Source organism: Streptomyces sp. NPDC104313 (assembly GCF_055583985.1).
Map to the genome: position 1 here is coordinate 58,550 of NZ_JBVJMW010000022.1, position 44,775 is coordinate 103,324.

Below are 44,775 nucleotides of genomic sequence, written 5' to 3' on the forward strand. Positions count from 1 at the left end.
GGCCACGGGCCCGGAAACGGAGGCCGGCATAGCCGCCGCGTGAACATCGTCGCGGGTGACGACGCCGCCGGGACCCGACGGCACCACAGCAGCCAGATCCACACCGAGGTCCTTGGCCAGCTTGCGGACCGGCGGCTTCGCTAGCGCGCGTCCATGAACCAGGACAACGCCGTCCGTCACTGGTTTGCGGGGCCGCCTCTTCGCCGAGCCCTGTGCGACACCGTATCCGACGAGGACCGGGCGCCGTTCCGACAGCCCGGCCCGGGTGGGCGGGGCAGCCGCCGGTTCCGCCACGCCGACCGAGATGATCACTTGGCCCACGCCTACCGTCTCCCCTTCACCGAACAACAGCTCGTGCACGAGGCCTTCGAACGGGACGGGCAGCTCCACCACCGCCTTGGCCGTCTCGATCTCGCAGACGATCTGGCCATCGGCTACCGGGTCGCCCGGCTGGACGTACCACTTGAGGATTTCCGCCTCCGTCAGGCCCTCGCCCACGTCGGGCATCCTGAACTCACGTAAGCGGGTGGCTGTGTCAGTCATTGCGTGGTTCCTCAATATCCCAGCGAGCGGTCAACAGCGTCCAGCACCCGGTCCAGGCTGGGCAGGTACTCCTCCTCTAGTCGCGCCGGCGGGTACGGCGCGTGGTAGCCGCCGACGCGGAGGACTGGCGCCTCCAGGTGGTAGAAGCACCGCATGGTTATGTGTGCGACGATCTCCGCACCCGCGCCGAAGAACACCGGCGCCTCATGCGCGACGACCAAGCGGCGTGTCTTCTCCACCGACGCCTGCACCGTGTCGAAGTCCACCGGTGACATCGACCTCAGGTCGATCACCTCGATGGAGTTGCCTTCCTCTGCCGCCGCGTCCGCAGCTTCCAGACACACCTTCACCATCGGCCCGTAGGCGACGAGGGTCGCATCCGTCCCCTCGCGTACGACGCTCGCCCGGTGCAGGGGCGCAGGAGGCACCGTGCGGTCGACCTCGGCCGTGTCCCAGTACCGCCTCTTCGGCTCGAAGAAGATCACCGGGTCGTTGCCCCGAATAGCCTGCTGCAGCATCCAATATGCGTCCGAGGCATTCGACGGCGACACCACCTTCAGGCCGGCCACGTGCGCGAACAGAGCCTCCGGGGAATCACTGTGGTGCTCGACGGCGCCGATTCCGCCACCGTACGGAATTCGGATCACCACTGGTACGGAAAGCATTCCCCGCGAGCGGGCGTGCAGCTTCGCGAGCTGAGTGACGATCTGGTCGTAGGCCGGAAAGACGAACCCGTCGAACTGAATCTCCACCACCGGCCGGTAGCCGCTCAATGCCAGCCCGATCGCCGTCCCGACGATTCCTGACTCGGCCAGCGGCGAATCCATGACACGTTCCTCGCTGAAGTCCTTCTGCAGGCCGTCGGTCACCCGGAACACTCCGCCGAGCCGCCCGACGTCCTCCCCCATCACGAGGACCTTGGAATCGTCCTCCAGGGCTTTGCGCAGGGATTCGTTGAGCGCCTTCGCCAGTGTCATCTTATCCGTGGGCATGCTTACTTGGCCTCCTCATCGGCAAAGGACTCCTGGTACGCGACGAACTGCGCGCGCTCCTCGTCCACGAGCATGTGTCCGTCGGCGTACACGTGACTGAACACCTCCGTACGGTCCGGGTTCGGCATGGTGCGGACCTGCTGACGGATGCGGTAGACGAGTTCGGCAGCTTCGGTGTCGACGCCATCGAGGAATCCCTGTGTGGCGTGGCCCTCGTTGACGAGATGGGTCCGGACCCGGTCGATGGGGTCCTTGGCCCGCCACTCGTCCAATTCGGCGGCGCGCCGGTAGCGGGTCGGATCGTCCGAGGTGGTGTGGGCTCCCATCCGATAGGTCGACGCCTCGATAAAGAAGGGTCCGTTGCCGGTGCGTACGTGTTCCAGCGCGGCCTGGGTCACCGCGTAGACGGCCAACACATCATTCCCGTCGACCTGGACTCCGGGGAAGCCGAAGCCGTGGGCGCGCCGGTACAGCGGTCCGCGCATCTGCCGCTCCACGGGTTCGGAGATGGCCCACTGGTTGTTCTGGCAGAAGAACACGACCGGCGCGTCATACACCGCGGCAAAGGTGAATGCCTCAGCGACATCGCCCTCGCTGGTGGCACCGTCGCCGAAGTAGGCGATGACAGCAGCGTCGGAACCCTTCTTGGCCAGGCCCATCGCGTAGCCGGTGGCATGCAGGGCATGAGATCCGACGACCAGCGTGTACAGGTGGAAGTTCTTCTCCCGTGGATCCCACCCGCCATTGGTGACGCCGCGGTAGAGCCTGATGACATCCACCGGGTCGACTCCCCGGCACCAGGCGACGCCGTGCTCGCGGTAGCTGGGAAAGGCGTAGTCGTCGGCCCTGAGCGCATGGGCCGATCCGACCTGTGACGCCTCCTGGCCGGCCAGCGGTGGCCACAGGCCCAGCTCTCCCTGTCGTTGGAGTGCCGTGGCCTCGGTATCGATGCTGCGGGACATCACCATGTCCCGATAGAGCGCGCGCAGCCGTACCGGGTTGTAGCCGGGTGTGGCGTCCGGATGGTGGACGAGTGTGCCCCCTGGTGTCAGCAGTTGGATCGGTCCGGGCTCTTCCGCCCGCGACGTAAAAGCGCTCAGTGCGTGGGAGAAGTCCGTCGCTTGGGATCGCTCGGCTCCGGGCACGGTCACATCACTTCCATTTCAGCGTAGTTGGCAGGTCCGCCCGAGGCGGGTCATGCCGTCCGGCTCGGCTCCGCGGCGTCTGGGTGCGGCCGCCGTCGTGTGAGGTCCAGGGTGTTCTCGGGCGACCAGCACCCGTACCAGCCCGAGTGGTGGACGTCCTCGGGCAGCCGGGAGGCGCTGGTGGCGACCAGTTCGCCGCTTCTACCCCGCGGGAGGGTCTCTCCGCCGGGTCCCAGGACCCCCAGCAGCACAGGCGGCACGGGGCTTCCTACGCCGAGGGGGTACGGCCGGTCCGCGTCGGAGAGGAAGAGCTCCTGTGCCGTCCAGGGCACAGCACCTTCGGCCGGCGCGAACTCCGCCCACAGTCGGGTGCCGGGGCGGGCCCGGAAGTGCCGGGCAACGAGGTCCCGTGAGCTGGGGCCCCCGATGAGCACGACGGTTGCGGGGTCCGAAGCGGAGCTCTGCGGCGGGATGGCGCTCCGGACGGAGGTCGTGGCCGCGAGATGGCGGGCGTAGCGGGCCGGAGTGAGTACGGCGGCGCTTTCACGCCCTCCGGCCAGGGGCCATTTCCCGTCCTCCTGCCACGGCGCGGTGTGGAGCGTTCCGGCCCCGGAGAATGCCCACCATGCCGCAGCCAGTGCCACTGGGGACATGGGTGGTTCATCGATGGTCACGGTGCGCGGCGCCACGCCGGTGCGGCGGTGCCGGTCGGCCGCCGAACGGAGCCAGGATCGGTGGTCGATCAGCCGGGCGTGTCCGGTGGCGTCGCCGTTTCCGCCGAGCAGGAGGTACGCAGCCTCCTCCGGGGCGGACCGGGGAAGCGTCGGCTCCACAGGCGCCGAAGCGATCTTCCGCCAGGTGGCCGGGTCGTCCAACGCGAGCGAGGGAATGCCGCGCACGGCCTCGTCGTACGTGGAACGGCTGCACAGGACCGCTCGCGCCGTGGCCCGCCGGGCGGCTGCGGGGAGTCCGCCGCTGTAGGGCGGGTGGGGAGCCGGTACGCACACTCCGCCTGCCTTCAGAACTGCCAGCTGCGCCACGAGGGCGTGCCGGTAGTTCTCGCAGTGGACGACCAGCGGGTCGCCGAGCTGGACGCCACCGCGTACCAGGGCCGATGCCAGACGGGTGGCCTGATGGTCGGTCTGGGCATATGTCAACTGGCTCCAGCCGTCCTGCACCGCGATCCTCGTCGGGTGCCGGTGTGCGGTCGCTGCGAAGACCTGGTCGAGGGTGAGAGCCGTCGGCTCGGGTTCCCTCACCGTCAGGTCGGCGGGACGACGGCTGGCCGTCGTTCGGTCGGTGATCACTGTCCCCCCATCGGTTCTGGTGGTGTGGTCGGTCGCTCAGGAGATGAAGTCGTACGAGAGGTGGTCGTCGGTCTCCGGCCAGGTGGCGAAGCGGCGGAGCCCGTACAGCAGCGGACTCTGGTCACCACCGAGCCGGCTGACCCCGATGACACCGCCCATGATCACCACGTGGTCGCCGACCACGTGGTGGGCGGTCACCACGCAGTCGGCAATGGTGTGAGCCGCTTCCAACAGGTGCGGACCTGCGGCCGGCTCGTCCGCCTGCCAAGGCACCTGTTCGAATCGGTCCTGTGCCCCTGAGGCGAAAAGTTCCGCTGTGGCCCGGGCCCGGACGTGCAGCAGGTTCACTGCGAAGGAGCCGCCGTCGAGGACCGCCTCGAGGGTGGGGCTGCCCCGCCGCATGCAGACCAGCAGGACCGGGGGCTCCAGAGAGACACTGCAGAGGGAGGTCAGGGTCATACCGCGGGGAACACGGTCAGCGCCACATGTGGTCACGATGGTCACGCCGGTGGGGAACCCGGCCATCAGGGTGCGGAAGTCGGTGGGCTGTTCCCGTGGGACCGCCGAAAGGTGCACGGGAGTTGCCGGGGCGGCGGAACCGCGGACCGTGTGCTGTTCTGACGTCATGCCGGTCTCTCCTGGCGAGTCGGTCTGCTGATGGATCCCGGAGCGAGGCGGGCTCCCCGCTCCGGGGGCACGTCGCATGACACGCACTGAGCTGAGGCCCTGACGTGTCACGCGTCGCGCGTCAGATGCCGGGTGCGGCGGCTTGGAGCCGTCCCAGCACGTTCTGGATCTCCGTCGCGATGGCCTCTGTGAAGGCGGGGAAGGTCTCTCCCACGAAGTGGAAGTGGCCTCCCTCGAACACCCTCTGCCGAAAGTCCCCTGTGGTCTCCCTGTCCCAGGCAGAGGCCCCCGACGGAGGAGCCATGACGTCCTCGGTGGAGGAGAAGACCGTGAGCGGGCAGGACAGCGGCGGCCGCTGTGGGTCGGGCCGGTAGGAGTCCAGAGCCCGCAGGTCGGTACGGATCAGCCGCAGGAGGCGGTCCCGGAACTCCGGCAGTTCGTCGAGGCGGTCCGGCAGACCGCCCAGCCGCCCGAGTCTCCGGGCCAGTTCCACGTCCGAAAGGCTGGTATCGAGCAACCGGTTGGCAGGCTGGAGCACGGGCGCCTGGCGTCCGGACACGCCGACCCACATCGGTGGCGTGCCCTTGGCCTGCAGGGACCGCGCGGTCTCGGAGGCGATCACCGCACCGAGGCTGTGGCCGAAGAGAGCGATCGGTGTGGCGTCCGCGACCGACACCACGTCGTCCGTGACGCGGTCGACAATCTCACGCATGTCGGCCAGCGGGGGTGACATGTACCGCCTGCCGCGGCCCGGCAGGTCGAGCAGCAGGAGGTCCCAGGCCGGCGGCAAGTGCCGGGACATCGGGTAGTAGACGTTTCCCGAACCACCCGCGTGCGGGACCACGACCAGGCGCAGCTCGGGGTTCTCGACCCGGCGGGCCCGAATGAAGGCGTCGGCGGCACTCATCCCTTCCGCCCCCGTCGGCCGGTCTCGGTGGCGGCGGAGATACTCTCGGCGAGCTTTCCCATCAGGTCGCGCAGTGGCATGTCGAGGGAGAGCTGGTCCGCTGTCAGCCCGACTTCGAAGTGCTCCTCGACTCTGGTGATAAACAGTGTGGAGATGAACGAGTCGCCGCCGACGTCCAGAAACGACAGTTCCGGGTCGATCTCGTCGGCTTGGAGAACGTCCCGCAGTTGAGCCAGCAGGTAGCCGATCAGGCTGTCCTGATCGAGAGGGAGGGCCGCCGGGACACCTTCCGGCCGGCTGTCCGCCCCACCGTCTCCGACGGGCTCGTCGATCCAGTACCGCTTCCCCTGGAACGGATACGTGGGCAGGTCGCCGGCGAACCCGGCGCCGGGGCCTCGCAATGCGTCCAGTCGGAGGTCCGCCCCGGCGGTGAACAGCGCACCGAGCGCCCGCTGGAGCAGGACCGGTGCGGTGTCCGTCCGCCCGTCGACCAGTGCGAGGGACTGCGGGCCGTCGGCCGCCTCCCACTCGATGGCCGCGCTGGTTCCGGCGGGGTCGGCGGCCGTGGCGAAGCGCACCCGTACGCGGAGGCCGAAGCGCTCCAGCAGGCATCGCAGCTGCTCGCCCGCCCCTTGCCCGCCCCGGCCGCCCGCGAGGTCGGGGAATGCGGTGCTCAGGGCGGCCAGTGCGGGTTTGAGCCGGTCCTCCTCGCCGTGGACAGCCAGGGTGACGGAGCGAGGCGGTGCCTGGGGGGCGGAGACTTCCGCGGCCGGTCGGCCGGTGGTGAGCGCCGCGCGCAGTGCGTCCGCCAGGTCGCCTGCAGTGACGCCCGTGACCGCGACCCGGTGCGCGAAGGCAGCGCGCCCGGCGCGCAGGGTATGGCAGACGGCCGGGACCGAGGCCGCGTCCGTCTGTTCGAGATGTCCGGCGACCCGGTCGGCGAGGCGGGTCAGGGCCTCGGGGTCCTTGGCGGACAGAGTGAGCAGCTCGGGCCGTGGCATGCCGCCGGCGACGGCTGCCGTGTCTGCCGCCGGGGCGGGGTCGTACGCCTCCAGGACGGCGTGGACGTTGACACCACTCATGCCGAAGGAGTTGATGCCCACCACCCGGCGCGGCAGCTCCTCGGGCCACGGCCGGTTCTGCCTCGGCACCGTGAACCGCAGCCGGTCCCAGGGGATGTGAGGGTTGAGTTCACCGTCATCCGGTGCGGCGGCCGACGGGATCACGCCGTGCCGGAGCATCAGCACGGCCTTCATCACGGAGGCGATACCGGATGCGCCTTCAAGATGCCCGAGCCGCGACTTGACGCTGCCGATCGAGAGGGGCGTGCCCCGGCCTCGCACAGCCTCGCCCAGAACTCCGTCGAGTGCTCCGATCTCGATCGGGTCGCCGAGCACAGTGCCGGTGCCGTGCGCCTCCACGAATCCCACCTCCTCCGGACCGATCCCCGCATCCGCCAGCGCGGCTCTGATCACCTCCTGCTGGGCCGGGCCGTTGGGCGCGGTCAGGCCGGAGGCGGCCCCGTCGTGGTTGACCGCGGAGCCGCGAATGACCGCCAGTACGGGCCGGCCCTCGCGTTCGGCGTCGTCGAGCCGCATCAGGGCCACCACTCCTACTCCCTCACCCCGCCCGTAGCCGTCGGCGGAGGCGAGGAAGGATTTGGAACGGCCGTCGGGAGAAAGCGCCCTGGTCTGGCACAGCGCGACCATCAAGGTGGCGGACAGCAGCAGGTTGGCACCGCCCGCCAGGGCGTAGCGGCATTCGCGGTTGCGCAGCCCCTGGACGGCCAGGTGAAGGGTGGTCATGGAGGAGGAACAGGCTGTCTCGACGCCCATCACCGGGCCCGAGAAGCCCAGCAGATGGCTGACCCGTCCGGCACCGAAGCTGAGTCCGCCGCCGGTGACGTAGTAGGGGTCGATGCGGGAGAGGTCGGACCGGTTCTCGTTCCGCTCGCTGTATTCGGAGGTCATCATGCCGAGGTAGATGCCGACGTCGAGGCGGTCGGCACGACGGACCGCGACACCGGCTCGCTCCAAGGCCTCCCAGGACGTCTCCAGCAGCATCCGCTGCTGGGGGTCGAGCAGCCGGGCTTCGCGCTGCGAGATACCGAAGAAGTCGGCGTCGAAGCGGGCGATCTCCCCGAGGAAACCGGCATGCCGGACGTACGAGCGGCCGCTCCGGCCGGGCGTGGGGTCGTACGCGGCGCGCAACCCGGGCCGGTCGTCGGGGACACCGGCCAGTGCGGTGCCGGTGCCGCACAGGAACTCCCAGTACTGCTCAGGGGTGTTGATGGCCGGTGGCAGCCTGAGCCCCATTCCCACGACTGCCACGGGAGCATGCCGTTCGTCCTGCAGCTCGGCCACCCGGGCCCGCAGCTGCTGGGAGAGCCTCAGTTGGTCCTCCATCAGGGCCCGGACGCTGTCGGTGTTCATACCGTCACTCATGCCTTCCTGTCTCCTTTCAGGGCCGAGACATCGCTCCGGACCGCCCGGACGAGATCCTCGAAGGACAGCTCGGACAGGTCATCCGGGCCGGCTTCGGTCGCGGGTGCCTGCTGCGGGGACGGTGCCGGCGCGGTGCCCGGCCCCTTCTCGTAGAGCAGGCCGAGGATGTGGGCCGAGATGCGCGGAACGGTGGGGTGGTCGAGTGCCACGGTGGCCAGGAGGTCGACCCCGAGGGCGTGGGACAGCCGGGTCCGCAGATCGATCACCATGATCGAATCCAGACCCATGTCACCGAAGGTGACGTCGTCGTCGATCCCGGCCGATTCACCGAGAGTCTCGCCGGTCGCTTCCCGGATGAACTGCTGGAGGGCTTCGCTGCGGGCGTCTTCATCCAGCCGGTCGAGGCCGCCTTCGCCTCCGCGCAGCCAGCCGCGTGGACGGCCTGCCGGTCCGACGGGCTCCGCCGCCTTGCCGCCCTTCCCCGCAGGGTCCGCGAGGCCCGCCAGCAGCGCCGCACGGGGGTGGTCCCCGAGGTGGGCCACGAAGCGCTCGGGCACCAGATCCACCGCCACCAGACGTGCAGGGCCGTCGGTGAGGGCTGCCAGCAGCAGCCGTTCCGCGGACTCATCCGTGAGGGAGCCGACGCCGAGCTTCTCCACGGCCCGTCGCACGGCGTCGGAGGCCGCTAGGCCCCCCTTGGCCTCCGGTACCCACGGTCCCCAGGCCACGCTGGTGGCAGGAATCCCTTCTGCGCGCAGGGCGTCCGCCAGGCCGGACAGGAAGCCGTTGGCGGCCGCGTAGTTGGTCTGGCCCGCCGAACCGAGCACGCTGGAGGCCGAGGAGAACAGCACGAAGGCGTCCAGAGTGTGGCCGCGCAGTGCATCCGCCATGGCCGCCGCGCCCCGGACCTTGGCCGCGAAGACCCGTTCGAGGGCGTCCCGGTCCATTCGTCCGAAGGCCCGGTCGTCCGTGGTCCCCGCCAGGTGCAGGACCGTGCGCAGCGGCGAATCCAGGCCTGCTTCGGTGGCGGCTCGCACGCAGTCCGCCGGATCCGTGACATCACCGCGTACGACTCTCACCCGGGTCCCTGAGGCGACGAGTTCGTCGATGACCTGTCGTGCCGCCGCGTCGGGGGCCGACCTCGCCATGAGTGTGACGGCGGTGCAGCCGTGCCGGGCCAGGATCGCGGCCGCGCTCAGTCCGAGCGCCCCCAGGCCCCCGGTGATCAGGGCCGCGCCGGCGTCCTCCGCCGGTGCTTCCGGCCGTACCGGGCGGGCCCTGTACGGGACGAGCCGGGCGGCACGGACTCCCCCGCCGCCGACTTCGATCCGGGCGTCGGCCGGATGCCCGCCAAGTGTCCGGTCCAGGGCGGTGAGCAGTCCCGTGCCGTCCCACCCGGAGGCGAGGGTAACCCTGACCAGCCGCCGGTCGTCCTCCTCCGCCTCGAGGGAGGCCAGCAGCCCCCAGAGCGTCTCCCGGACGGGGGCCGACTCCGGGCCGTCCCCACCCAGCACGGCGTACGGGATGTCCCGCGGGACCGCCTGCAAGGTGCGAGTGAGGGCCAGAGCCGCGTCGAGGGCGGTGTCGGGCCCGGCGGTCCGCGTGTGCGGGTGGAACCGGGCGTCGATGATCAGGTCGGCCGCGAGGCCGACGGGATCCTCCGGGAGGGCGGTCACCAGGTGGCCAAGGTCCTCACAGGCCTTGAGCACCTCCCCGCCTACCTGGGTGTCGCCGCCCGCGACGGCAATGCGCAGCCGCCGGCCCGCCGCGGTCGCCCCGGTGGGGGCCGGGGACGTGTCCACCCAGTCGAGTTCGTACGCGTGCCGGGCCCCGTGTCGCAGTGACGACCGCAGCACCGCCTTGGAGGCGAGCCGGAAGCGGAAACCGTCCATGGCCAGGACGGTCGCGCCGGAGCCGTCGAAGAGGTGCAGATCCGCAGTCTCCACCTGATGGAAGCCGCTGTCCGGCAGATCCCTCATGACGGCCCGTACGTGACCCCACAGAGGTTGGCCGGGAGTGGGCCGCCCCGGGAAGGAGACCCTGGCGGCGGCGAAGGGGATCACCAGGGCCTGTTCCTGGTCCTGTGGCTCCGGGTCGTCCTCGTGCACAGCGAAGGTGACAGAGCTCTGCAGGCAAGAGTCGAGCAGGCCCGGGTGGATCTGGTAGTCCGCGGGGTCCTCGTTCATCCCCTCCGGCAGGTCGAACCGGATGAGCGACTCGTTGCCGCGGATCCACGCGTCCCCGACCCACCGGAAGGAGGGGCCGAGCAGATAGCCGATGCCACGCAGGTACCGGTAGAAGGCCTCACCGCTGAGGTGGCGGTCGGCGCCCGCGATGAAGGCTTCCGGGTCGGGCGCGTTCCTGTCGGTAACCGGGTCGGTGTGAGGCATCATCGCCGTCAGATGTTCCTGCCACCGGCCGTGCTCCGGGTCGAGCAGGCTCTGGACGCTGACCGTACGAGTGCCGTGATCCGCCTCGCTCTCGATGATCTGGAGCTCGTAGCGTTCGCCGTCGTGCAGCACCAGGGCCCGGGGGAAGTGCAGGTCCTCCAGGACCACCGGCTCCCCCTCGCTGCCCATCGCCGACAGGACGGTGGCCGTCTGCGAGGCACCGGCCACCTGCACCGTGCCGAACAGACGGTGGTCGTCGAGGTGAGGCGGGTAGACGGTGCTCCGTTCGGTGACGAACACGCGCCCCTTGACGGCGGGCGAACGCAGCTCGGTCCCCCACGGCGGGTCGGTCGGGTTCCTTCGTCCGGCCGGTACCGCCCGGGCCGTACGCGGCTCCACCGCCCGGCGCCAGTGGGCCGTGGCGGCGAAGGGGTACAGCGGCGCGCTGCTCCTCAAAAGCCGCCGCGGGGCTTGGAATGCCTCCCAGTCGATGTCCTGGCCCTGCTCGTACAGGGCCTTCACAGCGGCGAGCAGGGCTGCCCGGTCCCCGGCGCCGCGGTACATCGACGGGACGACACCTCCGTCGGGGGCGAGTCCGGCCGCGCGCACCAGGTTCACCAGCGTGCGGTCAGGGCCGATCTCCAGGCAGATGTCGACGTCCTGGGCGCTCAGCTGCCGGGCCCCATCGTGGAAGCGGACGGGGTTGCGAGCGTGGCGCACCCAGTAGTCGGCGTCGATCGTCGTGGGTCCCGCGAGTTCCCCGGTGAGGTTGGAAACCAACGGCACCTGCGGAGGCGCGAACTCCGACGACGCCAGGGACTCCCGCAGTTCGCCGAGTACCGGGTCGAGCAGCCGGGAGTGAAACGCGTGCGAGACGCTCAGCCTCCGGGTGCGTACGCCGTCGACACCGAGCTTCTCCGCCAGCCGGTCGATCTCGGCAGGCGTGCCGGAGACGACTGTCGCGGCTGGGGTGTTGACTGCCGCGACGTCCAGCTCCGTGCCCTCGATCCATTCGAGGACCTGCTTCTCAGCGGCCGTGACGGCGAGCATGGCTCCCCGCTCGGTGGCCTGCATGAGGCCGGCTCGCCGGGCGATCAGCCGGAGCCCGGACTTCAGGTCCATCACCCCGGCGTGGACAGCGGCGGCGACCTCCCCGACGCTGTGGCCCATCACCAGGGCGGGGGTCACGCCCCAGGACTCCCAGAGGGCGGCGAGTGCGACCTCCATGGCGAACAGGGCGGGCTGGGTCACCCGGGTCTCGTTGATGGCGCTCTCGTCGTTGCCGTACAGCGTCAGCTCCACCAGCGAGCCGCCGAGGGAGGATGCGAGTTCACGGTCGCAGACGTCGAAGACGTCCCGGAAGACCGGCTCCGTCTCGTGCAGCTCACGGCCCATGCCGAAGCGCTGGCTGCCCTGCCCCGAAAAGAGAAAGGCGATACGCGGACGGTGGGCCGGCCGAGGCGGAGGCGCGGTGGCCAGCTGGGCGAGCAGCTTTTCCCGGGTCGCGCCGAGCAGCGCCCTGCGGTGCGGGAAGTGACCGCGGCCTGTGGTGGCCGTCGCGGCCAGGCCCGCCAGGTCCCCGTCGGACGCGCCGGCCAGGTGCTGCGCCCAGGCCTCGGAGAGCCGGGAGAGGCCCTCATGGTCGGGGGCCGACAGCGGGAGGAGGTGGGTGGCTCCGGCCGGCTCGCCGCTCGTGACGGCGAGAGCGCCGGCCGGTGCCTCGGCGAGCACGATGTGGGCGTTGGTCCCGGTCAGCCCGAAACCGGAGACGCCTGCCACACGAGGTTTTGCGCCGGAACGCCAAGGGGTCTGGTTGTCGACCACCCGGACGTTCATTTCGGGCCAGTCCACATGCGGGTTGGGTTCGCTGAAGTGGAGGTTGGCCGGGATGAGATCGTGTCTCAAAGCCAGGATGGTCTTGATGACCGCCGCCATGCCCGCGGCGGATTCGAGGTGGCCGATGTTGCTCTTCACGGAACCCACGTGCAGCGGCTCGCCGGGCTTTCGGCCCGGCCCCAGTACCTTCCAGGCGGCGCCGAGTTCGATTGGGTCGCCGAGCGAAGTCCCGGTGCCGTGCGCCTCGAGGTACGAGACGTCTGCGCCGCTGACCGAGGCGTCGGACAGGGCGTCGGTGAGCAGCGCCTGCTGGGCCGGACCGCTCGGCGCGGTGAGACCGGATGACGCACCGTCCTGGTTCACAGCGGTGCCGCGGATCACGGCCAGCACCCGGTCACCGTCGCGCTGCGCGTCGGCGAGCCGCTTGAGGACCAGGACTCCGCAGCCTTCCGCCCGGACGAACCCGTTGGCATCGGCGGAGAACGTACGGCAGCGGCCATCGGGGGACAGCATGTGCGCACGGCTCGCCGAGACCGACGCCATCGGGTCGAGGATGACGTTCACCCCGCCGGCCAGGACCGCGTCGGACTCACCGGACCGCAGCGACCGCACGCCGAGGTGAAGTGCCACCAGCGACGATGAGCAGGCGGTGTCCACTGCCAGCGCGGGGCCGTTGAGGCCGAGGCTGTAGGCGAGCCGCCCGGCCGCCGCGTTGAGGGAGGTACCCGTGCTGTAGTAGGCGTCGAGGTGTTCGGGACCCGACTCGGCCAGCAGCCGGGCGTAGTCCGCGTAACTGATGCCCACGAAGACTCCGGTACGGGAGTTCTTGAGTGAGTGCGGGTCGATCCCTCCGTTCTCCAGGGCATGCCAGGCCGACTCCAGAAGCAGCCGCTGCTGGGGGTCGAGGCTCTCGGCCTCCCGTGCCGGGATCCCGAAGAACGACGCGTCGAACCGAGCGATGTCCTTGAGGAATCCGCCCTGGTCCGTGGTGATGCGGGCCGGCTCGCCGACGCCGCCGTGGAAGGCGGCCCTCTCGTACCGGCCGTCAGGAACCGGTCCGACCGGGTCGCGGCCTTCGCGCAGCAGGTCCCAGAGTTCGTCGACGGAGTCGGCCTGCGGAAACCTGCCCGCCATACCGACGACGGCGACGGGCTCGCGGCCCCCGTCTTCGGACGAGGGCACTGCTGACGGAGTGGAAGCGGTTTCGCGGGCCAGGGGGGGCGTCGGACGCTCACGTACAGCTGGAATGGCTGAACCGGCGGATACGGGCACGGACAGAGCCGGTGCGGCGGGCTCCGACACCCGGTCCGCGGTCAGGAGGTACTCCGCCATCCGGGCCACGGTCGGGTGGTTGAAGACATCGGCGGCGAGCAGGGCGACGCCGAACGCCTGGGAGAGCCGGCTGACCAGATCGACCGCCATGATCGAGTCCAGCCCGAGATCGAAGAACCCGGTGTCGTCCCGGACCGCGTCGGCGCTGTCGTGCCCGAGCTGCGCGGCGACGATGCGGGCGACATGGGCGCGAGCCGCGCCGGGGCGGGCGCGGTCCGGCAGGGCCGCCAGCTCATCGGTGACGGAAGGCTCCGGCCGGATCACGGCGCCGGCGGGGGCACCGCCCACCGCAGCTGCGACGCCGAAGAGCCCACGGCGACGGAACCGGGACATGATCGTCAGGAACCGGGACGTGTCCAACGGGCAGACGATCAGGTGACCCGCGCCGTCGGGGGCCCGCCCGTCCAGTGACGCCCGGCCGGTCTCCGCGTCCAGCGCGCCTACGCCGACGCGGGCGAAGGTGTCGCGGGACGTCGAATCGGCCATCCCCGAGCCGCCCAGGTCCCACGGCCCATAGCCCAGGCTGATCGCGGGGAAACCGAGCGAGACCCGGTGTGCGGCGAGGGCGTCCAGCCCCCCGTTGGCCGCCGAGTACGCCGCGCAGCACTCGGTCCCCCACACGGCGGAGACGGACGACACCATCACGAAGAAATCCAGCGGCCAGTCGAGGGAGGCCCTGTGCAGCAACCAGGCGCCGGCGAACTTGCCGCGCAGCGACGCCGTGAACTCCTCGACGCCGGTCTCCTCCGCGTGAGCCCGGTCCAGTGTTCCCGCGGCGTGCAGCACACCCCGTACGGGGGGCAGGCCGTCGAGGGCAGCGCATGCGGCCTCCACCGCCGCAGCCGTGTCGCAGCCACCGCCGCGGTAGACGACACGTACGCCCGCGTCGGCCAGCTCGTCCAGCAGTGAGGTCGCCTCGGCGGAGAGCTGGTTCTGCGGTCGTCGGCCGATGAGCAGCAGGTGCCGAGCCCCGCGGGCGACCAACTCGGCCGTCAGCTCCCGGCCGACGCCGCCGAGGCCGCCCGTCACGACGTACGTGGCGTCCTTCCGCACCTCCAGGCTGCCGGCCGCCGCAGTGCTCTCGCGGAGCCGCGCCACCCGCAGCCCACCGCGGCGGACTGCCGCCAGGTCCTCCAGCAAGGAGTTCCCGTCACCGGGCGCGGCGGCCTCGTTCACGGTGAACGTCAGCACGGTGTCGAGGTCTTCGGCGGCCGGGTCGGCCGTCAGGTCGACGACTCCGCCCCAGGCGGTGCCGAGTTCAATGCCCAGTACCGGTGCGAGACCATGCAGCAGTCCGTGGTCCGTGGCGGCCACCTGGTCTCCAGGCCCGGTCCGGCAGACGGAACGCGTGACCGCGAAGGCCCGGTGCGCCCGGCCGCTTCCGGCCAGGGCGGCGACCGCGGCAGTCACCGACGCGCAGAGCCGGGCGCCCGGCTCCGCCGGGTCGGCTGCGGAGGGTACTTCGTTGTTCTCTGCGCCGGGCAGGGGCGTGGCCCGGAACGCCAGGACGAGAGGGGATGGACCGGGGGCGGTTCCCCCCTCCCAGAACCGTGCCCAGCCGACGCGGTCCCCTGGCAGCGCGGCGTGCCGCCAGCCGTCGGGCAGCGCCGGCGGCGAGGAGGCGAGAACCGTACCGTGCAGGCCGAGCCGGGCCGCGCGGTCCACGAGCGCGGCCAACAACAGCTCGTCGTCGCCCGCGAGCACGAGCTCGGCACCGGGGGTGACCGTACGGGGATCCGCCCCCTCCCACACCACCTCGTGGCGGACGGGCAGCGCCGGAACCTTGCCGACCGGGTCGGCCGCGGCCTGTTCCGGGGCGAAGCGACGGCGCTGCCAGGGGTAGCTCGGCAGGTCGACGAGCCGACGCGGCAACCCGGCGGTGAGGTCCTCGCCGCCGCTGTCCTGTCCCTCGTCGATGGTCAGCAGCGGTGACAGCTCGCCGGCGGCGAGCGCGCGCAGTGCCGCGACGGCGGTTTCCGGGTCTGCGGCCGAGATCCGGGCGCGAACGTCCAGTCGGCTGCGGCCGGCGGTGGCGGTGTAGGCGAAAGCCGGGTAGTCGGCGGGAGCGAGCGAGGCGACCCACTCGGCGTACTGCGCGGCGCGCGCCCGCAAAGCTTCGGTCGTCTTCGCCGAAATCTCGAACCCTTCGACGGGCGCGGGGAGTTCATCGCCCTGCCTAGCAGGCACCTCGTCCGCGTGCAGCGGACCGATGATCGCGTGGGCATTCGTGCCGCTCATACCGAAGGAGCTGACAGAGGCGCAGTCGCCCGACTCCGGAGACCAGTCCTGGAGGGTCCCAGGCACGGTCATGCCCGTGCCCGACAGGTCGATGCGAGGGTTGAGGGTACGGAAGTGCACGACCGGCGGCACCTTGCGCCTGGCCACGCAGAGCATCGCCTTGATCAGCCCTGCGACGCCCGCCGTGCCCTCCAGGTGCCCGAAGTTGGCCTTAACCGCACCGACCGGCAGCGGCGCGCCCCCGTTGCGGCGGCCCAGGGCGGTGGCGAGCGCGTCCATCTCGATGGGGTCGCCGAGTGCGGTGCCGGTGCCGTGCGTCTCCGCGTATCCGACCGCGGAAGGCTCGAGTCCGGCGTCCACAAGCGCCGTCTCGATGAGGGACACCTGGGCAAGCACGTTCGGGGCGGTGAATCCGCTGGATCGGCCGTCCTGATTCACAGCCGTTCCGCGAATCACCCCGAGCACCCGATCCCCGTCGCGCAGGGCGTGATCGAGGCGCTTGAGGAGCACCGCTCCGACACCCTCGCCGCGGGTGAAGCCGTTGGCCCGGGCGTCGAACGTCTTGCACAGTCCGTCCGGTGACAGGGAGCGGGTCTCCTGGACCAGCTTCATGGTCCGCGGGGACATGATGAGGTTGGCGCCCGCGGCGAAGGCGATCTCGCAGTCGCCCCGGCGCAGGGCCTGCACCGCCAGGTGGACGGCGACGAGCGAGGAGGAGCACGCCGTGTCGACCGTCATGGCCGGACCGGTCAGTCCCAGGGCGTACGCGACGCGTCCGGCCGCGAAGTTGTGTCCGTTGCCCGTGGCCCAGTAGGCGTCGGGCTCACCCTCGCACCACTCACGGTAGTCCTGCCACATGACCCCGAGGTACAGGCCGGTACGGGCGGCAGCGAGGGTGCGGGACGGCAGTCCGGCGTGTTCCATGGCCTCCCAGGCGACTTCGAGCAGCAGCCGGTGCTGCGGGTCCAGGTGCCGGGCCTCGCGCGGGCTGATGCCGAAGAAATCGGCATCGAAGTCGAGTACTTCGTCGAGGAATCCGCCGCGTTGCGGCAGACCTTCCCAGTCCTCGGCGAAGGGGCCCTTGCGATGGGGCGGCATGGGCCGCACCCCGTCCCGCCCCTCCGCCAGCGCCGCCCAGTATCCGTCGAGGTCCTCGATGCCTCCGGGCATCCGCAGACCCGCGCCGATCACCGCGACGGGCTGGTTCTCCCGCTGCTCGCCGACTTGCTGCCTGAGCGTGCGAATGGTGTCCAGCGCCCTGGTCAGAGGGGTCTGCTTGCCTCCCGCGGAGGCATGTGTCTCTTGCATCGAGGTTCCTTGCGGTAGAGGGCTGGGGTGCGCGGGACGGCCTGCCGGGCCGGCCATCACTGCGCCCCGTCCGTCGGAGTCGTCTGAGCGAGCAAGGCGCCCGAAAGGGCCTGGAGGGTTCCGTAGGTCCACAGGAGGGTCGGCGAGAGCCGCAGCCCGAAGGCCGCTTCCAGCCGGTTGCGCAGTTCGAGGCTCATCAGTGAGTCGAGACCGAGCGAGTCGAACAGGGCGTCCCGTTCGAGGCGTTCGGGATCAAGCCTCAGCACCCGGGCGGCGAGCTCGCGCACCTTGGCCTCCACCAGCGCCGGGCGGTGCTCCTGCGGAATCCGGAGCAGCGTGTCCAGGAAGGCGCTTCCCGAGACTGCGGCGCTGTCCTCCGCGAGGGCCGCGTACAGCTCGCTCCACGCGCTGAGCGAGACAGTGCCGGGGTAGGCGTCGAACCACCGGCGTGTGTCCACGGGGACGTATCCGACCACCGGCCGGTCCTGGTGCAGCAGCCTGACGAGTGCCTCCCAGGCCTCTCCGGCGGAGAAGCTCTCCAGACCGCGCTCCCCGAGGCGGGCGCCTGCCTGAGCGTCCTCGGCCGCGAGACCGATCCCGTCGAACGGTCCCCACTGCACACTCAGGGCCGGCAGCCCGCGCATGCGACGGGACTCGGCGAAGGCGTCCAGGTACGCGTTGGCCGCGGAGTACACCGCCTGCCCCGGGTTGCCCACCAAGGCCGCCGCGGAGGAGAACATCACGAAGAGGTCCAGCGGGTCCTTGGCGGTGACCGCGTCCAGGTTGCGGACACCGTCCGCCTTGGGCTGGAGCACCTTCGCGATCTGGCGCGGAGTGACATGGGTGATCGTGGCGTCGGCCAGCACGCCGGCCGCGTGCACCACGCCTCGTAGCGGTGGCAGACCGCCTTCGCGCAGGCCCTCCAGCGCCTGCCGCAGCGCCGTGCGGTCGGTGACGTCGCAGCGCAGGTTCTCGACCCCGGTTCCCCGCTCACGCAGCGCGGCGATGCGCTCGGCGGCTTCGGCGTTCGGAGCCGAGCGGCCGACGAGGATGAGAGTGCCGGCCCCGTTGGCGGCGAGGAACTCGGCAAGTGACAGGCCGAGGGCGCCCAGTCCACCCGTGATCAGGTAGCTGCCGTCCGCGCGGAACCGGCCGCCCGGCATCGGTTCGGGAGCGACGTGGCCGACGCCCGGGAGCCCGGTGAGCACCAGCCGCGCCAGGTCATGGTCGTGTGTGATCTCTGCGGTCGTCCCGCTCGTCGTGGCGCAGTCGTGGGTGTGGATCGGCAGCGGCGCGAGCCTGCCCTCGGCGGCCATGGCCCAGACCGTGGCCAGCAGGCGGGCGAACGTCTCGGGCTTGCGCTCGCGCAGCCCGTCCACATCGACGGAGCTGAAGCCGGTGCCCTTGCGGAAAATTTCGCGGTCGAGGGCCGGGCCTACTGCTGAGCCGTCCGTGGCGATCTCCATGAGGCGCCCGTCCTCGGCGAGCAGTTCCCGGGCCTCCGCCGCAGCGGGACCTGTCTGCGGTCCCATGACCACATCGGCGCCACGCCCTCCGGTGGCCTCGCGCACCGCCTCCGGCCAGTCGCAGTCCTCCGTGTCGAGGACGAGTTCGGCCCCCGCTCCGCGGAGCAGTTCACGTGCCGCTGACCCCGATGCCCTGGCGACGAAGGCCCGTGCTCCCTGGTTCCGTACGACCTGGACGGCTGCGATGGAGTCCGGGAGGGAGGACGAGTGGACGAGTACGGCCTCTCCCGGGGTGAGCCGGCCCACCTCCGTCAGCGCGTACCAGGCGGTCACCGCGGGCAGCGGCAGGGCCACCGCCTCCGCGTCGCTCAGCCGCTCGGTAATCCGCAGGACATGCGCAGCCGGTGCCAGGGCGTGTCCGGCGAGGGCGCCGGGGCACACCGCGACAACCCGGTCGCCGATGCGCAGGGCGGACACGTCCGGTCCCACGGCGGTGATCCGGCCGACGCACTCCCGGCCGGCCCGCGACGCGTCGGCGCCCGTGGAAGGGCGGCTGCCGTCGGCCGCCGGTTCGCGTGCGTCTGCGGGTGACAGCACGGCGGCGGTCACCTCGATCTCGACCTCTCCACGGCCGGGGGCCCGGCGTGCCAGTGGCAGGAACTCCGCCGACAGGTGGCCGCCGTGCCGGGCGACTTCGATCCGGAAGGGCTGCCTTCCGGTGCGCCAGGCGGGCAACGCGCCGGACGCGAGGGAGGTTTCGTCGGTGCTGTCCCGGGTGATACGGGCGGCCAACTGCCGTCCTTGGCGCAGGGCCAGCTGGTCCGCTCCCCCGGCGGTGACGATCGCCGCCGCGCAGGCTTCGGCCCAATCGGGGTCGGAGGCGTCCACGTCGATGAGGCGGGGCTCCAGTTCGGAGTGCTCGCGCTGTGCGACGCGGCCGTAACCCCAGTAGAGCGCGGCGCCAGGATCGGGCGTCTCCGTGCCGTCGGCCGCCTGGGCGCGATCGGTCACCACCATGAGCCGGGGCAGAGTGGCCAGGCCCGCACAGGTCCGGATGACCGAGGTGAGGTGGCCCAGGCCGCGCTGCTGCGCGTCGGGACCGGCCGAGGAACGCGGTGCCACGAACACGACGCCGGTGGCATCAGACACATCGGCCAGGGAATCCGGTGGGCAGGCGTCGGTGCCGAGGTGGCTGACCTCCGCCCCGGCGAGGGTCAGCGCGCCGGCCAGAGCCTGCGCCATGGCATCGGTGCCGCCACAGACGATCCATCGTCCCGGTGCGTTCACGGGGCCGTCGGAGGTCTCGGCTGCGGCGATCTCGCTCCAGCGGATGCGATGCAGCCGGTCCGCGTCGGCGTCGTACCCGTCACCGCTGGGCAGCGGCTGGAGTACCAGGCCCTCCATCACCAGCAGGGCGTTCCGCCCGGCGTCGAAGAGGTGCACGTCGTGCGTGCCGTCCTCCCGGCGCAGTACGTGCGACCACAGGGTTTCGACAGGCTCCAGTGAGGTGGCGAGGACGTGGACGGATCGTACGGCCGTCGGCATCAGCACCTCACCGCCGTCGTTCAGCGCCAGGCTGACCTGCAGCGCGGCATCCCAGAGAGCGGGGTGCAGTATGTGCGGGCGGTTGCTCGCTCGAAGCTCCCCGTCCAGGTGCACCTCGCCGAGCGCTTCGTCCTCCGAGGGGTGCCGGTACAGGCTCCGGATGCGCTGGAAGGCCGGGCCGTACACCTGGCCGAGCTCGGCGCACCGGCGGTAGAAATCCTCCGGGTCGGCGGACTCAAGTCCGGTGGCCCAGTCGGGGAACACGGGCGCGAGGGCAGTGCTTTCCCGCTGGTACGCGCGCGCCGTGGCGATGACATCCCATGCGGTGGCGCCCTCGGGGAGGGACAGCAGCCGTAGGTCGCCTCCGCCCGAGGTGTCCTGCCATTCGGTGGTGAACTGCACTGCTTCCTGCTCCAGCATCACCTGCTTGCGGAAGGCGATGTCGGTCAGCCTGCCGGGCACCGCTCCGGTCCTCGCCAGGGCGGTGTGCAGCACCAGGGCCAGCATCCCGGCACCCGGCAGCACGGGGGTGTCGTACAGCTTGTGGTCGCCGAGCCAGGGCTGGTCCTCCAGGGACAGCTCCAGCGCGCCCTGCCAGACGCCGGGCCGACCGGGTGCCGGAGCGAGCGGGGCCTCGAAGCCCTGGGCCGCGCCGGCGGTGCGGCGGTGCCCTACGGCGGGCCAGAAGCTCTCCCGCTCCAGGGGGTAGCCGGGCACCGGGTAGCGGCTGTCCCGGGGCAAGGTGCCGAACGGCTCAAGGCCGGCGGTGTAGCCGCGGGCGAGGGCCCGGGCGAAGTCTCCGACGCCGCCCTGCCGTCTGCGCAGGGTGGTCAGAACAGCGGGTGTCGTGGAGTGCTGGGCCGCGAGCTGCTCCAACGACGGGGCGATCACCGGGTGGGGGCTGACCTCCACGACATGGGTGACGCCGGCGTTGAAGAGCTCCGTCATCGACGCGACGAACTCGATGGGTTTGCACAGGTTCTGGACCCAGTAGTCCGCGTCGAGTTCGGTGCCCTCCACCACCCGGGCGTGGACTGTCGACATGACCGGTGTGTTCCCGGCTCCCGGCCTGAGCGGGGCCAGCGCAGACATGAGGTCCTCGCTCAGCTCCTCCATCCCGGCGCTGTGCGAGGCGTAGTCGATGTTCACCAGGCCGCAGTACGTGCCGTCGGCCTCCAGCAGTTCCTTCAGGGCGAGGATGTAGTCCTTGTCCCCGGAAAGCACACACGAGTGGGGGCCGTTGTGCGCGGCGAAGGACACCATGTCCTCGAACCCCTCCATCGCCCGCACTGCGGCCTCGCGGTCGAGATCGACCGCGAGCATCAGCCCGCGCCCCGACACCCGGTCGGCGATGAGAGCGCCCCGGCGGGCCAGGATCAGCGCGGCGTCGTCGTACGAGAGGACTCCCGCGAACGTGGCCGCGGTGATCTCTCCCTGGCTGGTACCGACCACGACGTCAGGTGTGACGCCCGCCGCCTTCCACAGCTCGGCAAGGCCGAGCGACATCGCCCACAGGGCGGGCTGGAGCACATCGGTGCGCTCGGTCCACTCCCCGGCGATGCCGTCCAGTGCGTCGCCACCGGTCCTGTCGCCTGCCGTGCCGCCGCCGAAGATGTCGAGCAGGTCCCAGTCGACGTGCGGGGCGAGCGCCTTGGCGCAACGGTCGACGACGGAGGCGAACAGACCGCTGTCCCGGTAGAGCTGGTGCCCCATCTCCCGCCACTGCGAGCCCTGTCCCGGGAAGACGAAGGCGGTCCTGCCGCGCGGTGTCGATCGTCCGGTGACCACGCCAGCCGCCTCGGCGCCGTCGGCGGAGGACCCGGCGAGTGCGTGGAGTGCGCTGCTCAGCTCCTGAGCGTCATGGGCGACGAACGCCGCCCGGTCGGCGAAGTGGTCGCGACGCCACGCCAGTGCCCCGGCCACATCGACGGCGTCGGCGTCCCTGGCCGCGAGCTGGTCGTGCAACTGCGCGGCCCGCCGGGCGAGCAGCGGCGCCCTACGGGCTGAGAGAGTGACGACCGCGGGCAGACCGGTGGCCGGGGACACCGGAGGGCGGATGGGGTCCGCTGCCTCCGGCGGCGGGCTCGCGACAACGACATGGGCGTTCGTGCCGCCCCAGCCGAACGAGTTGACGCCGAGGTGGACGGGGCCCTCAGCGGGCAGCCTCAGGGGTTCCCGTACGACGCTGAGGTTCAGCTCGTCGAAGGGGATGTCGGGGTTCAGCTCTTCGGCGTGCAGGGTCGGTGGCACGATCCGGTGGCGAAGCGAGAGGAGTACCTTGATCAGCCCTGCGAGCCCGGAGCTACCCTCCAGGTGCCCGATGTTGGTCTTGATCGAGCCGATCGGCAGCGGGTCTCCCGCCGACCGCGCCAGGCCGAGGACGGTGCCGAGCGCTCCCGCCTCGGTCGGGTCGCCGCGCTTGGTACCGGTTCCGTGCGCCTCGACGTACGAGAGGGCCGCTGCCGGCACGCTCCCGTGCCCGTAGCTACGGCGCAGCAGGTCCTCCTGGCCCTCCTGGCTCGGACTCACCAGGCTGTGGCCGCCGCCGTCATTGTTCGTCAGGGTGCTGACGAGGACGCCGTGGACACGGTCGCCGTCCTCCAGCGCTCTGCGCAGTGTCTTCAGATACACCGCGGCGACGCCCTCACCCCGCACGAAGCCGTTGGCCGACTTGGCGAAGGAGGCGCAGCGGCCGTCGGGGGAGAGGCCTCCGAAGTGGGTGAGTCCCACGGTCACATGGGGGTCCATCATCAGGTTGGTACTGCCGACGATCGCCGCTTCGATGTCTCCCTGACGCAGCGCTTGAGCCGCCAGGTCGAGACCGACCAGTCCGGAGGAGCAGCCGGTGTCGACGGCCAGGCTCGGTCCGCGCAGTTTCATGAAGTACGACAGCCGATTGGCGAGGATGTCGCGTCCGGTGCCCACCAGCGTGTGCGAGGTGTGACGAGCGCCACGCGCCTTGCGCAGAAGCTCGTAGTCGTGCCAGACCGTCGCCACGTAGACGCCCGTGCGGCTGCCGGCGAGATCGGAGACCCGCTGGCCGGCGTCCTCGAGGGCTCGCCACCCCACCTCCAGCAGCAGGCGCTGCTGAGGGTCCATGGCGGCGGCCTCGCGGGGTGATATGCCGAAGAACCCCGCATCGAAGAGATCGATGTCGTCCAGGAAGCCGCCGACCGCCGGAATGCGCAACTGCGGGTCGAGCTGGGCCGCACTGTCCCAGCGCTCCGGCGGTACCGGGCGGACAGCCTCCTGGCGGTCCATCATGAGCTTCCAGAGACTGTCGGTATCCGGGGCTCCTGGGAACCGGCCGGCCATGCCGACGACGGCGATCAGGTCCGCGGGGTCAAGCGGTGCGTGCGGGTTCATTCGCTGCCTTCTCGTCCTGGAGTGATAGGCCGGTCCCGGTCGCGCCGCGCCGGGAAGTGCAAGCGCATTTCGGGACCTCGACGACTGCCTTGCGCAGCCGGATATCCACTGGTTGCCTGCACTTCAGAGTATGAGCCGACCGCCCCCGGGAAAACCCCCTGCTCACTCGAGTGACGGGACTTCCCGGGGACCCCTAAAGAAGCGATAGGGGTGGGGACTACAGACCGGCCCGAAGCCGCATCCGCACAAGCCCCTTACTGGCATTGATCATGCGCTTCCCGATCTCCGGCGGGGCATCTTTCCGGCACCAACGAGCGTTCATCGCCATCTTGGTGGGAGACATGGCGAAGCACCGAGTGTCCCGCTCCCCGAATTTGAATGACGGGGCGATGAAATCTGCGTCACGGATGTAGGTCAGAATCTTCTTCGCGGCGTCACCCGGCCGTTCGATCCCCGCCTCGACCTCACGGCACAGCTCCCTGGTGATCCGCCCCATCTCATTGAATCCGGAGCTGACCGGGAGCGGTGATCCCGGGTGCCCGTGCGTCTCGAGCTCCCGGAAGACGGAGTCATCCCCCGTACGCTCAAACCTGTAGTAGGCGTCTTCCAGCATGACGTTACCGAGCATGGTGCCGAGCATCCAGGTGCGGTTGACCGCGTTCCACAGCTCGTAGTCACCGAATCCCACGAACGAGCTGTAAACAATATCGTCGTGGAAGTCAAAAAGACCCTGCTGGAGTTCCTCCAGGTATCCGAATCGTTCCATGGACCAGTCGCCGTCCTTGGAGGCCTGGATAATGCGCCAGCCCAAGGAATTGACGAGCTCGAGCGTGTTGGTCAGGCCGCGCGAGTACAAGGCGTCGATGAAGCCTGCCGCGTGGGAGGTGAGGCAGAACCGCTCGCCGACCACCTGCTTGGCCGAGTACTGGAGCCGGCCGGTGGAGACCCAGGGGCGTACCGCCTTGGCACCGCGGAACTGGTGGGCGATCTCCGGGAACCGCTGCAGGAAGTCGTCGAACTCCTGCTGCGGGGACTGGTCGCCCTTGGGGAAAACCCGCGGGTCCAGGGTGAGGCCCACGCTGCACAGCGGGTTGAGGGAGTCGGCGTGATTGTCGAACGGGATGACCCACAGCCAGCCACCGTCGAAGACATGGTGCAGCGTGCCGTGGTGCCAGGGGTTGGGCTGGTCGTGATTCCGGGCGGCCTGCGACTTGTCGAAGGCTTCCACACCTGTCATGTGCGTGAACAGGCACCGCGAGTGCGTCCTGGCCCGGGTGGGCGTCTCACGCAGGGAAAACTTCTCGGCCAGCGGCGAGCGGAATCCGCTCCCGTCCACCACATAGCTGGCACGGAACTCCTCGCCGCCATCCGTACGCAGGACGGCTCCCGTGTCCGGATCCGTCTCGATGTCGACGATCCGGGTGTTCAAACGCGGGTGGGCGCCGTACTTGACCGCGACATGAAAGAGATACGAATCGATGTCCTGCCGGAACAGATGGGTTTCCGTACGCAGCACGGACGGCACCACCAGCTGATTGATCTCCTGAGCGTTCTGGGACCGGCCCTCGCGGTGATAGACGAAGCCAAAATTCTGCTTCTGACCGCAGTTCCGCGACACCTTGTCCCGGATTCCCTTGAAGCTGGACAGCGCTCGGAGTTCAGGAACCTGGTAACGATCGGCGACGAGCCGCGTCATACCCGAGGTGTACGGAATCGTGGATTCACCGACGGCGAACCGCGGATGCGTCCCGGCGTCCAGCAGCAGAACCTTGACTCCGTTCCTCGCCAGAACGGCACCGAGCATACCGCCGGCCATGCCGCTGCCGAGGATGGCCACATCGTACTTCTCTTTACGTCCCATGATGTTCTTCATTTCTCCTCGATCACTCGGTTTCGTTGATCCTGTCGGTGTGTCTGCCGAGACGGCGCGTCAACTGGCAGCCGCTTCGATGGCGTCGCCCCGAGGGAGATCACCACGGGCACGCACGCCGAGCTTCCGGAATATGCGGGTGAGGTGCTGCTCGACCGTGCTGACCGTGATTCCCAAGCCATCGGATATCTCTTTGTTGGTACGGCCTCCGGCCGCGAGAGCAGCCACCCTCCGTTCCGCCGGGCTCAGCAGACGCAAAGCCCGCTCTGTGGTTCCCTGCTCTCTTCTCGCGGACCCGATCGGCACGGGCCAGGCTGATCGCAGTTCCTCGGCGAAGGCTGGTGTCCCGCACTCCTCGGCAAGCCCGGCGGCGCGGCCGAGCAGTGCTTCTGCGCGGTCGAACCGTCCGGCTCGGGCGTGAGTGGTGCTGAGTTCGGCCAGCGCTCCGGCCAGCTGGAGCTGGTCGCCTGACTCCTCCAGGACTGCCACGGCCCCGGTCAGCAGACTGCCGCGCTGCGACGGGCGGCTCGCTGCGGCCAGGGCCCGCAGGGAGATCCCCCGGGTGCGGGAGAGCCCACCCCCTGCAAGCGCAAGCTGTTCGCGAGTGAGAGCAAGGGCACCTGCGGTGTCTCCCAGGGCGAGCCGCGCGCGGGCCGCCCCGGAGCGCCAAGGGACAAGTGCCGGCTGGTCCAGGCCCCACCGGGCCATCAGCTCACCGCAGTTGAGGAAATCGTCCAGCGCAGCCTGGGGCTGGCCGGTCGTCACGTAGTGACTGCCTCGAGCGTGCAGGTAGTACAGGCCGAAGCGGCTGTGGAACATGCCCGCCGGAAGTGGGACCTCGAGGTACCCAGCCGCCGCGGCGTGGTCGCCGATGTCGGTGTTGGCCTGGACGAGGTTGGCCAGCGGCCCGCCGATGCACACGCCCCAACTCTCCGGGGACACCTGAGCCAGGGCGGCCTCGGCGAGCTCCCGGGCCTGGAGCGGGCTGCCCTGACGCAGTGCGATTCCTGCTCGCAGCGAGGAGAATTCAGCGATCCAGAGGGGCACCCGGCGGCTGCGGGATTCCGCCAGCCAGTGGTCGCACCACCCGGCGGCCTCCTCGATCCGGTCCGCGAACAGCAGGGCGGAGACCGCGCAGGTGAGCCACTCGTGCGTGTTCCTCCCGAGTCGCATGGCCCGCATCGACGCCTGGGCGGCGGCGACGGCCTCCGGCCCCGCTCCCTGCCTCAGAACGTCGGAGAGTGCGGCCGCTCCCCTGCTGCGCGGGTCGCCGGGGAGGGAGTCCCTCTGCCGCGCCGACTTCGATCGCGAGCCACCGGGCACAAGTCCGGGGTAGGTTGCGGAGAGAAGTTCCCGGGTGGCGCGTGCCTCGGCGGCGGCCATCGGATCGGGCTCGTCCCCGCTCCGGATGATCCGTCCGATGGCATCCGCGGCCTCGTCGTACCTGCCGTGCCAGAGCAAGTACTTGGCCAGCATGAGGGAGTAGTGGTCGGGCAGTCGCCCGTCGCGTACCGCGTGGGCGAGCTCCATCAGATGCCTGGCGCCTATCGATGGGTCGAGTACCCACGCCGTACCGGCCAGCAGGGCCTTGATGTGTAGGCGCTCCGACTCGTCGCCGCACACCCGCAGGGCGGCTTCCAGGCAGCCCTGCGCCTCGGCCGGCCTGCTCGCCGCCAGGTGCCGTTCGGCGGCCTCCCGCAGCTGCGGTACGGCCCATGGGAAGCCGGAGGGTTCGCTGGCGACGAGCAGGTGCCGAGCGACCTCGACGGCCGACGCGCCCTCTTCGTAAAGAAGCGCCGAGGCCCGTCGGTGCAGCGCGGAGCGCTCCTCGCCGGTGACGCCGCCGAGGGCGGCGGTGCGCAGCGCCTGGTGGCGCGGCCGTCCTTCGGCGAGCAGGCCTGCGGTGTCCAGCGCCCGCATCCCGCGCGCCAGAACGGAACCTTCCACCCCGGCCAGCTGGGCCACCAGTTCCGGTGCGGCGCTGTCGTCGTGCAACACGGCGAGCGCCTCGGCGATGCGCAGCAGGGCCGGCCACCCTCGGTGCAGGCAACCTGTCACGGCGTCCAGGTACGCATCGCCGACCGTGAGCCGGGGCCCGGTCTCCCCGGCTCCCGTCGCGCCGGCCTTCGAAACTTCGGCCCCAAGGTGCCGACTGTCCTCCGCGAGCGCCCTTACCAGCAGCGGATTGCCGCCGCTGACCGCGTGGCAGTCGGCCGCCAGGGCCTGCGCGATACCGGTGGGGCAGTGCTGGGACAGGACTGCGGTCACTCCGGCGGGAGTCAGCCGCTCCACAGCCATCGGCCGGTAGCCGGGCTGGCGCAACAGCTCGGCGTGGAGCCGCGGATCGGCTGGCCGGGACAGTGTGCACTCGCTCATCACAAGCGTGATGCGAGCGGGGTTCAGCCTCCGCAGGAGGAACAGCATCCAGTGGACGGACAGCGAGTCCATGAACTGGACGTCATCGACGCACAGCAGCAGCGGAGTGAGTTCCGCGCTCTGTTCAACAGCGGCACACAGTCGTTGCAGGGTACGGGCGGTCTCCGGCTCGAGGGCGGACGGGCCGAGCTCCGTCACCGCCGAGCCCGCGCCGCCGCGCCCGGTAGGCCGGCCCGACAGTGCCGCCAGAGCCTTCCTGTCCTGGGGCGGAAGGTCCACGTACCGCAGCAACTGGCCGATTACGGCGCCGGGTGACTGCCGCTCGGCCAGTGAGCCGGCCGCACCGTGGACCTGGAAGCCCAGTCGGGCGGCACGGATGGCCACCTCGGCCAGGAACGCTGTTTTTCCGCAACCGATGCCGCCCGCGACGAGCGTCACCTGGCCCATGCCGTTGGCGCTCTGGCAGAGCATGTCCTCCAGTACAGCGAACTCTCGATCCCGTTCGACCAAGCGCATGATGCGTACCCCCTCGTGTAACGCCTGGATTCCCTGCGGACCCGCCGACTCCTGACGCTGGCCGGCTACAGCTGTACGTCCGCCCGGCCTCCTGCCGGGGCAGACTCGGGATCGGCGTCGGGTCGGGCCGCTGCCTCGACTTCCTCCGTCGCCGCCTTAGCCCGGATACGTGAGAGCAGGGGCCCCGTCATCACCGTGGTGACCACGGCCATGACCACCATCAGCGAATAGAGGGAGCCGTCCAGAAGGCCCAGATTGAGCCCCACCCCGAGGATGACCAGCTCGGTCAGGCCACGGGTGTTCATCAGCGCGGCAAGCGTCGCGGCCGACTGCCTCGGCAGCCGCTGCGACCGGGCTCCCACATAGGTGCCGCCGAACTTGCCCAGCACGGCCACAAGCAGGATCAGTCCGAGTTCGAGAAGGCCGGATGTGCCGATGCCGCCCAGGTCGACCTGGAACCCGGCGACCACGAAGTAGACCGGAAGCAGGAGCGAGGTCAGGTGCCCTGTACGGTCGTGGACGTCTGCCCGCAATGCCTCAGCGCCCTTCCTCGGCACCACGAGGCCGAAGAGGAAGGCGCCGAAGATGTGGTGCATGCCCATCGCCTCGGTCGCAGCAGCCGACAGCAGTGCCCCGATCACGACAACGGCAAAGACGAGTGGGGGGGCCGGCGCGGGCTTGCCGACCGGCGTGAGGTAACGGATCAGGAGCGGTCGTACGACGAACAGCATGACCGCCAGATACGGCAGGACAAGGGCGACCAGCCAATGGTTGCCCCCGGCCCCGACGGAGGCGTTGACCGCGGCGAGCGCCGCCCAGGCCACCACGTCGACGAATGCCGCTGTGGCCAGGGCGATTCCTCCGATGGCTGTGCGACTCAGACCGCGGTCGGCGATGATGCGGGCCAGCACCGGGAACGCCGTCACCGATACGGCCAGGCCGATGAAGACCACGAATGCCCCGGTATCGGATGTGTCATGACGGGCCAGCAGGACGAAGGCCAGTCCGATACCGAGGACGAACGGCACGACGGTCGAGCCGATCGCCGCCGCTACGGTCACCCGTCCGTTGCCCTTGAGTGTCTTGCTCTCGATCTCCAGACCGATGGCGAACATGAAGAGTGCGACGCCGAGGTTGGCGATCCCGATCAGCATCGGACGCACTTCGTGGGGAAAGAGCGTCTCGCTCATCGCCCCGTTGAGCAGGGTCGGGCCGAGCAGCACCCCTGCAAGGATCTCGCCGACGACCGGCGGCTGCTGAATCCGAGTCGCCAGGTATCCGAGGCCTCGCGCCATAATTATTATGAGCGCAATATCGAAGAAAAGTATCTGCAACTGATGGCTGGTCATTACCCCGTGGCCCTCATCAATCGGATGCAGCAGCATTTCGGACACACCTGTGGCAGCCGCGTCGCTGCGGCTGCCACAGGGACTATCAGGACTTCGCTATCTCCGGCTGCGACACATCCGCGATAAGGTCGTCCAGTCCGATGTGGAACATCGGGTGGTTTCCACTCAAGCCGGAAATCAGCGTGACGAAGTCATCCGCGGGCTTGCGCTCATGCTCGGGGTCGATCATCTCTTGCGCCAGACTGTGGTAGAACTCCTTGTACTTCGTCCGGTCATAGAACCGCTCAACGAATTCGCGAATCTCGTCGAAGAATCCCGAATACGCCGTGGCGTACCGGTCGAGTGCCTTGTTCTCGATCTCCGGGTGCTTGATGATCTGGTCGACGATCTGCGCCAGCGTGCTGCCGGCCAGTGACGCCAGGGCAACGCCGGTGGAGAACAGGGGGTCGACGAAGGCTGCGGAGTCGCCGACGAGAACCCAGCCGTCGCCGTAAAACCGGTCCGAGTGGTAGGACCAGTCCCGGGCCGTACGGAAGCCCGCAGACTGTCGCGCGTTGCCCAGCATGTGCTTGAGTTTGGTGGTCTTGCCCACCTCGGAACGGAACTGCTCCTCCAGGGACTGCCCGCCCTCTCCCGCGGTCGCGGAGCGCGTCACGTAGCCGACGCTGATGGTTCCCTTGTCGATCGGGATCGCCCAGAACCAGCCCTCGTCCAGGCCCTCGATCAGGATGTTCGTGTACTCGTCGCCTTCAAGGCGCTCGCAGTTGTCGTAATACGTCCACACCGCGACGTTGCGCAACTCCTCGTGCCACTTGACCTCAGTGAACCGACGACTGAGGACACGTGCCTGGCCGGAGGCGTCGACCACCAGGCCGGCTCGCACCTCCTGCACGCCATCCATGCCGCGGAGGGAGTAGCGGACGCCGACCACGCGGCCGTTCTCCTCGATGGGCTCCTTGACCGTCGCGTCCTCGATGATGTGTGCGCCCAGCTCACGGGCGCGGTCGAGGATCATCGCGTCCAGGTCGGCCCGGCGAGTATGGAACGCGTACGGGTACTTGCCCTTGAGGAATCCGAACTTCCACGGCACCTGGTTGTTACCCCATACGAGACTGCCACCGTACTTGCGCTCGAAACCGCGCTCGTCCATGCGCTCGATGAGCCCCATCTCTTCCATAGGGCGCATGAAAGCCGGAATGAGTGATTCACCGACGTGATAGCGCGGGAACCGTTCCCTGTCGAGCACGAGTACACGATGTCCTCGCTTGGCGAGGAGGCCGGCCGTCGTGGCTCCTGCCGGGCCACCCCCGATGACGATGACGTCATAGTCGGTGGAAATACCGAAGATGCTGGACGACATGCGTAGACCTTCCTCTAGTCCTAAGCAGAAGCAGACGACCGCGGAAATTTCTGTACCCGCCGCCTTGCGCCTCGTCAGTCTGCCTCGGACCAACTGAAGAGATACTGCATCCCGTCTGAAGATCTCCTGGTCAGTTCTGCATCTCCTCCAAAGGGTTAATTCCGGCCAAGCACGCGGGACCCTCCGACAGGAAGGTCCCAAAGGTTTGACGGGGGCCGGTCGGCAGCCTCCCAGGCGGCACGCACTCGGTGGAGAGGCTCGAGCGGCGGCTCGGCGGAGAGCAGGAACGTCGCCCAGTGCATCGGCGACATGATCCGCGCGCCGAGGTCCACACAGGCCTGGACTGCTTCCTCCGGGGAGGTATGGACGGGAGACAGCATCCAGCGCGGCTCGTACGCACCGATCGGCAGGAGCGCCACATCGATCTCCGGGTAACGGCTTCCGATCTCGGCGAACCAGTGGCCGTAGCCTGTGTCACCGGCGAAGTAGAGGCGCTGCTCGTCCGGCGCCGTCAGCACCCACCCGCCCCACAGGCTGCGGCAGGTGTCGGTCACGCCGCGTCGGCTCCAGTGGTGAGAAGGCACGAAGTCGAAGCGGACCGGGCCGGCTTCACCCTTCAACTCCACTGCCTCCCACCAGTCGAGCTCGGTGACCTGGGTGAACCGCCTGGCACGGACCCACTCGGCAAGTCCGGCCGGCACGAACACCGGAGTATCCCGCGGCAGTCTGTCGAGCGTGGGGACGTCCAAGTGGTCGTAGTGGTTGTGGCTGATGACCACGGCATCGACCGGCGGGAGATCCTCCCAGGCGATGCCGACCGGGGTCACCCGCCGGGGGGTTCCCACGATCCGCTGCGACCATACGGGGTCCGTGAGGACGGTCAGGCCACCGATCCGCACCACGTGACTGGCATGCCCGACCCAGGTCAGGGACAGGCCCCTGGGGCCGATATCGGGCAGCGGTCGCGGATCGAAGGGCAAGTCGGCGATCTGCTCACGGCCCTCGGCAGAAGGCCGCAGGCGCTCGCCGCGCAGCGTGAGCCGGACGAAATCGGTGACTCCGGGCAGAGGCGAGGTCAACCGGTCGGCAAACGATCTCGGCCAGCTACGGACCTCGCCCAGCGGCCGGGGCGGGGAAAGCGGAGGGTGGGCACTCATCGCTACTCCGATCGTCGCATGGCGCATCCTGGGCCTGGTCCGGTCATACGTGTACAGCGCCTGGACCAGGCCTGAATGCGATGCAGTAAGTGAGCCAGTTCTTCCTGAGCGCGGCTGTGTCCGGCACGGAAGGCGCCACCTCGCCCGGCGATGCCTCGCTGGGACCACTGCCGGACCCGGCTGGGCGGCGCGCAGAGCAGCCCTCGGCTACCCGCGCCAGAAGCCTGCGATACGTCAGATCAGCGTGCGGCGACAGATACGGTGCAACTCCAGGCGGAGAGGCGTCCTCGTACCGGATGTGAGCGGGTGTGGTGGCGGGTGGCGAGGCAGTGGTCGTGCATCCCCGCCGGGGTATTCGGGACCGGCCTCAGGAGGTGGATCCATCGCGCACGAGGGCGCCGTTCAGGACGCCGTCGATCATGTCCCGGATCTGTTCGTCCTCAAGCGGCCGTCCCTGCCCCAGGAAAAGCCGCAGGATCACGACTCCGCCCAGCATGTCAACCACCCCGGTGAGATTGACGTCCTGCCGCACATGGCCCTTTTCACGGCCGCGAAGCAGGACCGCCTTCACCGCGTCGCGCCACGGGCACACCCAGGATTCCATGTGCGTGGAAGGGAAGTTCGGGTCGCTGACGGCCTGGGCCGCAAGGTGCGGCAGAAGCCGCCCCTCGGGTGCCGTCAGCAGCCCGGTCCGGAGCCAGCAGGTCATGGCGAACAGATCCTCGTGAAGGTCTCCGGTCTCCGCTACGTCGAAATCGGCCATCAACGTGTCGAGAGCGTTGATGATCATTTCTTCCTTCGACTTCCAGCGCCTGTACACGGTCGCCCGGCCGACACCGGCCCGCCGCGCCACCTGTTCCATCGTCAGGCCCTGGAATCCGGACTCTCCGAGCAGCGTGACCGTCGCCTGGAGGATCGCGGAGTCCGCCTGCCTATTGCGCGGGCGCCCCATTCGGGGACCGGCCTGCCGACCTTCACGGACGTCATGCATCTATACCGTCAGCCCCTCCGTATGCGTGTCGACACGGTCCCAGTACGCCACGAAACCCCCATCATACGCGCTCGGGCGCAGGACGGACGGGTACGGACTCAAGCCCGTCCGACGCGTGGGGGACGGACTTCGACGGCATCCAGACGAACACCACTGCGGCGAGGAGGAGGAGTACAACGGACCCGCCGATCAGTGCCAGGTCCATACTGTCCACGTACGCTTGGCGCGCCGCCGTGGCGAGTGCCTCCCCCTTGGGACCGAGTTCCTGCGCGACACGCAGTGCCGCTCCGACCGTGTCGCCCGCTGCTTTCGCTGCCTCCTCGGGGAGGCCCCTGGTCGCGGACTCCATCTCGTCCCTGTACGCGGTTCCCAGCACGCTGCCGAGGACGGCGACCCCGATGACGCCGCCGACCTGCCGGAAGGCACTGGTGGAGCCGGAAGCCTCGCCCGACTTCTCGTCGGGAACGGTGGCGAGGGCGGTGTGCATCGCGATGGCCAGGGTCAGGCCGATACCAATCCCGAGCATGATCTGGCAGAGGGCCACTTGGGCGTCACTGGAGTCGACCTTCGTCGTCGTGAAGAGCAGCAGGCCACCGGCCATCAGGAGCAGCCCCACGGTCACCGGGCCACGCGGCCCCACCCGCGGAGCCAGCCGCTCGGCGGTACCAGCGCCCACCATCACGGCCAGGACGACGGGCAGCATCCGGACGCCGGTCCCGAGGGAGGAGTTGCCGAGCACGGCCTGAAGGTACGGGCTGAGCATGAACAGGAATCCGGTCATGGCGAAGTGGACGAAGAGCAGAGCCACCACGGCCGCACCGAAGTGCCGGTTCCGGAAGGCCAGTACATCCAGGAGCGGATGGGGCGTGGTCCGCTCCCGCAGCACGAAAAGGAGAAGGAGTACGAGTCCGGCCACGGAGCCGCCCAACGTCTCCGCGCTCAGCCAGCCTTCCTCTGGGGCCCGGGTCAAGGCGAAGGTGAGCGACCCCAGGCCGAGCACGGACAGCACTGCACCCTGCCAGTCGAAGGCGTGCTCGCGCTTCCCTGCGTGGTGGGGGAAGAGCAGCAGGCCGGCCACCATGGCCACGAGGAGGATCGGGATATTGATGAGGAAGACCGAACCCCACCAGAAGTGCTCCAGCAGCCAGCCGCCGGCCAGCGGGCCGATCGGCAGACCGAGAGCCACACCGGCCGACCAGATCGCCAGGGCCCGCGCCCGCTCCTTCGGCGCGAAGAGCACGGGCAGCATGGCGAGCGACACCGGGGTGACGATTGCCGCACCGAGGCCCATCAGCGCCCGGCCGAAGATCAACTCCCCTGAAGTTTCAGCGTACATGGCGTAGGCGGAGGCCAGACCGAAGACGGCCAGGCCCGCAATCAGCAGGCGCTTGCGGCCGATCCGATCCGCGAACACGCCGAAAGGCAACATGAGGCTCGCGAAGACCAGCAGGTAGGCGTTGTGGAACCACTGCAGGTCGGAGTTCGTGGCACCCAGAGCCTCCACGAGCTCCGGCATCGCCACATAGAGGATTGTCGCGTCGAGGCCATTGACCAGGACGCAGATGACGAGGACGCCAAGCGCCCACCATCGCTTCGGACTGCTCCAGACTGCGGGACCGGACACAGTGCTCTCCTTGAAGAGTTTTGATACGAGACTGACTCGTATCAAAGCATGGCCGCACCAGGCCCGCACCCCCTACTGTGCGCAAAGGGGTCAGCATTCAGCCATCTGGACGCGGGACCCCATGTCACCCTGCGCGCCCGCCAATTCGGCTTCCCCCTTGATCCTGACTGAGTGCCAGCCTTCGTGGGGTGTGCAGCGGAATGGTCGGGAGCTGTTCCTCTGTCAAGCCCGCCCCGTAGACACGGACCAGATCGTTCAGCCGGAACCTCGCCGGCCCCATGGGATCCAGCAGGCCGTGGTCCGCGATCGACTCGAGGAGGCTCGCAGCCCCGGCGGGGGTGACACCCATGAAGTGGACCGCAGACAGCGGACCGACTTCCTCCACGCCCGCCCTGCACAACACCCGGAACAGCTGGGCGGCCTCGTCCGAAAGGCTGCGGTAGCTGATCGCGATCGCGGAACGGATGCTCATACCGTCGTCGCCTTCGACTGCGAGCAGTTCCAACCGAGCGGCCGGGTCCTCATACATTGCGGCAAGTCGCTCCGGGCCCGCATACGGATCTCCGAGCAGCCTCCCGGCCGTGATCCTTATGGCCAGCGGCAGGTATCCGCACAACTCGGCGAGCCGCATCACGGCCGTCGGTCGGTCAGCCCCCTGCTCAACCCCGGTCAGCGCGAGGAGCAGAGCAGTGGCGGTCTCCCGGTCCAGAGGCTTCAAGCCGATCCGGTGGGCGCCGTACCTGGCCACCAGCCCACGCTGCGGCTGGCGGCTGGTGACGATCAGGCAGGCCGAACCCTGGGGTATCAATGGCCGTAACTGATCCGCACCCAGAGCATTGTCCAGTACGACAAGCATCCTCTTGCCGTGCAGAAGGCTGCGGTAGAGCATCACCCTGCCGTCGAGATCGGCGGAAAGGGACGCCCGCGCGATCCCTAGGTTCTGCAGGAGCTGACCCAGAACGTCGAAGGCAGTCAGCGAATGGTCGCCGGTTCCCCCGAGGTCCGCATAGAGGTGTCCGTCAGGGAAGCGGTCCAGGGATTCGTGTGCCAACTCCAAGGCGAGGGCGCTCTTGCCGACGCCCGGAGGCCCGTCGATGGCCAGGATCGGAGTCGCCCGGCCGCGTTCGGGGCTGTCCCGGATGAGCATCTCCCGCACCTGGCGCAGCTCGGCGCTCCGGCCGACGAAGACGTTGGCACGCGAGGGAAGATGGCTCGGCATGAAGTCGGCCAGAGCCGTAGACACGGCTCCCCTCTTGGCCTGCGGGGGAACCGTGTCCCGCTGCGGGACACGCGGTGGCGGGGATCCCTCGACCGTACCGGCGAGAATCCGGGCGTGCAGACTACGCAGCTCGGCCCCCGGCTCGATACCCAGTTCCTCATCGAGGTAGGTACGGGTCTCGCTGTAGGCCTGAAGGGCGTGCGCCTGCCGACCGCACCGGGAGAGAGCGAGCATCAGCAGGTAACGGAGTTTCTCACGGAGTGGCTCCTGCACGATCGCCTCGTTCAGTACGACAACCGCCTCTTCGCTCTTCCCCGCGGCGATCATGCCGCCGTTCCACTCTTCCACGGCCGCGAACCGCATCTCGCGCAGCCTGACACGCTCCATTGCGGCGAACGGCCCCGGCACCCCTGCGAGTGCCTCTCCGTGCCACAGCCCCAGCGCCATCCCCAGCCGCTCGAATGCGGCCTCGGGTCGGCCGGCGGCCGCCATCCGGCGGGCTTCCTCACGCTGGCGCACAAAGAGGGCCGCGTCCACCGCTTCGACAGGTAGCCGTAATTCGTATCCGTCCGACCTGGTGACCAGTAGCTCCCCAGGCTCCCTGTTGGCACGCACCGGATCCAGTGCCCGGCGCAGTGCCGCGACATAGGTGTGGACACCGTTCGCAGCAGTGACAGGTGGTTCCGGCCCCCACAGTGCGTCGATGATCTGCTCGCGCCTCACCACAACCCCACAGTGGGTGGCAAGTAATGCGAGCAAAGCCTTCTGCTTGGGCGGACCGATGACTATCTCCTCATCGTGACACCACACTCGGAGAGTGCCCAGCAGTTGCACGGACAGGGTACTGCTCGTTGTATCTGACATCCAGACAACTCCGCTCACTGTGGCGTCGAAGCAACCGCTATTGCCGGACCCTTGAGATCTTGAGGCCCGGTTGCGGCGTGCCCTGAGGGCTCGCGAGTTACATAGGGATTCAAAAGAGGTCGCTGCAGCATCGGGCTGCCCGGAATCGGACATCTCCAGGCAGGCCGAAGAGTGGCTTTCGGTTCGCATAGCGGAATACAGATGGATCAACCGTGTCGGCAGCACGAACCCAGGATCCGAAAACTGCAAGGAACGTACGCTCGTCGGTGGTCCCGGTTCAGGGTGCCCCTTCGACTCGACGGGCGACCCCGATGCCCCGAGCCACGGCAACACGCCTCCCCCCGCCCCCACTCAACCACGTACGGGGCATGTCGATCACCCGCCGGAAGTACGGGCAACCGTTCTTCGCCGCACCGGACTCGGGCGCCGCCTCGGCGATAGGGCATCGACCTATAGCTGCTCGCGGAATGCGGACCAAGGAACCAAGAGCAGGGGCCACTCCTGCCCACACGCTGAACACGCGACGCCGCAAGGACCTCCGCCTGCCTGACGCGCCCAGCCTGCAGCGGGCAACCGGCATCATGACACCCCCCGCAATACCCCGGACGTCGTGCGCCTGCTGCTCGACAGGTGTGTGTGCAGCAAGACGCGGAGCGGATGCGAACGAAGATCACCGGCACCGCAGTACACCAATCGCTCCACCTGTCCACACCTTTTCCCCACCCCCAAACAGCTTGGCGATCGGTGGGTTCACTGGCTTCTTGCCGCACTGCGGGAGGCGACAGCCGCAGCCGTAGGGTTGCAAGCAGACCAGGACCATCTCGCCGACCCCGACATTGCGGCGGAAAAGGGCGTTGCCCTCCTAGCTGACGGGGCATGCGGGTATGCAACCGATGCGCGGTACCTGCAACGGTAAATTTCAGATTCAGGGCGAAACCGATGCTCAGCGTTGAGCTCAGTGTCGACATTTCTCCCACGCGCGCATACCCCCAATGCGGTTGTGAAAATAGATCTGTAAACGACTAGCCGAGATCGTCCCTCCCACACAGAAGCGCCGTGCGCGAACCTTGGGCGCCTACTGGCCAACCGAGAGCCCATGACATCGCCCTGCGGCCCTCCCCGAGGAGTCGCGGACCTTGGGCAGCGCACGGAGCCAGGCGCCGACGCGCACTTCGTGTTCGCGAGCGCTTACGCCTCGGCGGGCACCGCACAGATCTTGCTGCACCCACCCTCGCGATGTCAACAATAGTTATCACCTCCGCGAGTCGACCCCTTGCCGCAGGGTTTTCCGATCTTGGTGCTGGTTACACTTGCTCCGACAACTGTCGGCTGAGAGAGTCCGTTTTGCAGCGACCATCGGACCGCGAAGGGCAGCCCTCGCCCCTTCCCCTGACAGGGACACAGCAGGGACGATCACAGCAAGCGCCCCAGTGAACAACGGCGATGCGCCAGCAGTTTCGGCACGCGCAGCACGGCAGGAGAGTGACTATGAGCGGCTCAGGGGACGAGTGGTCGGCACTGATCGCGGAGCGCATCGGATTCCTGTTCGACCGCATCTACCCCCGCAGCGGGCGTCCGCAGACGAATGAGGAAGTCAGCCTGGCCACCGGGATCCCCGTAGCTGACCTGCAGAAATTGCGTGCCGGCATGCCGCTGGAAGTAGCCTCAGGGGCGGAAATCTTCGTCAGCAGGCTGGAGTACCTGCTGAAGACACGTGTGACGGAATCCGGGAAGCGTCACTCTCTCGAGAGCGTAGCGAAGGCATGTGGCGGTAAGACCAGGGTCTGGCTCTTCAACCTGCGGTCAGGAAAGAGCAAGCCAACCCTTGAGTCCACGGTGTCGCTGTGCAACGTGTTCAAGGTCGACCCTCCGTTCTTCACCGACGAACCGCTGCAGGCGCTCGCCCGCCACTTCGGCGTCGAGGCAGGAGCCGCGTTCTTCACCCTTCCCGAGGACGACTCCGCGGTACGGGACACCAAGCGGGGAGTGGAGCTGCTGGTGCAGTTGCGTGAACTCGGTGCCGGAGCAGTTCTGAACCGCTACCTCGGAACGCTGCCGGATCCCGAGCAGTAGTCCCTGGGTCAGCCATGGGGCGGGGCGCGCGTGAAGTTGGATTGTTCCGGACGGGCTGTTGGAAATCGCGCGGCCGCTGATCCCGCCGTCGAAGGTCTGGACGACGTCGGCCTCTCTACGGCAAACAACCACGACAGCCTCGCGCTGAAGCCGATGATCGAGCGCCACCATGTGAGACAGGACCCTGCCGCGGCCTCTAATTCAAACCCAAGCGTCTCCACGCAGGCACGCCCCGGCCTCGATCTTTCGTGACGGTCCGTCGGTTTGTCCGGCGGGCCGTTTCGGCGTTGTGGGCTGGTCGCGGGTAGGCCGGTGGCCCGGCTGTCGCGTCGGGTGAGCGCCGGGTTCCACGGCTCCGGTGTGGTGATCAGGCTTGTTGGGACGGACAACCGTGCGGGTCAGCCTGGGTTCGGGAGGGCGTCAAGTCGCTGGATTGCGTTGGTGATCACGTCGGTCCAGGGCCAGTGACGGCCGAACCTGAGGTGTCGGCGGCGGGCGGTGGTGACGAGATGGGCTGCGGCGGAGAACGGTCGTAGCCGGAGCCGGCGGGGTTCCCAGAGGCGGGGTTTGCCGGTCAGGGCGAGCATCGACAGCCAGGCCGGCAGGTCGAGTGCGAGTTGGACGATCTCCAGCCAGATTTGGTTCTGGTCACTCTTGTGCATGGCAGGTTGCGCAGGCCGGCGGCGCGGGCGGCCCGGATGCGGTCCTCGGCCCTCGCCCGCTGGCGGTGCCGCAGTTCGAGTGCGGCGATCGGACTATCGGTGGTGCTGGTGGCGAACGCGGTGAGTCGCAGCCCGTCGGCGTCGGTGATCCGCAACTGGGCACCGAGGTGCGGTCGTTCCTTGCGGACGATCAACCGCGTCCCCTTCGGCCGGCCTTTCAGGCAGTCGCCTTCCAGCTCGGCCACCCAGGCACCGTCGCGGATCTCACCGCCCGGCTCGGTCGCGGGTGTCCAGGCCGGGGAAGGCACCTTCAGCACGGCCTGGTGGACGGAGTCGGTGATGGTCATGCCGACCGAGTACGACAGCCACCGTCCGCGCTTCGCGAGCCAGGCCACGAATTCGTGCGTCCCGCCAGCGGAGTCGGTACGAATGAGTGTGCTCCGTCCGCGCCGGTGACGTTTCGGGAGTTGGGTCAGGGAGAGTTGGGTGGCGGTGATGTGGTCGGCGGCGGTGTTGCTGCCCGCGTTCCCGGGCCGCAGCAGCGCGGCCACCGGCTCTCCGGTCCCGCCTCTTCCGTGGTCGACGAACCCCATCAGCGGGTGATGGCCGTAGGCCTTCTTCCAGGTCGCGGCCGCGTCCTGCTTGTCGGAGTGCGCGAGCACGAGCACCCCGTCCAGGTCCACGATCACCTGCCCGCACGCGTCCGGTGCTGACGGACCGACCAACTTCCAGACGTGATCACGCACGTCGGTCCGTGCAGAGTGGATCGCGGTCAGCGCCTTCAGCCCGGCCGCAGCGAGCTTGTCGATGAGCCGGGAGACGGTTGGGTCGGAGGCCACCGGGCCGAACACGGACGGCCCGGCCCGCTGCATGCCCGCATCGGCCAGGCAGTCCCCACCGAGTGCGACCGCCAGGGCCACATCCAGCACGATCTTGCCCGGATCATGCACCGCCCGAGGTCGCCGCCACGGTGCGAGCGCCCCCGATATCGCCCGGTCCAGACCAGATTTGCGGATCGTCTCGACCAGCAGCACCGCACTGGCCTGCGAGACCACCGAACGGCCATCCTCCCCGACGCGGACGCGCGGGTAGGACCCGATACTCTTCTTCACCTGGGAAGTGCCTCCGGCGGTGGCAGGAACAAGGACCTCGAAAATCCTCATTCTTGCTGGTCAGAGGACCTGTCGCTTACCTGATCACCTGCCGAACACCGCGCTTCATGAAAGCGCGAGGCTAGGCTCCACAGTCAACTCCAGAGGCACCACCTCGCTGTCCCCGCCCCCTCGCCGCTACGGGAAATCCCGCATGAATCCGCCGTCCTTGCGTTCACACCAGCCCGACCGTCACGCCCCGCCTACCTGGCCCAAGCGGCCACGTCTCCGAGTTGCCCAACACCCCTGCTGAGACGAAACGCTGTTCTAGTCATGTTCCCTGTCAGGGGACTGAGCCCACCACGCACCCAGGGCCACCAAGTTGTTGGTGCCGGTGGCCTGGTATATGCGGTTGAGCAGGTTCGTCAGGGAGCGCTCGCTGATGCCAACTTTTCTGGCTATCTCCGACCGCGTCATGTTCATCATGAGCATGCGAATAAAAGCGCGCATGTCGGAATTCGTCACCATTTCACCGGTGCCCTGGCATCGTCCCCCCCTCCAGGGTTCCGCTCGCGCCCACACCTGCTCGTAGAAGGCGGCAATGAGCGAGACGACCACTGGTTGCGTGATGAAGAAGGCAACCGCTACGCCGCCGAAGTCCTCCGGCGCTTCGATCACTGCGCATTTCCTATCCGCAATGATCATTCGAAAATAGTCCGGAACCCGCGTGCGCACCTCGGCGCCTGCAGCTGTCATCCTGGCCACCCAAGCCGCTTCCGGATCGCGGACTCGGGCGGAGTTGGGGTACAGCGTCCGGAACTCCAGACCTCGCTGAGCGATGCCTAAGTCCCTCTGGATCGACGCGTTCAGGATGCTCGCGGATCGATCGACCGGGCGCGCGGTCCAGAGACAGGTCTCAATCTCGGCCGTCATGCGGGCGAGCGCATCGTTCGCCTCGTCGACAGTGGCTAGGCGCTCGATGCCACCGACCGCCTGGGGGGCTGGCCGGGATGCCAAGTCGGCTAGCAGGTCCGGTACCTGACTCATCCGCTCTAACCGACCACGCAGATCCGCAATCTCACTCTGAACAATCGACCGTTCGACTTGCATGAGGTCGCGCGCCGCGTATCGCCCCTCCACGAAGAGTGACGGCGCTATCAAGCCACTAGCGAGTAATTCAGAAAGGGCGGGACCGTCCTCGGTGGCCAGGATAAGTCCACCCTCCGCGATCCGCGCATAGACAGCCCGGGCCCGGGCCGACAGGTGCAGCCGGTCCACACGCCCCCGAAATCCGCGCACTTCTTCCATGTCCCCCCACGCACGGGCTTCCGATCCAGGAATTGCGCCAGCAGGAACCCGATACCGCTTGATCAATGCCGTAGGGACCGTACAGGCTACCCACTGCGACTCTCTAGGTGGACACGCCCCCCCGATCAGGTTTGTCCCCGTTGGCAGAGTCGATGGCCCAGACATGCACCCCAAGAGAGTTGAGGCGACATGCGTGACACCGGACAGGCGAGGGCGGTATCTAGATTCGCCATGGCTAGTGCCACTTTGATCGCTACGATAGCCCTCGGTGACCCTGCGGCCGCCGACTCGAAGTGGGACATTTCGACATCTCAGTTGACGGCTGGACCGCGCTCCGGTGACGCCCAGTGCATCTGCCTCCCCGCGGCCCGATTCGCGCTGGAACCTGCCACCTGTGCCTCGTTCGTTTTGCCCATCTGCTGGGATGCGAGCCGCATTCCAGTCGTCTTGGCCTAAGCAGAGTCGTGGGCGATCCACGAATCACGAATCAGGAACCGCCGCGTCTGGTCCGGCACGATGCCGTAGCTGATGCCCAGACCTCTCATCGGCTGCACATCGCAGCGGGCAGCAGCCCGGAGCTCAGGAAGAGAGGGTTCGTTGTGGTCGGGGTCCGAGAGGCCGTGAGCCTCTTCTCCAGTACGGTCCGGGAAGTCCGTTCCCTGCGCAGGCAGCGCACCCGCCTCTCCTCCGCCCTCAGGCTTCCCCCTCATCCCACACTCGAAGAGGTCCGCGCCGCTGTCGCAGACAGCTGTGGGATCCCGATTCGAATCGTCTACCTCCCGCTGCAGCATCCGTTTACAGGGGGGCTGCTTCACAGCCCTAACGAGCTGACCATCGTGGTGGACGAGCGCTCGCCGGCGATTCTCCAGCACTTCGTCATCGCTCACGAACTCGCACACGCCTTCCTCGGCCACGACCCGCAGAGTATGGGACATGAGCTACAGGAACACCTGCTGGCAAGCCTCCTCCCAACCCTCAATCCACGCATCAGCAGAATGATGCTGGGGCGCAGTTACTTCGATAGCCCCCATCCGAACTACTCCCACGGTGAGACCCCTCCGGAACGGGAAGCCGAGACACTTGGACGCCTCATCGTCAGCATGATCACCAGCACGGGCGGCGGCTCGCCCACATCTGCAAGCTCTGCCTTACGCCACAGAGAGAACTAATGTCTGAGAGCACAGCGAACATCGTCTACCTCATCATCGTGGCCGTGGCGTCCTGCACCACGACGGCGAAGATCACAGCGTGGCGACGAGAGCGATCACCGGCCCTGCGCCTGATCGCCGTGTGCTCGACGATCGGGGTGGGGGCCTTCCTGATAGCCACACCGCTCGTCTGGCGTGGCATCGCCCGTGTCACGGGAAGCGCAAACGTCGCCGAACTCGCAGTCTTCTTCTGCATCCTCGCGTTCTTCGCCCACACTCACGTGATGTCGCTGTTGTGGCAGCCCTCGTTGAAGGTGGCGTCCCGTCACAGCCCCACAGCGTGGCCCATCGGGGTCTACTGCATCGTGGCCGTCACCATGGTCGTCGGTTTCCTCGTCGGTGAACTCAACGACGCGCCTCACCCCATGGATTTCAACATCGCCTACGCGCAGGACCCGGGTGCGTTGCTGATGCTGACCGCATTCCAGCTAGGACTCGCGTACGCCTCAATCTCCACCGCCCTCCGTTTCCGCCGACACGCCCTCTCCTCGCAAGACGACCCCCTGGTAAGCCGTGCTCTGGTGCACATCAGCCTCGCCACATGGTTCATCTTCGGCTACGTCGCGTGTGTGGCACCTGCCACCGTCTCAGGGGCTCTGGGCTGGCACGGTCTGGACGCCCTGCACGCTCTGGGGCCGGTGTCCGGCACGATCGGCGCCCTGATCATCAACTGGGGTTTCTCCGGCGCTGCGATCGCAACCTGGCGCGCGGATCGCCGTGACTACCTAGCCCTCGCCCAGCTGTGGCAATTGACCCGCCGGGCCAATCCGCGGATCACCCTGAACGAGCCCAACAAAGTCGCCGACCTGGGTCTCCTGTACGTCCGTGACTGGCACCTCGTAACGCGGATGGCGGACATCCTCAGCTCGGTCCGGAGCTTGTACGGGCACTTCTCCGATGGCCCGGTCCTGCACATCAGCGAGCTTGCCCAGTCCGAGGGCTGGGCGCCGGAGGATGAACAGGCCGCCGCTGCCGCGGCACTCATTCTCCGGGCCGTCGCCCTCACCGAGAGCGGCACGGCACCTGAGGCCGAGACAGACCAAACGCTGCCCGGCGGAAGCCTGGAGCCATCGGCACAACGGGCCCATCTGGTCAAGGTCGCACGGCTCTTGAACCATCCAGGTGTTCTGTCGGCAGCAGGGCTGGACGACAAGGGGCGGCTCACCGCAGCGCCCTAAAGACGACACTTCGATGATCGGAAAGTCCTCAGTGACCTCTTTCATCCTCTGTATCCGCAGATCAGGAGGGTGTGGACGGCGGCGACGATGCGTCCAATGCGGTTGGTCGAGCAGCGGGCTCGACGAAGTCGGCGCCAGGTCTTCAGCTGTGCGAAGGCGGGTTCGCCTGGTACGCGGAGCCGGGCGTGGTTCCGGTTGTACCGCTGGTAATGCCCGGGCAGTTCGTGGTGGTGGTAGTAGGGGGCGCGTACGGTGGCGTCGGCGCCCTGGTAGGCGCGGTCGGCCAGGACGAGGATCTGGCGGGTGAGGCAGTTCTCGATCACGCCATGAGCGCGGGCGGCGGTCAGGTCGTGAGTGCGTCCAGGCAAAGCCCGGGAGAACCACAGGGGTGAACCGTTCCGGGTTCGGTAGAGACTCGATTCCGTGAAAGGATTGAGTCATGGCACGCCCCTCCTCCTATCCCCTTGAGCTGCGCAAACGAGC

Annotated in this window: 21 protein-coding genes and 2 pseudogenes (1 of these 23 running past the window's edge); 3 read left to right on the top strand and 20 right to left on the bottom strand. The window is 68.7% G+C overall.

Going from position 1 to position 44,775, the window contains the following annotated elements; translation table 11 throughout:
* The 17 genes from ACZ60Q_RS33560 to ACZ60Q_RS33640 form a co-directional block, all read right to left on the bottom strand.
* On the bottom strand, positions 1-543 hold the start of the coding sequence (locus tag ACZ60Q_RS33560; protein WP_469641348.1) for a dihydrolipoamide acetyltransferase family protein. Its footprint begins 762 nt before the window's first position; only the first 543 of its 1,305 coding nucleotides appear in the window; its start codon is at positions 541-543; its stop codon lies beyond the left edge, outside the window.
* An 11-nt stretch (positions 544-554) separates the two neighbouring features.
* Positions 555-1,535: an alpha-ketoacid dehydrogenase subunit beta gene (locus ACZ60Q_RS33565; protein WP_469641349.1), complete on the bottom strand. Its 981-nt coding sequence runs from the start codon at positions 1,533-1,535 to the stop codon at positions 555-557.
* A gap of 2 nt (positions 1,536-1,537) precedes the next feature.
* Positions 1,538-2,686 carry a pyruvate dehydrogenase (acetyl-transferring) E1 component subunit alpha gene (gene pdhA, locus ACZ60Q_RS33570; protein WP_469641350.1) on the bottom strand — a complete coding sequence of 383 codons (1,149 nt, stop codon included), beginning with the start codon at positions 2,684-2,686 and terminating at the stop codon, positions 1,538-1,540.
* A 44-nt stretch (positions 2,687-2,730) separates the two neighbouring features.
* Complete coding sequence (locus ACZ60Q_RS33575) at positions 2,731-3,987, bottom strand: AMP-binding protein (RefSeq protein ID WP_469641351.1); 1,257 nt, start codon at positions 3,985-3,987, stop codon at positions 2,731-2,733.
* 36 nt (positions 3,988-4,023) lie between these two features.
* Positions 4,024-4,614 carry a flavin reductase family protein gene (locus tag ACZ60Q_RS33580; RefSeq protein WP_469641352.1) on the bottom strand — a complete coding sequence of 197 codons (591 nt, stop codon included), beginning with the start codon at positions 4,612-4,614 and terminating at the stop codon, positions 4,024-4,026.
* Positions 4,615-4,735: 121 nt separating this feature from the next.
* Positions 4,736-5,521 (bottom strand): thioesterase II family protein, encoded by a 786-nt coding sequence (locus ACZ60Q_RS33585; RefSeq protein ID WP_469641353.1) that lies wholly within the window; start codon positions 5,519-5,521, stop codon positions 4,736-4,738.
* Entirely contained in the window at positions 5,518-7,965 is a 2,448-nt protein-coding gene (locus ACZ60Q_RS33590) for a beta-ketoacyl synthase N-terminal-like domain-containing protein (protein WP_469641354.1), read from the bottom strand. Before ACZ60Q_RS33590 ends, ACZ60Q_RS33585 begins: the two co-directional genes overlap by 4 nt.
* Complete coding sequence (locus ACZ60Q_RS33595; protein WP_469641355.1) at positions 7,962-17,069, bottom strand: SDR family NAD(P)-dependent oxidoreductase; 9,108 nt, start codon at positions 17,067-17,069, stop codon at positions 7,962-7,964. Before ACZ60Q_RS33595 ends, ACZ60Q_RS33590 begins: the two co-directional genes overlap by 4 nt.
* 56 nt (positions 17,070-17,125) lie before the next feature.
* A complete protein-coding gene (locus ACZ60Q_RS33600) occupies positions 17,126-23,446 on the bottom strand; it encodes a type I polyketide synthase (protein ID WP_469641356.1) in 6,321 nt (2,106 codons plus the stop codon).
* Positions 23,447-23,663: 217 nt separating this feature from the next.
* Positions 23,664-25,319, bottom strand: a complete 1,656-nt coding sequence (locus tag ACZ60Q_RS33605) for an NAD(P)/FAD-dependent oxidoreductase (protein WP_469641357.1) — start codon at positions 25,317-25,319, stop codon at positions 23,664-23,666.
* Between the two features lie 57 nt (positions 25,320-25,376).
* Positions 25,377-28,208, bottom strand: a complete 2,832-nt coding sequence (locus ACZ60Q_RS33610; protein ID WP_469641358.1) for an AAA family ATPase — start codon at positions 28,206-28,208, stop codon at positions 25,377-25,379.
* A 65-nt stretch (positions 28,209-28,273) separates the two neighbouring features.
* The gene (locus ACZ60Q_RS33615; protein ID WP_469641359.1) at positions 28,274-29,593 is read right to left on the bottom strand and encodes a cation:proton antiporter domain-containing protein; all 1,320 of its coding nucleotides are present in this window, start codon (positions 29,591-29,593) and stop codon (positions 28,274-28,276) included.
* A gap of 49 nt (positions 29,594-29,642) precedes the next feature.
* Entirely contained in the window at positions 29,643-30,917 is a 1,275-nt protein-coding gene (locus ACZ60Q_RS33620) for an NAD(P)/FAD-dependent oxidoreductase (RefSeq protein ID WP_469641360.1), read from the bottom strand.
* A 155-nt stretch (positions 30,918-31,072) separates the two neighbouring features.
* A complete protein-coding gene (locus ACZ60Q_RS33625) occupies positions 31,073-32,101 on the bottom strand; it encodes an MBL fold metallo-hydrolase (protein ID WP_469641361.1) in 1,029 nt (342 codons plus the stop codon).
* A 340-nt stretch (positions 32,102-32,441) separates the two neighbouring features.
* The gene (locus ACZ60Q_RS33630) at positions 32,442-33,065 is read right to left on the bottom strand and encodes a TetR/AcrR family transcriptional regulator (protein ID WP_469641362.1); all 624 of its coding nucleotides are present in this window, start codon (positions 33,063-33,065) and stop codon (positions 32,442-32,444) included.
* Between the two features lie 61 nt (positions 33,066-33,126).
* Positions 33,127-34,689: an MFS transporter gene (locus ACZ60Q_RS33635; protein ID WP_469641363.1), complete on the bottom strand. Its 1,563-nt coding sequence runs from the start codon at positions 34,687-34,689 to the stop codon at positions 33,127-33,129.
* 124 nt (positions 34,690-34,813) lie between these two features.
* Entirely contained in the window at positions 34,814-36,742 is a 1,929-nt protein-coding gene (locus ACZ60Q_RS33640; RefSeq protein WP_469641364.1) for an AfsR/SARP family transcriptional regulator, read from the bottom strand.
* Positions 36,743-38,260: 1,518 nt separating this feature from the next.
* Here ACZ60Q_RS33640 and ACZ60Q_RS33645 point away from each other — a divergent pair.
* The gene (locus ACZ60Q_RS33645) at positions 38,261-38,845 is read left to right on the top strand and encodes a hypothetical protein (protein WP_469641365.1); all 585 of its coding nucleotides are present in this window, start codon (positions 38,261-38,263) and stop codon (positions 38,843-38,845) included.
* A gap of 398 nt (positions 38,846-39,243) precedes the next feature.
* Here the strand turns inward: ACZ60Q_RS33645 and ACZ60Q_RS33650 are convergent.
* Together ACZ60Q_RS33650 and ACZ60Q_RS33655 are read right to left on the bottom strand one after the other, a co-directional pair.
* Positions 39,244-40,619: pseudogene (locus ACZ60Q_RS33650) on the bottom strand (IS1380 family transposase).
* Positions 40,620-40,925: 306 nt separating this feature from the next.
* On the bottom strand, positions 40,926-41,906 hold the full coding sequence (locus ACZ60Q_RS33655) for a hypothetical protein (protein ID WP_469641366.1): 981 nt from the start codon (positions 41,904-41,906) through the stop codon (positions 40,926-40,928).
* Positions 41,907-42,370: 464 nt separating this feature from the next.
* On the opposite strand from ACZ60Q_RS33655, the gene ACZ60Q_RS33660 reads away from it, so the two are divergent.
* Together ACZ60Q_RS33660 and ACZ60Q_RS33665 are read left to right on the top strand one after the other, a co-directional pair.
* Complete coding sequence (locus ACZ60Q_RS33660; protein WP_469641367.1) at positions 42,371-43,075, top strand: ImmA/IrrE family metallo-endopeptidase; 705 nt, start codon at positions 42,371-42,373, stop codon at positions 43,073-43,075.
* On the top strand, positions 43,075-44,292 hold the full coding sequence (locus ACZ60Q_RS33665) for a DUF6545 domain-containing protein (RefSeq protein ID WP_469641368.1): 1,218 nt from the start codon (positions 43,075-43,077) through the stop codon (positions 44,290-44,292). Before ACZ60Q_RS33660 ends, ACZ60Q_RS33665 begins: the two co-directional genes overlap by 1 nt.
* Before the next feature lie 41 nt (positions 44,293-44,333).
* On the opposite strand, the pseudogene ACZ60Q_RS33670 reads toward ACZ60Q_RS33665, so the two are convergent.
* A pseudogene (locus tag ACZ60Q_RS33670) lies at positions 44,334-44,693 on the bottom strand (transposase family protein); the annotation flags it as partial.
* Positions 44,694-44,775: the final 82 nt, after the last annotated feature.

Coding starts and splice junctions, on each gene's coding strand:
- ACZ60Q_RS33615 (WP_469641359.1), bottom strand. CDS start 29,593: ATGCTGCTGCATCCGATTGATGAGGGCCACGGGGTAATGACCAGCCAT.
- ACZ60Q_RS33630 (WP_469641362.1), bottom strand. CDS start 33,065: ATGCATGACGTCCGTGAAGGTCGGCAGGCCGGTCCCCGAATGGGGCGC.
- ACZ60Q_RS33565 (WP_469641349.1), bottom strand. CDS start 1,535: ATGCCCACGGATAAGATGACACTGGCGAAGGCGCTCAACGAATCCCTG.
- ACZ60Q_RS33655 (WP_469641366.1), bottom strand. CDS start 41,906: ATGGAAGAAGTGCGCGGATTTCGGGGGCGTGTGGACCGGCTGCACCTG.
- ACZ60Q_RS33610 (WP_469641358.1), bottom strand. CDS start 28,208: ATGCGCTTGGTCGAACGGGATCGAGAGTTCGCTGTACTGGAGGACATG.
- ACZ60Q_RS33665 (WP_469641368.1), top strand. CDS start 43,075: ATGTCTGAGAGCACAGCGAACATCGTCTACCTCATCATCGTGGCCGTG.
- ACZ60Q_RS33620 (WP_469641360.1), bottom strand. CDS start 30,917: ATGTCGTCCAGCATCTTCGGTATTTCCACCGACTATGACGTCATCGTC.
- ACZ60Q_RS33605 (WP_469641357.1), bottom strand. CDS start 25,319: ATGAAGAACATCATGGGACGTAAAGAGAAGTACGATGTGGCCATCCTC.
- ACZ60Q_RS33590 (WP_469641354.1), bottom strand. CDS start 7,965: ATGAGTGACGGTATGAACACCGACAGCGTCCGGGCCCTGATGGAGGAC.
- ACZ60Q_RS33595 (WP_469641355.1), bottom strand. CDS start 17,069: ATGCAAGAGACACATGCCTCCGCGGGAGGCAAGCAGACCCCTCTGACC.
- ACZ60Q_RS33580 (WP_469641352.1), bottom strand. CDS start 4,614: ATGACGTCAGAACAGCACACGGTCCGCGGTTCCGCCGCCCCGGCAACT.
- ACZ60Q_RS33645 (WP_469641365.1), top strand. CDS start 38,261: ATGAGCGGCTCAGGGGACGAGTGGTCGGCACTGATCGCGGAGCGCATC.
- ACZ60Q_RS33585 (WP_469641353.1), bottom strand. CDS start 5,521: ATGAGTGCCGCCGACGCCTTCATTCGGGCCCGCCGGGTCGAGAACCCC.
- ACZ60Q_RS33600 (WP_469641356.1), bottom strand. CDS start 23,446: ATGAACCCGCACGCACCGCTTGACCCCGCGGACCTGATCGCCGTCGTC.
- ACZ60Q_RS33625 (WP_469641361.1), bottom strand. CDS start 32,101: ATGCGCCATGCGACGATCGGAGTAGCGATGAGTGCCCACCCTCCGCTT.